This is a genomic window from Pseudoalteromonas aurantia (genome assembly GCF_005886875.1).
GTDB classification, from domain to species: Bacteria; Pseudomonadota; Gammaproteobacteria; order Enterobacterales; family Alteromonadaceae; genus Pseudoalteromonas; species Pseudoalteromonas aurantia_A.
In genome coordinates, this window is record NZ_PNBY01000036.1 from 1 (window position 1) to 57671 (window position 57671).

57 protein-coding genes and 1 tRNA gene (1 of these 58 running past the window's edge) are annotated in these 57671 nt (G+C 39.7%); 48 read left to right on the forward strand and 10 right to left on the reverse strand.

Annotated elements, in window-relative coordinates:
* From CWC18_RS08265 to CWC18_RS08310, 10 genes are all read left to right on the forward strand, one after another.
* On the forward strand, nt 1-429 hold a 429-nt coding region (locus CWC18_RS08265), incomplete at its 5' end, for a DUF4402 domain-containing protein (RefSeq protein WP_138675055.1).
* A gap of 10 nt (nt 430-439) precedes the next feature.
* Nucleotides 440-1231 carry a fimbrial biogenesis chaperone gene (locus CWC18_RS08270; RefSeq protein ID WP_138675056.1) on the forward strand — a complete coding sequence of 264 codons (792 nt, stop codon included), beginning with the start codon at nt 440-442 and terminating at the stop codon, nt 1229-1231.
* A gap of 36 nt (nt 1232-1267) precedes the next feature.
* Nucleotides 1268-4201, forward strand: coding sequence for a hypothetical protein (locus CWC18_RS08275; RefSeq protein ID WP_138675057.1), 2934 nt, complete (start codon nt 1268-1270; stop codon nt 4199-4201).
* Nucleotides 4202-4216: 15 nt separating this feature from the next.
* A complete protein-coding gene (locus tag CWC18_RS08280) occupies nt 4217-4981 on the forward strand; it encodes an SPOR domain-containing protein (protein ID WP_171041059.1) in 765 nt (254 codons plus the stop codon).
* Nucleotides 4982-5040: 59 nt separating this feature from the next.
* A complete protein-coding gene (locus tag CWC18_RS08285) occupies nt 5041-5637 on the forward strand; it encodes a FlgO family outer membrane protein (protein WP_138675059.1) in 597 nt (198 codons plus the stop codon).
* Between the two features lie 11 nt (nt 5638-5648).
* Nucleotides 5649-6320, forward strand: a complete 672-nt coding sequence (locus CWC18_RS08290; protein WP_138590418.1) for a FlgO family outer membrane protein — start codon at nt 5649-5651, stop codon at nt 6318-6320.
* Between the two features lie 10 nt (nt 6321-6330).
* On the forward strand, nt 6331-6972 hold the full coding sequence (locus CWC18_RS08295) for a FlgO family outer membrane protein (RefSeq protein ID WP_138590649.1): 642 nt from the start codon (nt 6331-6333) through the stop codon (nt 6970-6972).
* A gap of 95 nt (nt 6973-7067) precedes the next feature.
* Nucleotides 7068-9209 (forward strand): TonB-dependent receptor plug domain-containing protein, encoded by a 2142-nt coding sequence (locus CWC18_RS08300; RefSeq protein WP_249930090.1) that lies wholly within the window; start codon nt 7068-7070, stop codon nt 9207-9209.
* Nucleotides 9184-9669 carry a hypothetical protein gene (locus tag CWC18_RS08305; protein ID WP_138590419.1) on the forward strand — a complete coding sequence of 162 codons (486 nt, stop codon included), beginning with the start codon at nt 9184-9186 and terminating at the stop codon, nt 9667-9669. Before CWC18_RS08300 ends, CWC18_RS08305 begins: the two co-directional genes overlap by 26 nt.
* Before the next feature lie 104 nt (nt 9670-9773).
* A tRNA-Arg gene (locus CWC18_RS08310) sits at nt 9774-9848 on the forward strand.
* A gap of 6 nt (nt 9849-9854) precedes the next feature.
* Here the strand turns inward: CWC18_RS08310 and CWC18_RS08315 are convergent.
* Together CWC18_RS08315 and CWC18_RS08320 are read right to left on the reverse strand one after the other, a co-directional pair.
* Nucleotides 9855-10586, reverse strand: coding sequence for a glutathione peroxidase (locus tag CWC18_RS08315; protein WP_138590421.1), 732 nt, complete (start codon nt 10584-10586; stop codon nt 9855-9857).
* Nucleotides 10587-10704: 118 nt separating this feature from the next.
* Nucleotides 10705-11895: a flagellar assembly protein T N-terminal domain-containing protein gene (locus tag CWC18_RS08320; RefSeq protein WP_138590423.1), complete on the reverse strand. Its 1191-nt coding sequence runs from the start codon at nt 11893-11895 to the stop codon at nt 10705-10707.
* Between the two features lie 196 nt (nt 11896-12091).
* Between CWC18_RS08320 and CWC18_RS08325 the strand changes: the two genes are divergently transcribed.
* Nucleotides 12092-12490: an LPP20 family lipoprotein gene (locus CWC18_RS08325; protein ID WP_138590425.1), complete on the forward strand. Its 399-nt coding sequence runs from the start codon at nt 12092-12094 to the stop codon at nt 12488-12490.
* A gap of 62 nt (nt 12491-12552) precedes the next feature.
* Here CWC18_RS08325 and flgN read toward each other — a convergent pair whose 3' ends face one another.
* From flgN to flgA, 3 genes are all read right to left on the reverse strand, one after another.
* Nucleotides 12553-12981 carry a flagellar export chaperone FlgN gene (flgN, locus tag CWC18_RS08330; RefSeq protein ID WP_138590427.1) on the reverse strand — a complete coding sequence of 143 codons (429 nt, stop codon included), beginning with the start codon at nt 12979-12981 and terminating at the stop codon, nt 12553-12555.
* Nucleotides 12974-13297: a flagellar biosynthesis anti-sigma factor FlgM gene (gene flgM / locus CWC18_RS08335; RefSeq protein WP_138675060.1), complete on the reverse strand. Its 324-nt coding sequence runs from the start codon at nt 13295-13297 to the stop codon at nt 12974-12976. Before flgM ends, flgN begins: the two co-directional genes overlap by 8 nt.
* A gap of 73 nt (nt 13298-13370) precedes the next feature.
* Nucleotides 13371-14078: a flagellar basal body P-ring formation chaperone FlgA gene (flgA, locus tag CWC18_RS08340; RefSeq protein ID WP_138590430.1), complete on the reverse strand. Its 708-nt coding sequence runs from the start codon at nt 14076-14078 to the stop codon at nt 13371-13373.
* A gap of 140 nt (nt 14079-14218) precedes the next feature.
* On the opposite strand from flgA, the gene CWC18_RS08345 reads away from it, so the two are divergent.
* The 25 genes from CWC18_RS08345 to CWC18_RS08465 all read left to right on the forward strand — a co-directional run bounded on the left by CWC18_RS08345 (nt 14219) and on the right by CWC18_RS08465 (nt 40511).
* Nucleotides 14219-15151, forward strand: coding sequence for a chemotaxis protein CheV (locus tag CWC18_RS08345; RefSeq protein ID WP_138590432.1), 933 nt, complete (start codon nt 14219-14221; stop codon nt 15149-15151).
* Nucleotides 15152-15168: 17 nt separating this feature from the next.
* Nucleotides 15169-16002: a CheR family methyltransferase gene (locus tag CWC18_RS08350; RefSeq protein ID WP_138675061.1), complete on the forward strand. Its 834-nt coding sequence runs from the start codon at nt 15169-15171 to the stop codon at nt 16000-16002.
* A gap of 83 nt (nt 16003-16085) precedes the next feature.
* A complete protein-coding gene (flgB, locus tag CWC18_RS08355) occupies nt 16086-16496 on the forward strand; it encodes a flagellar basal body rod protein FlgB (protein WP_119860524.1) in 411 nt (136 codons plus the stop codon).
* Between the two features lie 2 nt (nt 16497-16498).
* Nucleotides 16499-16933, forward strand: coding sequence for a flagellar basal body rod protein FlgC (gene flgC, locus CWC18_RS08360; RefSeq protein ID WP_119860525.1), 435 nt, complete (start codon nt 16499-16501; stop codon nt 16931-16933).
* 15 nt (nt 16934-16948) lie between these two features.
* Complete coding sequence (locus CWC18_RS08365; RefSeq protein WP_138590436.1) at nt 16949-17623, forward strand: flagellar hook assembly protein FlgD; 675 nt, start codon at nt 16949-16951, stop codon at nt 17621-17623.
* A 43-nt stretch (nt 17624-17666) separates the two neighbouring features.
* Complete coding sequence (gene flgE / locus CWC18_RS08370; protein WP_138590438.1) at nt 17667-19034, forward strand: flagellar hook protein FlgE; 1368 nt, start codon at nt 17667-17669, stop codon at nt 19032-19034.
* A gap of 162 nt (nt 19035-19196) precedes the next feature.
* Nucleotides 19197-19961: a flagellar basal body rod protein FlgF gene (locus tag CWC18_RS08375; protein ID WP_010362182.1), complete on the forward strand. Its 765-nt coding sequence runs from the start codon at nt 19197-19199 to the stop codon at nt 19959-19961.
* Nucleotides 19962-19979: 18 nt separating this feature from the next.
* On the forward strand, nt 19980-20768 hold the full coding sequence (flgG, locus tag CWC18_RS08380; protein ID WP_010362181.1) for a flagellar basal-body rod protein FlgG: 789 nt from the start codon (nt 19980-19982) through the stop codon (nt 20766-20768).
* A gap of 15 nt (nt 20769-20783) precedes the next feature.
* Nucleotides 20784-21467 (forward strand): flagellar basal body L-ring protein FlgH, encoded by a 684-nt coding sequence (flgH, locus tag CWC18_RS08385; protein WP_119860529.1) that lies wholly within the window; start codon nt 20784-20786, stop codon nt 21465-21467.
* Between the two features lie 12 nt (nt 21468-21479).
* Entirely contained in the window at nt 21480-22574 is a 1095-nt protein-coding gene (locus CWC18_RS08390) for a flagellar basal body P-ring protein FlgI (protein WP_138675062.1), read from the forward strand.
* A gap of 102 nt (nt 22575-22676) precedes the next feature.
* Nucleotides 22677-23645: a flagellar assembly peptidoglycan hydrolase FlgJ gene (gene flgJ / locus CWC18_RS08395; protein WP_138675063.1), complete on the forward strand. Its 969-nt coding sequence runs from the start codon at nt 22677-22679 to the stop codon at nt 23643-23645.
* Nucleotide 23646: 1 nt separating this feature from the next.
* Complete coding sequence (flgK, locus tag CWC18_RS08400; protein ID WP_138675064.1) at nt 23647-25668, forward strand: flagellar hook-associated protein FlgK; 2022 nt, start codon at nt 23647-23649, stop codon at nt 25666-25668.
* 2 nt (nt 25669-25670) lie between these two features.
* Nucleotides 25671-26882, forward strand: a complete 1212-nt coding sequence (flgL, locus tag CWC18_RS08405; protein WP_138675065.1) for a flagellar hook-associated protein FlgL — start codon at nt 25671-25673, stop codon at nt 26880-26882.
* Between the two features lie 319 nt (nt 26883-27201).
* Nucleotides 27202-28164, forward strand: coding sequence for a flagellin (locus tag CWC18_RS08410; protein WP_138675066.1), 963 nt, complete (start codon nt 27202-27204; stop codon nt 28162-28164).
* A 649-nt stretch (nt 28165-28813) separates the two neighbouring features.
* Nucleotides 28814-29779: a flagellin gene (locus CWC18_RS08415; RefSeq protein WP_138675067.1), complete on the forward strand. Its 966-nt coding sequence runs from the start codon at nt 28814-28816 to the stop codon at nt 29777-29779.
* 159 nt (nt 29780-29938) lie between these two features.
* Nucleotides 29939-30901 carry a flagellin gene (locus tag CWC18_RS08420; protein ID WP_138675068.1) on the forward strand — a complete coding sequence of 321 codons (963 nt, stop codon included), beginning with the start codon at nt 29939-29941 and terminating at the stop codon, nt 30899-30901.
* A gap of 82 nt (nt 30902-30983) precedes the next feature.
* Nucleotides 30984-31391: a flagellar protein FlaG gene (locus tag CWC18_RS08425; RefSeq protein ID WP_138675069.1), complete on the forward strand. Its 408-nt coding sequence runs from the start codon at nt 30984-30986 to the stop codon at nt 31389-31391.
* Between the two features lie 24 nt (nt 31392-31415).
* Nucleotides 31416-32810, forward strand: a complete 1395-nt coding sequence (fliD, locus tag CWC18_RS08430; protein WP_138675070.1) for a flagellar filament capping protein FliD — start codon at nt 31416-31418, stop codon at nt 32808-32810.
* 15 nt (nt 32811-32825) lie between these two features.
* The gene (fliS, locus tag CWC18_RS08435; RefSeq protein WP_138675071.1) at nt 32826-33248 is read left to right on the forward strand and encodes a flagellar export chaperone FliS; all 423 of its coding nucleotides are present in this window, start codon (nt 32826-32828) and stop codon (nt 33246-33248) included.
* A complete protein-coding gene (locus tag CWC18_RS08440) occupies nt 33238-33528 on the forward strand; it encodes a hypothetical protein (RefSeq protein ID WP_138675072.1) in 291 nt (96 codons plus the stop codon). The genes fliS and CWC18_RS08440 overlap by 11 nt, the downstream gene beginning before the upstream one ends.
* Nucleotides 33525-35645 carry a motility associated factor glycosyltransferase family protein gene (locus CWC18_RS08445; protein WP_249348217.1) on the forward strand — a complete coding sequence of 707 codons (2121 nt, stop codon included), beginning with the start codon at nt 33525-33527 and terminating at the stop codon, nt 35643-35645. The genes CWC18_RS08440 and CWC18_RS08445 overlap by 4 nt, the downstream gene beginning before the upstream one ends.
* A gap of 18 nt (nt 35646-35663) precedes the next feature.
* Nucleotides 35664-37706, forward strand: coding sequence for an FAD-dependent oxidoreductase (locus CWC18_RS08450; protein WP_138675073.1), 2043 nt, complete (start codon nt 35664-35666; stop codon nt 37704-37706).
* Between the two features lie 4 nt (nt 37707-37710).
* The gene (locus CWC18_RS08455) at nt 37711-38214 is read left to right on the forward strand and encodes a GNAT family N-acetyltransferase (protein ID WP_138675074.1); all 504 of its coding nucleotides are present in this window, start codon (nt 37711-37713) and stop codon (nt 38212-38214) included.
* Nucleotides 38207-39535 carry a DUF4910 domain-containing protein gene (locus tag CWC18_RS08460; protein ID WP_212747719.1) on the forward strand — a complete coding sequence of 443 codons (1329 nt, stop codon included), beginning with the start codon at nt 38207-38209 and terminating at the stop codon, nt 39533-39535. Before CWC18_RS08455 ends, CWC18_RS08460 begins: the two co-directional genes overlap by 8 nt.
* A complete protein-coding gene (locus CWC18_RS08465; RefSeq protein ID WP_138675075.1) occupies nt 39519-40511 on the forward strand; it encodes a GNAT family N-acetyltransferase in 993 nt (330 codons plus the stop codon). Before CWC18_RS08460 ends, CWC18_RS08465 begins: the two co-directional genes overlap by 17 nt.
* Here CWC18_RS08465 and CWC18_RS08470 read toward each other — a convergent pair.
* Entirely contained in the window at nt 40480-41595 is a 1116-nt protein-coding gene (locus tag CWC18_RS08470; RefSeq protein WP_138675076.1) for a hypothetical protein, read from the reverse strand. The two genes, CWC18_RS08465 and CWC18_RS08470, sit on opposite strands and share 32 nt — an antisense overlap.
* A gap of 151 nt (nt 41596-41746) precedes the next feature.
* Here CWC18_RS08470 and CWC18_RS08475 point away from each other — a divergent pair, with 151 nt between their 5' ends.
* Genes CWC18_RS08475 through CWC18_RS08515 form a run of 9 tightly spaced genes read left to right on the forward strand, consistent with a single transcriptional unit; the run spans nt 41747 to nt 50198 of the window.
* Nucleotides 41747-43069, forward strand: a complete 1323-nt coding sequence (locus CWC18_RS08475) for an aminotransferase class III-fold pyridoxal phosphate-dependent enzyme (RefSeq protein WP_138675077.1) — start codon at nt 41747-41749, stop codon at nt 43067-43069.
* A gap of 1 nt (nt 43070) precedes the next feature.
* Entirely contained in the window at nt 43071-43832 is a 762-nt protein-coding gene (locus CWC18_RS08480; protein WP_138675078.1) for a cytidylyltransferase domain-containing protein, read from the forward strand.
* Nucleotides 43825-44901: a pseudaminic acid synthase gene (gene pseI / locus CWC18_RS08485; RefSeq protein WP_349304808.1), complete on the forward strand. Its 1077-nt coding sequence runs from the start codon at nt 43825-43827 to the stop codon at nt 44899-44901. The genes CWC18_RS08480 and pseI overlap by 8 nt, the downstream gene beginning before the upstream one ends.
* Before the next feature lie 4 nt (nt 44902-44905).
* Nucleotides 44906-46297: an NAD(P)-binding protein gene (locus CWC18_RS08490; protein WP_138675079.1), complete on the forward strand. Its 1392-nt coding sequence runs from the start codon at nt 44906-44908 to the stop codon at nt 46295-46297.
* A complete protein-coding gene (locus CWC18_RS08495; RefSeq protein WP_138675080.1) occupies nt 46290-47252 on the forward strand; it encodes a hypothetical protein in 963 nt (320 codons plus the stop codon). Before CWC18_RS08490 ends, CWC18_RS08495 begins: the two co-directional genes overlap by 8 nt.
* Nucleotides 47239-47910: a class I SAM-dependent methyltransferase gene (locus tag CWC18_RS08500; RefSeq protein WP_138675081.1), complete on the forward strand. Its 672-nt coding sequence runs from the start codon at nt 47239-47241 to the stop codon at nt 47908-47910. The genes CWC18_RS08495 and CWC18_RS08500 overlap by 14 nt, the downstream gene beginning before the upstream one ends.
* Nucleotides 47874-48833: a DegT/DnrJ/EryC1/StrS family aminotransferase gene (locus CWC18_RS08505; RefSeq protein WP_138675082.1), complete on the forward strand. Its 960-nt coding sequence runs from the start codon at nt 47874-47876 to the stop codon at nt 48831-48833. The genes CWC18_RS08500 and CWC18_RS08505 overlap by 37 nt, the downstream gene beginning before the upstream one ends.
* On the forward strand, nt 48823-49455 hold the full coding sequence (locus CWC18_RS08510; RefSeq protein WP_138675083.1) for a class I SAM-dependent methyltransferase: 633 nt from the start codon (nt 48823-48825) through the stop codon (nt 49453-49455). Before CWC18_RS08505 ends, CWC18_RS08510 begins: the two co-directional genes overlap by 11 nt.
* Nucleotides 49452-50198, forward strand: coding sequence for a WbqC family protein (locus CWC18_RS08515; RefSeq protein WP_138675084.1), 747 nt, complete (start codon nt 49452-49454; stop codon nt 50196-50198). Before CWC18_RS08510 ends, CWC18_RS08515 begins: the two co-directional genes overlap by 4 nt.
* 6 nt (nt 50199-50204) lie before the next feature.
* Here CWC18_RS08515 and CWC18_RS08520 read toward each other — a convergent pair whose 3' ends face one another.
* Genes CWC18_RS08520 through pseB form a run of 3 tightly spaced genes read right to left on the reverse strand, consistent with a single transcriptional unit; the run spans nt 50205 to nt 53238 of the window.
* A complete protein-coding gene (locus tag CWC18_RS08520) occupies nt 50205-51092 on the reverse strand; it encodes an aldo/keto reductase (protein WP_171041061.1) in 888 nt (295 codons plus the stop codon).
* On the reverse strand, nt 51089-52240 hold the full coding sequence (pseC, locus tag CWC18_RS08525) for a UDP-4-amino-4,6-dideoxy-N-acetyl-beta-L-altrosamine transaminase (RefSeq protein ID WP_138675086.1): 1152 nt from the start codon (nt 52238-52240) through the stop codon (nt 51089-51091). Before pseC ends, CWC18_RS08520 begins: the two co-directional genes overlap by 4 nt.
* Complete coding sequence (gene pseB / locus CWC18_RS08530; protein ID WP_138675087.1) at nt 52237-53238, reverse strand: UDP-N-acetylglucosamine 4,6-dehydratase (inverting); 1002 nt, start codon at nt 53236-53238, stop codon at nt 52237-52239. The genes pseC and pseB overlap by 4 nt, the downstream gene beginning before the upstream one ends.
* Nucleotides 53239-53477: 239 nt before the next feature.
* Between pseB and CWC18_RS08535 the strand changes: the two genes are divergently transcribed.
* Both CWC18_RS08535 and CWC18_RS08540 read left to right on the forward strand, forming a co-directional pair.
* Nucleotides 53478-54263 (forward strand): flagellin, encoded by a 786-nt coding sequence (locus tag CWC18_RS08535; RefSeq protein WP_138675088.1) that lies wholly within the window; start codon nt 53478-53480, stop codon nt 54261-54263.
* 163 nt (nt 54264-54426) lie between these two features.
* Nucleotides 54427-55860, forward strand: coding sequence for a sigma-54 dependent transcriptional regulator (locus CWC18_RS08540; RefSeq protein ID WP_138590489.1), 1434 nt, complete (start codon nt 54427-54429; stop codon nt 55858-55860).
* Nucleotides 55861-55895: 35 nt separating this feature from the next.
* Here the strand turns inward: CWC18_RS08540 and CWC18_RS08545 are convergent, their stop codons facing one another.
* Nucleotides 55896-56501, reverse strand: coding sequence for a DNA-3-methyladenine glycosylase I (locus CWC18_RS08545; RefSeq protein ID WP_138590491.1), 606 nt, complete (start codon nt 56499-56501; stop codon nt 55896-55898).
* Between the two features lie 351 nt (nt 56502-56852).
* Between CWC18_RS08545 and CWC18_RS08550 the strand changes: the two genes are divergently transcribed.
* Nucleotides 56853-57671, forward strand: the 5' portion of a protein-coding gene (locus CWC18_RS08550) for a sensor histidine kinase (RefSeq protein WP_138590492.1). 291 nt of this gene lie beyond the right edge of the window; the window shows 819 of its 1110 coding nt (coding positions 1-819); its start codon is at nt 56853-56855; the stop codon falls past the right edge of the window.

Consider the following 57671-nt stretch of genomic DNA (forward strand, 5'->3'; position numbering starts at 1 on the left):
TATTTAGGAAACAACGCCCTTTGTATTCCATACTCTAAGGGGATAGAAATTGATCCCCTTAATTTTGGTATCATTGTGATCCCCGATAACTCTAAGCCACATACATTGGTATTATCTGCCAATAATACATCTCGTAGTGATTCACTACATATATTACAAACCGGTAATCCTGCTAAACTATTGTTTGAAAACCTGCCAGCTAGAAAACAAGTGTTTTTTAGCGATAACGCAGCTGCTACAAGACTAACCAGTCCGTATACAGGTAATTACTTTACGATTGATACTTTACTATATCGTAACTCAGTATTTACCGATGAAGTTGGGGCTGTTTTATTATCTGTTGGTGCACAAATAAGCACTTCGGGTAATGCCATGTCGTATAACGATGGTGCGTATTCAGGATTAATTGAAGTTACCCTTTCTTATTAAGCTTATCTCTATGCGTTATTTTTCAAATTTATTTATTATGTTTACAAGCTTATTTTTCTGTGTTAATACACTTGCTAACTTAATGATCACACCAACACGGGTTAGTTTAGCTGAGCGAGACCGAACAACTAAAGTGTATATAATCAACACTTCCAATGAAACTAAAACATATCGTTTGATTTGGACTGAAAAGCTTGCGAAGTCAGAAGGCGGATATGTAAATCATGATGGGTTACTACCCACTTCGCTCAGTCCTATGATGCGCATGAGCCCGAGTCAAGTTACATTAAAAGCGGGTGAAAAGCAGGTTGTAAAGCTGGCAGTTAGAAAGCCTAAAGGATTAAAATCTCAGGAATATCGCTCGCACCTATTATTCCAAGCTTTGCCAAATCAAAGCCCAGCTACGGAAAAAGAGCTTGGGATAAATCTAAATATGGTTTTAAGTTACTCTATTCCTGTAATCTTAAAATATGGCTCTGATTTACCTAAAGTGTCTATATCTGACGTTAAAGTTACGAAAGATAAAGTTAGCCTCAACTTTAATCACACTGGTGACTTTAGTGCCTTTGGTGATGTTGTGGTTTACTTTAATAGTAAAAATAGTTCAAAACCTCAGCGTATAGGCTTAATCGCGGGTTATAGTATTTATCCAGAGTTAACTTCGTTAAATACCACGCTTAAATTCTTAGATGGCTTTCGAGTGACAGAGCCTGGCGATATTACGGTTAAATATATGGGTAAAGAAGAATATAAAAAAGTCTTATTTGCTGAAAAAACAATCAGCGTAGACTCACTTCTGTAACCCTAGATGCGCTTAATTCGTTACTTTCTAGTGAGTATGATTTTTGTTAGTAGTTATGCGATGAGTGCTGATAATGAGCGCCTCACTCGCGTTTTGGATGTTTTACGACAACTCGACAGCAAGATTGTACAGGCGAAAACCGGTGCTATTAACTCTGCTGCTGCACGAGAAGAGCAGGGGTTAGGGATCCCCGAAGGCGAAATGCTGTTTTTTTCAACCTTCATTAAAGGAAATAATTACTTAGGGGAGGTTGTTGCGGTTAAAAGTCAAGAGGGCGCTTGGCTGGAGATCGTGAGCTTATTTGAAAGTTTGGGATTCGCCATTGACGTCACATCAATGCGAGCCTCAGGTTGGTTTGCAGATCCTAGTAAGCAATTTACGTTTGATTTTGACTTACTGAATGGCCAAAGTAATGCTCAGGAGATCACATTAAAGCAGTCTGATCTATATATTGATAATGGCGATATATTCGTGTCGTTTTCGGTGCTTGAAACTTGGTTTTCGTTAGCAATAAAAATTGATTACAGCGTGCAAGAAATGTATGTAGAGTCTAAATATATTTTGCCTATTGAAGCAAAGTTAGATCGTTTAAACAGGCTTACGGGACAAGCGAGTGTGTCGCGAGAATCAATCATGCCTTGGAAGCCAAGCCCTTACCAAAGCCTATCTTCACCGTTGGCAGATATGCAATTTGGATATACAAAACGTAATGCAAAAGATGCTTTGTCCTACTCTGTCCTTGGCGCACAAGACCTTGCTTTTTTTCGAAGCGAATACTTTATTTCAGGTAAAGAGGGGGACTTTTTTAATCAATCACGAGTTCATTTTTCACGTGAAGATACCGAAGGTGGCCTGCTTGGTCAGCTTGGCGCGACTAAATTAGAAATGGGGGATGTACTACCAACAAAGGTAGGTTCTGGTGGGCAGTATACGTATGCGCGTGGAGCGAGAGTAAGTAATTATGCTATTGGACATGTAAAAGATGTCAATGTCACCATGATTTCAGGTTCAGTTCAATCTGGCTGGGACGTCGAACTCTATCATAATGGCGTACTTATAGAGCAATTAATCGACCATACTCAAGGCCAATATGTGTTTGATGATATTCCGCTCTTATATGGCCACAATGAATTTGAAATCATTTTGTATGGACCTCAAGGTCAAGTAGAGCGCCGTACGGAGCAATATATTATTGATGGAAATACATTGACCAGTAATCAACGTTTTTATGATGTATCAATCACTCAGCAAGGGCATAGGATTATCGATAGCAGTAAGTATAAGGTGTCAGATAGCGGCTGGCAGGTAGCTGGACGCTTTGAAACAGGTTTGAGCGACCAGGTGAGCGTTTTTGGTGCAGGTTCAATCATAGATAGTGAGCGAGGGGAAACAGGATACAATTTTGCTGTTGGGTCAAATATGAGCCTAGCAAACAAAGCGCTTATTGCTGTTGATGCACAGTCTTCAAGTAATAAAGATAAAAGTGTTTCTGCATCTCTCAGAAGTAAAATTGCACAGCAGTCAGTGAGGGCGCTTATGAGCTATCATTCAAAGCTTGTATTGAATGACCTCAATGACACGGATACCACGACTCAGAGGAAAGTTGGGTTGGAATTTACCGGTGAGCTGTTTAATAACAACTATGGAAGAATGAGTCATCAGAGTAGCGTATTTCATTATAGTGAAGAGGAGGGGGCTCGACGACGGTTCTCTCAGTCCTTGAATTATGTAAACGGTGTATTCGGTCTGGGCAATCAAATAACTTGGGTGTCGAATGAACACAAAGACAAGGTGAGCACTGGTGTTGCCAGAGTGCAAAGTAGATATGGGCGTGTGTTTGGCCGATTATCTATAGGCTATCAAATGCAGCCTGAGCGTAAGGTTAGAGATTATAATCTTGAACTAAATACCACGTTATCTGAGCAATGGCAGTTGCAAGCAGGGATTAAAAATAATGTGGATGAAGATAATACTGAGGGTAACGTATCGCTCAATTGGCAGTCAGATAAATTTAGTCTTAGTAGTTCTATGGTGTTTGACAGTAATAATGATTGGCAATTTGGTGTATCAGGGAGAATGAGCTTAGGTGCGAGCAACTTTGGGTCACCTTATTTTATGTCAAGAAGAGGACTCACAGGTCATGGTACTGCAATGGTACGTGTGTTCTTGGATGAAAATAATAATGGCGTATTTGATGCAGGTGAATTACCGGTAGAAGGAGTCAGGATCAATGCTGCGCAAGCTCATCGATTTGCATCTTCTGATGAGCGTGGCATTGCGTTGTTATCGAGTATGGTTGCAAATAGACGCACAGATATACTGATTGATACCGACAGTATTGACGATCCGTTCATGGTACCCGCTGGAGATGGGTTATCCATCACACCTCGTTCTGGATATGTTGAATACCTAGATTTTCCTTTAGTGAATGCTAGCGAGGTGGAAGGCAGTATTTATATTGAAAACGGCAATGTTTTGCCATATGCCAAGGTCAAGCTCGTCGATGAGCAAGGTGTGAAAGTTGCTGAGACTGAGGCGGCGTACGATGGTTACTATTTATTCACTAACCTTCGGCCGGGTACTTATCAAGCTCAGCTAGAATCGGCACAAGTGAAGAGTAAGAATCTTAAAATCAATGAACAAGTCATGGTGGAGCTGCCTGTTCATGGTGAAGTCGTTGCAGGTGTTGATTTTACGCTAGCAGAATTGAAGAAAACGCAAGGGTACACAGCCAGTTTAGGGAAGTTTAGTTCTTTAAATACTCTAAAAATATACTTAATGCTGACAAAGGAAAGGTTAATCAATGCAATGATTATGAATCCATTTTATATCTATGATGAACTTGAAAAAAAGTATATTTTGGCGGCCGGCTTTTCGATAAGTACGACCAAGGCGTTGCATAATATATGTGATAGAGTTAGAGAAACAGGACTTGCGTGTGAACTAGATAGCACACTGATCCGCTATTAATGAAAAGGAATTATGATGTGTTACAAGTTTTTTATTCAGTTTTGGCGTGTGTGTTTGCTGACCTTGAGCGTTGTAGGCTGTCAAAGTACATCAACGAATAAACCTGAGATCGTAGAGTTAACGAAAAAAGAATATCTGGAGCTGATTGAGATGTCAGGGCAGTGGCATGAGTCAAAAGAAGGAATACAGCGTTTATTATCCGTGGAAGGCGATTTGAGAATGTTGATAGGACAGTTAGATGTTTTAGTTAAAGAAGAAACGTACAGTAAAAAGCCGGTTGTAGCTTCTAGTCCTCTAAATAAAAAGTTCATTGAAATACCGACAGCACTTGATGATAAACGCGGATCTCCACCTGCTTTTGAGAATACTCAAAAGGACAACCCGATAATGGCACTTAAGCCAGTGCAAAAAACGCAAGCAGAGAAGGCTATTTTAAGTACTGGTACTAAAAACGAGCTAGCTCAAATTGCTTTACCGACAACGCAACCGCTTGAGGCGAAGAAGGTACCAGCACTTTATGCGTTACAAGTCGCAGCAGTAACGGAACAAGAAAGAGTGCAAAAATCACTTGACGCAGTTGTAAAAAAAGTACCTGATGCAGAGAAATTGGCTGTGAATGTAGAAATGAAAAATATTAGGGAGCAACAATACTATCGCATTAAATTAGGTGCGTTCAGTGATAAAGTCACAGCCCAAGCGCAGTGTGACCGATTGAAATTAAAACAGGTGAGTTGCATTGTGAGTTACTATACTGAACAGGGAAATAAAGGACTACTGTAGAGACTTATTTTAGGTATGGTTTTTGCATTGATTACCCAAACTTTATGGGAATACTGACAATGCAATATTTACTATTGATACTAAGTGTACTTTTGACTGGCTGCCAGCTTGTAGAAGAGCCAGCGCCTAAGCATGTGGCCTATATGGCGCCGGCTAAAACAATGGCGCCTTTCACGCTGCATGAATATGTCAGTAGCTTAAGTGTACAATTAAGTAATATCACGGGTATGCGAAAAAATAATGCGCGTATTGCCATAACGAGCTTTTTTGATGCACAGGCTCTTAATTCGGGTTTGGCAGATCAGCAAGCGGTTGGCTTAAGTCAACAAATACAAGAAAGCTTACTCACCCAGTTTACTCAGCTTGGTTATCATACGATTGAACATCGCTTGGATGGACATATCACGTTATTAGATAACGCAGAGAGCATCTTAAGCCGAGATGTTAATACCTTAAGACTACGCCAAAATATTGACTTTGTTGTGACTGGAACGCTCACACAACAGCAACACGCCTATATTGTTAATGCAAGGCTCATCAATATGCAGGATGGGCGGATCGTATCTGCAGCCACTACTGAAATCCCAATCAATACGATGTGGACGGATGAAAAAGTGCAGCAACGTGATGGCTTGATTTACCGAACAGAATATTAAGAGGATTTATCATGAAACACTTTTTGATCTCGATAACATTACTGTGTAGTGCCGGATGTTCTATGTTTACAGAAAAAATGGGTATGCAAGCAGAGCAGACTATCGCGAATGATTCACGTTCTGTGGCAGCACCTATGGCAAATGCAGAGTTATTTCAGTCTAAACAAGCGGTGCCAAATACCGCCTCTCAAATGGCATCGGTAAGTCGTAAAAATATCAATCACTACGTGCGTGGAATGATGCAAGATATGGCAGAAAATCTGCAATATGTGAATCAGAAAACACCATTGGCAGTGTCGAGTTTTGTATTTTTAGATGATGAATATGACGACGCTTCATTACTCGGAAATCAGTTGTCAGAGAGCTTTATGCATGAGCTTCATCATTTTGGCGTGGCAGTAATTGACTTTAAAACTACGGATTATATGCGGGTCACGCCACAGGGGGACTTTGTTTTCAGCCGTGACTACTTAGAACTCAATGAAGAGCAAAACTTTCAATATGTTTTGGCTGGTACTCTGGTTAATCACCAAGGTGGTGTACTGGTGAATGCACGGATCATTGGACTGATGAGTAAAGCGGTTGTTGGATCTGCACAAGGGTTCATTCCTCAGACAGTCGTAGACGCGCTGGGTAGCAGTTATCGCACTGATGGCATTATGATGAAAAAAGCAGGTCGATGAGGCAATTATGATGAATCGTAACAGAAAAACGTATTTGGCATGCTGCATCGTGATGTTAGTGACTGGGTGCAGTACGACTGACTGGTATGCAGTAAAAAGCCCTGCAAAACCTGCTGAGTCGCAGACTGTGATCGAAAAGATGATAATGCAGGCCAATCAACATGAAGAACACGAACAGTTGACTGTAAATCAAGTCTATACCCCACATAGTCATCATGTAAAATTAGAAAGTTATGTTGAGCAAATGGCACTTGACCTTGTAGATACCATGGTATCTGATCAAGCAATTAATATTGCCGTAGTGTCTTTTGTTAATTTAGATAAGACCTTGCAAAAAAGCTCGCAACTGGGTAATCAATTATCGGAAACGTTTATTCATCAATTACAAAAATTTGGCTATGGTGTGGTTGATTTTAAAACCACCGATCAAGTCGCGGTAACGCATTTTGGAGACTTTGTTTTTTCAAGGGATATAAATCAACTGTCAGGCGAAAGGGTTGCGAGCCATGTTTTGTCGGGGACTTTGCTGTATCGAGTGAATGGTGTTGAAGTCAATGCTCGGGTGATTGATATTGATTCAAAACGCGTCATAGCAAGTAGTACTAAATTGGTGCCAAGTTATGTCCTTAACAGCGCCACAATTGGGTCTTAATGACGTTTGCTGTACCGAGTTTTATAAAAAGAGGTTTACATCAGTTTTAATCTTAATGATAATCAATACCATTAAATTACTTTCTGGTGTAAATTTTGTTTCTTAACCCATCTCATTTTTTATTTTGTATTCTACTGTGTCTGCCAAGTGCTACGTTTGCTAAACCCGTTGACTTACCCATTAGCCCAATATCTGTGACTGACAAAACTGAAGTGATTGAAGTTGTCGGAGTGAGAAAACGGCTCTACCAACAAGGACTGTTGAAAGACAGTACAGTAAAGACTGAATTAATCTCACAACAGCAGATCAAAGCGAATCAAGCGGCTAACTTAAGTGATGCTATATCAAATTCTATTGGTATTCGTGTGTCTAATGAATGTTCAATGTGTGGCGCCAAGCGTGTCATGATAAATGGCCTAAAAGGTGAGCATACCAATGTGTTGGTTGATGGGATCCCACTACACACAATGTTATCTGGTTTTTATGGGATGGATGCTGTCGCTATGTCTGGTGTTGGTCAAATTGAAATCGCAAGGGGCGCTGGCGCATCCCTGACTGCACCAGAAGCAATTGGTGGCACCATTAATCTAGTAACACAAGTACCGACAAAAAGTGGTGGAGATCTTGATGTCTCAATGGGTAATATGGGCTACAAAAAAGCCGCTTTAATGGGCTCGCTAGTACCTCAACAGAAAAATATCAGTGCCAGTGTGATCGTGCAGGTCGATGAACGAGAGCAGTTTGATGGTGACAAAAATGGGGTAAGTGAAAACCCGTATTTAGACAATACATCGCTGACCACACTTTTGTCATACGATTATGATCGCGACACCAATATGAGGCTAAGGCTTAATCACACAAAATCGGAAGTGTTTGGCGGGCCTATGTTAGGCGATATTACGGCATCTATTGAAGACGCGATTGCGAGTGAAAAGTTAGGTACCTCAGATAATTTATTTGAAAACGGTCACGTAGCGAATCGTTATATTGGTCAGCCCTGGCAAACGGCAGAGTGGGTTAAAACTCAGCGCAATGAAGTACTTGCGTCAATACTGCAAGACTTTAATACACGTTTAAATGGCACGTTTAGTTTGGCTCATGTTAACCATAAGCAAGTCTCGTTTTATGAAGGTATAGATTATGATGCGACTGACACGATGTATTACGCGGATGCGCGGTTTAATTTTGACTTAAATGCGTCGCACCTTATTACTTTTGGCGTGGACTATCGTAAAGAAAGAATGCGATCGCATTCAGATGCTTTAGCCGGTGTAGAAAATTATGTATCGGATAGTTTTGATTATCTCGTACAGGGTATTTATATACAGGACTCTTGGATGGTAACACCTGCACTGGAAATATCTGCGGCGGCGAGGCTTGATAGCATTAAAGCCTATTTTGTTGACCTAAAAAAACCGGGTGTTGAAATAGATAAAATCCTATTATCACCGCGTATTGATAGCCGTTTTTTTCACACTGAGGAATTAACCTCTAGGCTGTCTTTTGGTCAGGGATATCGAGCACCTTTATCATTCTTTGAGAGTGATCATGGGATTTTAGATGCGGAAAAAGGGTATTTATTGAATGTATCTGAACCAGAGCGATCGACGAGCATCAACTATTCTCTGAATTTCGAAAATGCGCTGTGGGTAAGCACTTTATCGATGGCGCACACCTCAGTCAAAGATTTGGCTACGTTAGAGCATAATACATTAGGGGTGCCTGTATTAAGTCAGCTTAAGGAAACGGCTCGAGTGCTCGCGGTTGACTTCTCAGCGTCTTATCAACTTAATAGCGACCTGAATATCACAGTCACTGGCGAGGTTTATCACTATAATGATGTATTTAAAACGTCGTTTGCCATTGCACCGATCGAGCAGAGAGCGACAGTATCAAGTAATTGGCAACATAAATTACATACAGTTGATGCTTCTTTGATATATATACCGAGCAGAGATCTGTCAGATTATCAGTATTCAGGGTATGAAGATCGGTTTGCGACGCAACAAAAGCCGACGTCTGTATCCGCTTTTTCAACCTTGGATGTTAAATACCAATATAAGTTAAGTCCGTATTTGGGATTATACGTCGGAGTGAATAACTTGTTTGATTATACTCAAGGAAGTGAGGGAAGTTCACCGCTGCTATTTGACGAAGAAGGCGGGTACGACGTAACGTATATTTATGCGCCGCTACGAGGGAGGCTCATATATGCGGGGTTTGATTGGTCGTTTTAAGCTCTTACGTCTGGTTTTATGGATCGGGTTAACTTTGAGCACGGGTTTGAGTTATGGCTTTGTAGAGTTACCTTTAAAAAGGCTAGATAGCCAAACCTATAGTTCGTTACAGGCGTTACACAGCTCGGCAATGACTCTGAGCTTTTTTACTCCAGAATGTTCATGGTGCAAGAAACAGCATCGAATATTGGAAGAGTTAAGTATTGTTTGTCGGGGTATAAACCCTGTTATGGTCGGAATAAATGGAAATGACAGCGGCTATAAACGCGCACTGCGACGGATGTCTAATGAATTTCCAGCGATTATAGCGCCCAAGCCGTTACAGGCTGGACTAGAAAATAACCATGTTCCTCGCATCATCGTGGTGGGGGCTGATTGGCAGGTTGTGGCTAATTTGGTGGGGTATGTTGATAAAGCATCACTCATGGTTACTTTTCAGCAAGAGGGGATATGCGCATAACGCGTTACCCCAATTGTTGTATTTATAACTGATTTAATTGAGTAAATATGACTGTAAGCGCTTCAAGTCTAGGTATAAATTGTTATACTAAAATTGCTTAAGGGGTCCCCGTAGTTTAATGGATAAAACAAGAACCTCCTAAGTTTTAGATGCAAGTTCGATTCTTGCCGGGGACGCCATACATTTTATTTTGCCAAATACTGTTCAAGGTCATCTGAACCACCAATATGTTCACCAGCAATAAATACTTGAGGTACAGTCTCGCGTCCGCTCATTGCTTTTAAACTTGTTGAGGTGATGTCTTGTCCAATCACTATTTCTTCATAGCTAAAACCTTGCTCAGACAATAAGCGTTTTGCTTTTTCACAGAATGGACAGCCAGCTTTAGAAAATAGGCTAATAGCTTGCGGTTTAACTTGATCCGGATTGATGTAATCTAGCATGGTATCAGCATCAGACACTTCAAACGGGTCACCTGCGACATCTGGTTCAATGAACATTTTTTCGATCACCCCGTCTTTTACTAACATTGAATAACGCCAGCTACGCTTGCCAAAGCCTAGGTCGTTTTTATCAACGAGCATGCCCATTCCATCAGTAAATTCGCCGTTTCCATCAGGTAACAAACGGATATTATCGGCTTCTTGATGTTGCGCCCATGCATTCATTACAAACGTATCATTCACTGATAAACACACAATTTCATCTACGCCATTTTTAGCAAAGGTGCTTGCTAGTTCATTGTAACGAGGTAAGTGAGTCGATGAACAAGTTGGTGTAAAAGCCCCTGGCAATGCGAAAACAATTACCGTTTTACCTTTAAATATGTCATCGGTGGATATTTTTTCCCATTGTTCATTATTACGGGTAGAAAAAGTAACCTGCGGAATAGTTTTACCTTCGATATTGCTTAGCATAGTGCGCTCCTTTAATTTGATGCCGCTATTATGATGGCTCATTCACATTCAGTAAAATTAATTGCTTAGATTAAAGTAATCTGTTTTTTTAATAACTAGCTGGCACCATCAGTTTAGTCTAATTAAGGGAAAAAGCGTCATCTTCTTTTATAATGACCTGAACAATGTCATTGAGTTGAATGTTACTCAGTGGTCGAATATGCAAATTGGTGGTGATAGCAGTTTGCTCGTTTACTTGGATAACCTTAAGCTGGTCAATTGTTTGCCTATGGTTACTTAACATCACGCCTTGTTGAGTTGTAAAGTTGTTTTTTTGCATTATGGCTAAAGTTTGACCTGCTTTTATGCCATGGACTTTTCCTAAGTTAATTGCGAGCCTGTCACCATCAATATGTAAAACTTTCCCTTTTATTGGCATACAACCTACAGCGGTATTTAGGTCCTGTGAGACTTTATTAAACACTCCTTGTATTTGGCTACCGTAATTAGACTGCCAAAATTGATCGCTGTACACATCGATCAGCGTGGTTTTCTCGAATGGCCATACACCCTGCACTGCATAGTGGTTTTGCCATACCTGATCTCGTGTTAATGCATCATAAAGCGCAAAGTCTACCTTAAAGCTGCGCAAGTACTGATCACCTTGCCAAAAAGCGTAATCGCTGTTGAGCTGCTTGCCTTGTGCTATGTCTGTAATTTGGCTAAACAACACATACTGACTGTTGCTGTTGTTACTCAAGGTTTCAATTAAGGCAGGATCATAGTTGAACCTTTGCGAGAAAAAAGGCCTCACATTAATTGCACTATTTATATAGGGTATGGCTTTTATGGCCGTAGCGCGTCCACTGAGCGTATTATACAGTCTTTGTGAACTCGCTTTTGCTATGTCAAATATTTGACCTAAGCGTGCTTGATGGGGTTGGATAAGCTGACTTTGTGTGACGGTAACTTGTTTATGAAACTGTTGCTGTGTGCATTGCTCTTTGGTTGAGTAAATGTCTAAATGAAGCGTGACCATGTAGTCGTTGTTGCTTTGCTCTTCACTAATCAGCGTTGCTTGCTGTATTTCAGCATGCGCTTTTATTTTCAATTGGTCTTGACTTAACAACCCATCAGCAACGGTTTGTACACTGCTGACTGTGGCACCTGAAAAGATTAACGCCTGTGTGATCGCATCTTTAACTGCTGCTTTTCTGGCGTCGGCAACGTTGCTGTCTAATATGCTCGCATAACCGGTGACTTCATACCATTCAGCTTGCACTGCTGCGCTGTACAAGAAAAGTGTCAAAACTAAAAGTAACTGCTTCATAATTGCTTCCCAACAAAACTATCAATGTGACTACAGCAATAGCTATGCCATATTTGTTGGCAAGGAATGTGCATCAATAAACTTACTTTAGTTTAATAGGTAAGTGATAATGAAAGCACCGTCGTCATATTCGATTATAAACCCAAAATTTATTGTGCTCATTGTGATTATATTTTGGTTGGCAGGGTGTAGCTCAATGTTTGATAAGCATATCGAATATAGTTTCGTAGAGCCTGACAGTTATCCTGTGATAAAAGCGATCGGATATGCTCCACTCAGCGCTCAACCGGGTGAGAGTGAATCACAAAAAATGCTGATGGCTTTAAAAGTATCTAAGCTTGAAGCTTATCGAGAGCTCGCTGAACAAGTATATGGTCAAAGCTTGTCAGCAGATATGACGGTCAAAGGCGCGATCGCACAAAATGATGGATTAAAGAGTCAAGTTAAAGGGCTAATTAGAGGAGCACGTGTAGTAAAGTCTTATGCAGTAGGGGATACATATACTACTGAGCTTGAATTAGATATGAAGCGCGTGCATGATCTTTATATAACTCAATCAAAGCCGAGAAAAGTAAAAAGAGTCACCTACTATTAAAGGGCTGTGTCATCGCTCTAATGTACTAAACAAACACCTTAAAGATATCAAAGCGCTAGCACTTATGCCTTGATATCTTTTACTAGTTCACTATTTCCCGCAACAACGCTGCCATCTTGACCATACGTGATAGAGTTCGGGCTACCAATTAAGATCTCTTTTAACTGTCGGACACTGAGTTGTGCCTGATGGGCTGCTTTTGCATTCACATCGTTCTTAGTTTTACATTCGAGTAAGAGTGTTTTGATGCTTGATGTTAACTTTTTAACGGTATCGTGTTGAAATGTTTCTGAGGAGAAGGTTGCTAATTCTTTATCTAATTTTTGAATTGCGTTTAGCAGAGTTAATTTCTCGCGAGCGGCATCTTTAAGGCCTTCACCTTTTTTAGATGCCAAAATGTCAAGCTCTCCATCTAGTAACTGGGTCAGAGTTGTAAGATTGGAGCGCTGAATTTCTAATTTGTGAACGCACAAGGTGACTTGATCAGCCATAAACGTCAAACTCAAATGCGGCAATATTCTTAGCTAGCTTTTGGGCATCGATTTGATACTTACCTTCACTAATTGCTTTTTTTAGTTCTTCGACTTTTTTACTGTCAAATGCCGGCGCGTCTTGTGCTTTTTCTTGCATGCTTTTCAACTGCTGCGCTTGTGGTGTTAGGCTGACCGAGTCAGTTGCTGCTTTTTGTGGTGATTTCGCGTTAGCCGCTGCATTTTGAGCATCATTTTTTTGCAATTCTGCTTTTTGTTGCTTAACATTATTTAGCACACTGTTTGGCTGTGCTTGACCTTTAATATTATTAACCATAACTTTCGACCCTTGGTTATTAAACACCGTGTTTAGGTTATCGACCTATTCACCTTTAACTTTAGCAAATTTTTTAGATATTAACCTCTACAGATTCAACATCTTTTACACGAGCCGATACTGTTTTTCCAGACTTTTGATTTTTAACACGAATTTGTTCACCCAAATTACCATCTTGGAGCGCAATACCCGAGGTTTTTATTGTCAAAGAGCGGGTTTTAGCAAATATAGTGACTTTGTCGCCTTTGCAGACCATGCAAACTTGATGGGTACCAACGGGCATGCCTTCACGTAAATTACGTTTACTTTTACTTCCAATAAGTAAAGACAAGTCATTAATGTAGGCAGCTCTCACAAACTGCTTCGCTCGATATTCTATCTTTAAATGATTATGCGAGAGTAACTCGCCTTTAGAGACCAATTGCGTACTGACAATCACCGGGTGCATTTCATTGATTCTTACATGTACATACTGTGTCCAAAGGGGCGCTTGTTCGCAGCGAATTTGTACAGTGACCTGGCGATTAAAGGGCGGGGTTGCTGCTGTCGTTAGATTAACGGGTTGGGCACAAAATTTTGTCGCAATACGCTTATCGAGCGTTAGCGATTTAATTTCAGTTTTCACATCAGGCTTGGTTATTGTTTGCGAAGCAATAAAGTTTTGCGCTAACTGCTCTAGTTCTTTAGTACTATAGTCCTTTGCATAGACATGACAACTGGCTAGAATATAAGCCATTGTGCAAAAAAACCCGTAGGTTTTGGTTTTTTTTAACAAACTCATGATGTTTCGACTATGCTTATCATGGGAAACAAGGTATAAAGATTTTGCGTTAATTGTGACACCTCTTCAAGGGAAATCTTATCCTTAGTAGTGTAAGCAAATATCGTTCCGGCAAGCAGTTTTATATGTAGGAGATTGAAATGGCTGGTATTTTAGACTCGGTCAACCAACGAACTCAGTTGGTAGGGCAAAACCGCCTAGAGTTATTACTGTTCAGATTGAAGGGGCGTCAACGTTTTGGCATAAACGTATTTAAAGTACGAGAAGTACTACAATGTCCGCCACTAACGAATATGCCGAAGTCTAATTCGTTTGTAAGAGGGGTTGCGCACATTCGTGGACAAACTATTTCTGTTATCGACATGTCGCTGGCTGTTGGTGGGCCACCGATTGAAGATATAGCCAACTGCTTTATTATCATTGCGGAATATAACCGTTCAGTACAAGGGTTTTTGGTTGGGGCAGTCGAGCGTATCGTGAATATGAATTGGGAAAAAATCATGCCGCCACCGTCAGGTGCTGGCAGGTATTCATATTTAACGGCTGTGACAGAAATTGAAAAAGAGCTTGTTGAAATACTCGATGTTGAAAAAATCTTAAATGAAATTTGCCCTGTGGATACGGAGGTCAGCCAAGATATTGTATCTGATGGTGAAATGCAGAAAGATTTGGGTGAACGAATTGTATTTATTGCTGATGACTCCGCAGTGGCGAGAAATCAAGTCAAACGGGCACTTGAGCCATTAGGTGTGCAAACTGAGTTGGCCAAAAATGGTAAAGAAGCGCTTATTCGTTTACGTGAAATTGCTAAAGATGACTGCCAAAATGACATCACTGAAAGGGTAGGTCTATTAATTTCAGATGTTGAAATGCCAGAGATGGATGGATATACACTTACAGCTGAAATAAAGGCAGATCCCAAATTGGCACCCTTACATGTTATCTTGCATACTTCTTTAAGCGGTGTATTTAATCAGGCCATGATAGAAAAAGTTGGTGCTGATGATTTTATCGCAAAATTTAACCCAGATGAATTGGCAACAGCCGTAAAAAAATGGGTTCACTGTGATTAATGAACGGCGGTAATACTTTGGAAAACAAGAACCTTCAACAAAGCGAATACAATCAGTTTAGGACGTTTCTTGAGCAGCAATGTGGTATAGTACTCGGGGATAATAAACTGTATTTAGTGAAAAGTCGTTTAGCACCATTAATGGCTCGGTTTAGTGTTGAGTCGTTATCAGAGTTGGTTGCAAAAACACTTAGTCCTCATGAGAGGCAATTGCGCGCCGCTGTTGTTGATGCAATGACAACAAATGAGACTTTGTGGTTTAGGGACTCGTATCCATTTGAGTTATTAAAAACGAAAATCTTCCCTGAATTTGGGGAGCTACGTCGTGCTGTTAAGATATGGTCTGCAGCCAGCTCTTCAGGTCAAGAGCCATATTCTATTGGCATGTCTGCCAGTGAATATCAGCAAAAGTGTCCGGGTGCCTTGAAAATGGGTGTTCAGGTTATAGGAACTGACATATCAAACACGATGCTCGACATGTGTAAGAATGCAGAATATGACGCTTTAGCGCTGGCCAGGGGGCTATCAGCGGAGCGCAGGCAGAAATTTTTTAAAGATAGTGGCAATGGGATGGCACAGGTTGTTGACCCAGTTAAAAAAATGGTGAGTTTTAGGCATTTAAACTTGCTTGATTCATATGCATTAATGGGCAAATTTGATGTTATATTTTGTCGAAATGTATTAATTTACTTTTCGCCTGAAGTCAAAGCAAAAATTATTTCGCAGTTTGCCCAAGCACTTAATCCAAAGGGATATTTGTTCCTTGGAGCATCAGAGTCTATGGCTGGTCTCAGCGATGAATTTGATATGATACGTTGTAATCCAGGTATTATATACCAGAAGAAACAATAACTTGAGGCGGTGTTCGCCGCCTTTTCTATTTTGGCCTAATAATTGCAAATAACTCCATATAGTCAAATTTTTGGAGTTACGTTATGGCGATTAGTTTTGATAAAGCCTTAGGTGTTCACCCTCAGACAATAGCTATCCGATCGCAACGTGCGGAAATGTTAGCAAGTAACATTGCCAATGCGGATACCCCCGGTTATAAAGCAAAAGACATTGATTTTGCTCGGGCATTTAAAGCGGCAAAGTCTAACCAGCAAAGCGGCAATACGATGCTGCGCACCAATGAAAAGCATATCTCTGGCGGCACACGTTTAAATAACGGTGTTGAGCTATTTCGTAATCCAAATCAAGCAGATACAGGCGATGGTAACTCGGTAGATATACAAGTGGAACGGAACTTGTATGTACAAAATGCATTAGAGTACCAAGCAAGTTTGCAGTTTCTCACGGGTAAGTTTAAAGGGTTGAAGAAAGCCCTCGGCGGTCAAGGAGCATAATTATGAGTTTATACAATGTATTTGACATCGCGGGTTCAGGTATGAGCGCGCAGAATATTCGCCTCAATACAACCGCGAGTAATATTTCGAATGCGAATAGCATTAGCTCAAGTCAAGATAAAGTGTATCGAGCACGGCATCCGGTGTTTGCAGCTGAATTGAATAAAGCGAATGATTTGCAAAGTTCTAACGCTGCAGCGTCATCTGTGGGCGTTAAAGTATTAGGTATTGTGGAGAGCGATAAGCCACTGCAAGTGGAATATAGTCCTAATCATCCTAGTGCCGATAAAGACGGGTATATCTATAAACCAAATGTAAACGTTGTAGAGGAAATGGCCAATATGATTTCCGCTTCACGTTCGTACCAAACCAATGTTCAAGTAGCAGATGCGGCAAAACAAATGCTAAGCAAAACTTTGTTACTTGGTCAGCGTTAACGGGAGTGCTAGCCGATGAATAGCGAAGTAAGTCAAACGTCCAGTCATGTTGATTCGCTGCGGTGGTCAGAGAAACCTAAAGCTGCCGAGAAAGATGATACGTTAAAGCAAGAAGACTTTTTTAAGCTATTAACGCAGCAGCTGTCTTATCAAGATCCAAGTAAGCCCGCTGATAATGATCAGATGATCGCGCAGATGACGAGTTTTACAATGGCTGAAGGTATTTCAAACTTAAATACTAAGTTTGAATCGTTATCGGCGTCAATGACTTCTAATTCGGCGTTACAAGCATCTACGCTTGTTGGAAAAAAGGCATTACTTGAATCAGATTCATTAGAACTAGGAACAAGTGGAACTGCACGAGGCTCTATCATAGCAACAGAGCCTGTCGATAAGTTAGTTGTCAACATATATGATGAGTCTAACCAGTTAGTCCGCTCTATTGATATGAGTAAACAGGATGCAGGTGCTATTCGTTTTGAATGGGACGGAAAGAATGATGATGGTGAAGTAATGCCTCAAGGTGAATATGAAATAAAGGCTGAAGCAAATATTAATGGCAAGTTTTCAACGTTACCGACGGCTACCTTCAAAAATATAGATAGTGTCAACGTCAATGGCGCCAATGGCATAATTATTAACACAAAGGCGGGTGCAGTAAGGCTTACTGACGTCGCTGAAATCGCTTAATTCACAGTTTATAGAATAAGCCTTACGTACAAGAGGTGAGAGTATGAGTTTTAATATTGCATTAACAGGTTTAGCGGCGGCCCAAAAAGATTTAGATACTACCGCAAATAATATCGCCAATGTAAACACGACTGGTTTTAAAGAGTCACGTGCAGAGTTTGCTGATGTATATGCATCCTCAGTATTTAGCTCTGGTAAAACTAAAAATGGTGACGGTGCACAAACGACTATGGTTGCACAGCAATTTCATCAAGGATCATTGCAATTTACATCTAATTCACTTGATTTAGCTATCACAGGTGAGGGCTATTTTGCCATGAGTTCGGAGCTTGGTTCACAAGACTATAGTTACACTCGCGCAGGGGCATTTAAATTAAATAAAGATAACTTTATTTCAGACGCACAAGGTAATTTCCTTCAAGGTTTCCCAGTTGATGCAAGCACTGGTGCGACAACATCCGTAAGTTTGAGTACAGCTTCTGCGATCCAGATCCCAGATGCTTCAGGTGCGCCTCGTGCAACAACCAATGTATACTCGTCATTCAACCTTGATTCAACAGCGGTTCAACCAACGGTACCGTTTGACCCGTCAGTCAGTGCATCATTCAACAGTTCAACATCAACTACGGTCTATGATTCATTGGGCCAGCCACATACTACTCAGCTGTACTTTAGAAAAACCGCGACGGCGAATCAATGGGAAGTTTATGGTACATTAGATAATCAACCATTTACTTCTGATGGTACGGCTGGTGGTCCATTTCCAATTGCTGGATTTACATTTGATGCGACGGGCGTGCCGAGTGCCACAATACCATACTCAGCTACTGGTGTCGCTGGTACACCAGTACCTGTTACCCCCGGTAGTACATTTAATCCATTGGCACTTCCAAGTGGTGCGGGTACTGGTTTATCTACATTGTTGAGCAACGGGGCAACATTCCCTGCAGCATTGACTATGAACTGGCGAGATGAAGCGAATACGACCAATAAATTACCAACGCAATATGCGAGTCGTTTCGAAGTGAAAGCGCTTGAACAAGATGGGGCCACGGTAGGTCGCTTGGCTGGAGTGGATATTGGTACGGATGGCAAGATAGTGGCGTCTTATAGTAATGGCGATTCTACTTATTTAGGTCAAGTTGCGATGGTACGCTTTTCAAACTCGCAGGGCTTACAACAGGTTGGAAATACCTCATGGAAGAAAAGTTTGACATCGGGTGAGCCGATTGCAGGTGAACCAGCTTCTGGAACACTAGGGTCGATTAATTCATCAGCTTTAGAGCAATCTAATGTAATCTTAACGAATGAGCTCGTTGATTTGATCAGTGCGCAGCGGAACTTTCAGGCTAATTCACGTGCTCTTGAAGTTAACTCAACCTTACAACAAAATATACTTCAGATCCGATAGTTCGATTACAGTTATACATTAGGCCGTTATTGCGGCCCTTTTTTGTCATTGTTTACATTTCTCCACCTAAAAAACCCCTAGGATTATTGAAATAGCCCGTCAATTTTTAGTTGGCACTTTAATTGCATTGTTATACATATGATGAATTTTTAGGTCAATGCAATGGATAAAATGCTCTATATCGCTATGTCTGGTGCGAAACAAAACCTGCGTGGTGTTGCTATTAAAGCTAACAATTTAGCCAATGCAAATACGACCGGATTTAAATCCGACTTTGCACAAGCACGGTCTATGCAGGCATTTGGTGAAGGGTTACCGACCCGTGTTTTTGCTATGCAAGAGCGACCAGGTACCAATATGACCAGTGGCGCAATTGTTGAAACCGGCCGAGACTTAGACATTGCGGTGTCAGACAAGTCTTGGATAAGTGTTATGGACAAAAGTGGCAACGAGGCTTATACCAAGGTCGGTACTTTAAACATTACAGCTGACGGTGCATTAGTCACTAGCCATGGGCGACAAGTTGTTGGCGAAGGAGGCCCAATTATTCTACCCATACCGGTAGAGAAGGTCACATTTAGTGATGATGGTTCAATTCAAGTGCGGCCTCAAGGTGCGCCAGCCAATTTCTTAGAGGTGGTAGACCGCTTAAAAATCATTGAAGCAGACAACAGTAAACTTGAAAAAGGCAACGATGGTTTGTTTAGGCCAAAAGAAGGTAGTCTTGATGACGGCTTATGTGGCTTTTGTGATGTGTCGCCGACTGCAAAAGTAATGAGTGGCACGCTTGAAATGTCAAACGTCAATCCAGTGCATGAAATGGTTGATATGATCAACCACCAACGCCAGTTTGAAATGCAAATGAAACTAATGAAAACAGCAGAAGAAATTGACGAACGTCATGTATCGCTGCTGCGTATAGTCTAACGAAGTGAGGTATATGTTATGAACCCAGCGTTATGGATCAGTAAAACCGGCCTAGATGCCCAACAAACTGATATATCGGTAATTTCGAATAACCTCGCGAATGCTAGTACGGTAGGTTACAAGAAAAGCCGGGCAATTTTTGAAGACTTGCTCTATCAGAATATTAATCAACCTGGGGGCCGTTCGTCACAAGATACTGAACTACCCTCTGGTTTAATGTTAGGCGCCGGCGCAAAAGTGGTTGCCAACCAAAAGAACTTTTCTCAAGGTAATATGCTAAGTACTGAGAACTCTTTAGATTGGATGATCCAAGGGCCTGGCTTTTTTGAAATTCAAATGCCAGATGGCACCATTGGATATAGCCGCAATGGTCAATTTACAACTGACGAGAATGGCCGAGTTGTGACCTCTGGAGCAGGTTTCCCTGTTCAACCTGAAATGAACGTACCTGATGACGCAAAATCGATCACCATCTCTCAAGATGGCGAAGTGTCGGTGCGAGTTGCAGGTCAAGCGCAAAACACGGTTATTGGTCAACTGGTGATCAGTGATTTTATTAATCCATCAGGTTTAGAGCCCATGGGCCAAAACTTGTACACAGAAACGGCTGTTAGTGGTGCACCTGTGCAAGGTAACCCTGGGGCTGATGGTTTAGGTTCTATTGTACAGGGAGCATTAGAAACCTCTAACGTCAACGTGACAGAAGAGCTGGTTAATCTAATTGAAACCCAACGTGTTTATGAAATGAACTCAAAAGTGATCTCTTCAGTTGATGAGATGCTGAGCTACATCAATCAACAGTTATAAGCGTTAGGAGGTTGTATGCGTACTTTATGTATGGCTGTAGTAACAGTGGTTACGCTATCTGGATGCGTATCAACACAAAATAGTACCGTGGTGCAAGATGACCCCTACTATGCGCCTATGTATCCTGAAGAAGATTTAGAACAGGTAGTGTCAACTGGGTCGTTATTTAACCCTAATCGGGCTAATGATTTATATGCAGATAAAAAAGCATTACGTACCGGTGACATTATTACGGTGGTGCTGCGTGAGTCAACACAAGCATCAAAAGCAGCTAACAGTGAAACAGATAAAGAAACTGACGTAAGTCTTGACCCTGTATTAGGCTTTAATGGTACGCCTGTGAATATTGGCGGTGACAACATTCAATTCGGAATGGGAGCAGACTCATCTTTCAAAGGCGATAGTAAAGCGAACCAGTCAAATAGTTTATTTGGCAATATTTCCGTCAATGTGATGCGGGTTCTACCTAATGGTAACTTAGTGATCCGAGGTGAAAAGTGGTTAACTTTAAACACGGGTGAAGAGTTTATTCGTCTTGAAGGCTTAGTTCGTGCCGCTGATGTTGCAGCGGATAACACGGTGGAGTCTAACCGCATTGCTAATGCACGTATTCAGTATTCAGGCAAAGGTCAAGGGCAAGAAGCACAAAGCCCAGGGTGGTTAACATCATTCTTTATGAGTACTTTGCTCCCATTTTAGGGTTTGAAAATTATGAAATTATTTCATCTCTTGTTAAGTATTGCCTTAGTTGGTTTTGTTCCATTAGCTAAAGCTGAACGAATTAAAGATATCAGTATGGTGCAGGGCGTTCGCTCAAACCAATTGGTAGGTTATGGCTTAGTTGTTGGCTTACCTGGCACAGGTGAATCAAGCCGATTTACAGAGCAAAGTTTTAAAGCGATGCTAAGTGGTTTTGGGATCACTTTACCTGCGTCGTTAAAACCGAAAATAAAGAATGTTGCGGCAGTGGCTGTGCACGCGGACCTACCGCCTTTTACCAAGCCCGGTCAAACGATTGATGTGACTGTTTCTTCGATAGGAAGTGCAGGAAGTTTAAGAGGTGGGACATTACTGCAAACTTTTCTTAAAGGGGTTGATGGCAATGTGTACGCAATTGCACAAGGTAGTATGATTGTAGGTGGCCTTGGTGCTGAAGGGTTAGATGGTAGCCGGGTGGTGATCAATACGCCGACCGTCGGCCGCGTACCAAATGGTGGGACTGTAGAGCGTGAAGTAAAAAGCCCTTTTACTCAAGGTGACTTTATTACTTTTAATTTAAATAGCCCAGATTTTACAACGGCAAAACGCCTAGCAGATACCATTAATAATTTAGTTGGCCCTAATAGTGCGAAGCCAATGGATGCCGCATCGGTGAGAGTAATTGCGCCACGAGATCCATCACAGCGCGTGTCTTATTTGTCTACATTAGAAAACCTTGAGTTTACTCCCGCAGATACCAGTGCAAAAATAATCGTGAATTCACGTACCGGCACGATAGTAATAGGTAAAAATGTGAAGCTTCAACCAGCGGCAATTACGCATGGTGGCCTAACCGTTACAATAGCAGAACAACAAAATGTTAATCAGCCAGAGCCTTTAGCGGAAGGTGAAACGGTTGTGACCCGCCAAAGTATTATCGATGTAGACACCGATGACTCTCGTGCATTTGTATTTGACCCAGGCATTAGCCTTGATGATTTAGTCCGCGCTATCAATGAAGTGGGTGCTGCGCCGGGTGACTTGATGGCGATATTAGAAGCGCTGAAAGAAGCGGGTGCAATCAATGGTCAATTAGTCGTCATTTAGAGTGTTTTTATTAATCAGTAAGTTAGCCCTAATTCGTTAGGGTTTTTTTTGGCTCGAATATTGCTTAATTATTAGTATTATAAGTTAAGTGTCAGTAAGCCGATGAATACAAACCCGTTAGACAAACAAAACTTTTTTGATTTAAGCGATTTAAATAGCTTGAGAAAAGATGCGTTGAAAAGCGGTGGCGATCCAAATGCCTCTGATGCAGCGCTAAAAAAAGCCGCGCAACAGTTTGAATCAATTTTTACGCAGATGTTGATGAAAAGCATGCGTAAAGCGAATGAAGCGATGGAAGATAAAAATAGCCCTTTCAATTCAAGCGGTGTGAAGTTTTTTGAAGAAATGCACGATCAACAGCTTTCTATGGACTTATCTAGCAAAGGCAGTTTGGGACTTGCAGACTTAATTGTTCAGCAGTTATCTCCCAATGCGACGGGCTATACGCCTGCGTCGATAATTCGAACCGGTGCCAATATTGAAAGTGATAAACGTGCTACTGGGCAATTAAATGACATAGCAGCTAATGTTGCTGCAACCAAGCCTGAAGCCATTGAAAGTCAGAAACATACCTTTAAAGATCCTGAATCGTTTGTTTCATCGATGTGGGAACATGCTAAAACCGCAGCACAAAAAATAGGGCTAAACCCAGCCGTTATGGTTGCACAGGCAGCACTAGAAACGGGGTGGGGTAAACATATTATCGCTAAAGCCGATGGTTCAAGCAGCAATAACCTTTTCAATATTAAATCAAGTAAAGCATGGCAGGGTGAAAGTGCCAAAAAAATGACTTTAGAATTTGAAGAAGGCATGCCAGTAAAAAAACAGGCAAACTTTCGTGCATACGACACAATAAAAGACAGCATGAATGATTATGTCAACTTTTTACAGGGTAACCCTCGTTATCAAGAAGCACTACAAAAAGTAGCGCAACCAGAGCAATTTTTAGATGCATTACAAGACGCTGGTTATGCAACCGACCCACAGTACGCACAAAAAATAAAGAATGTACTTCAACGAAGTGATTTGAAAGAAATGCTCACGTCGTTGGTTCGCCAAGGAGTAAATTAAGATGTCGTTCAATTTAATGAATATTGGTACCAGTGGGATCAGAGCCAGCAGTGAGCTATTGCAAACCACAAGTAAAAATATTTCAAACCTTAATACCAAAGGGTATATCCGTGAACGCACGGAGCATACGACTATGGTTGGCAATCAGGTTGGTCGTGGCGAGACGGTACGTTTGATAAATGAGTTTGCGCAAAAGCAACTTAATAGGGATATTTCGAATAAAACCTATTATGAGCAATTTGTTACTGAGGCTTCTCGTGTAGATACCTTATTTGCTGAAGATTCAAATAGTTTGAATAAAAGTATTAACTCACTGTTTAACAACTTACAAGAAGCGATGAACCAGCCCTCATCTAGGGTTACGCGCAGTTTATTTTTAACGGATGCTGAAAACTTAACTGAGCAGATGGACCGCTTATCAGGCATTGTGTTTGATCAAGGTAATATTGTTAATCAACAACTCGATTTATTTGCCGATGAAGCGAATAATTTAATACAAAAGATCAGTGATTTAAATGGCCAAGTAACGTCGTTAAACACCCCAACGGGCACAAAGGCCTCTAGCTCGGTGCTTAATGAGCGTGACCAAGCAATTAGCGACCTTGCTGAGCTGGTGGATTTAGAGACACTAGATGGCCCCAATGGTGAGAAGTTAGTATTCCTTGGCTCAGGTCAAGCACTTGTAATGGAAAACGGAACATTTAATGCGTTTTCGTTGGCAGGAGACCCTGATCCTAATGTAAGAGAGTTGAAATTAGATGTCCGAGATGGTCAAGCTGTTGCTTTAGACGTTAACTCTAGCACGTTAAAAGGTAAAATCGGTGGGTTGTTAGCGTTTAGAGATGAAATATTACACCCAGCCCAAAATCAATTAGGGCAAATTGGTATTGCATTGGCAGATGCATTTAATGAGCAAAACAAAAAAGGCATGGACTTAGATGGTAATTTAGGGGGGGATTTGTTTACGATCCCCTCTGTGACAGGTTTTCCTTATAGCGCAAACGCAGCTGCGAGTACAGCGGTTGTTACTGCAACTCTTGAAGCAGGTAAGGGAAGTGAAATACCTGCGACTGATTTTAGAGTAACTTATACAAGTGCCACAACGGTTGAGGTTGCAGCTGTAGACAGTAATGGCGATGTTATTGGCACACCGTCGACAGGCACCATTGCATCACCAGGTAATATTGTTTTTACTGGAACGGCACCGATAGAGACTTTTGGATTGGAAGTGTCGATAACTGGTGCTGCGGCCGCGGGTGATAGTTATTTAATAAAGTTAAATTCCACAGCGGCAGGCAATATTGAATTGGCCACTGACAGACCTGAACATTTGGCACTGGCTTCACCTATACGTACAAAAACCGCTGCAGACAATATCAGCAGTGCAAATATCTCTGTGGGCACTGTCTCTAATACTGGCGCTGGGAGTAACTTTACAGCAGCTCCAACACCGAGTTTGACAAACGGTACGATTACGATACAAAAAACGGCAAATACTGACGAATACACCATAACGGATGGTAGTGGAACAGTGACTTTTACTTTGGCACCACCAACAGAGAATATGTTGTTTAACTCGGGCTCGGCGACACTTGGTAGTTACGGGTTTGACTTTGATATAGAGGGTACACCTCAAGAGGGTGATACGTTTACTGTTGAGTTTAATACTGGAGGTTTTGACGATAACCGCAATGGGTTAGAATTAAGTAAATTGCAATCTAGTGAACTGGTTCGTGAAAACGTAATAACCACGACTACTGCTGATAATTTACAAACATTCAATGAAGCGTACGCAGGCCTCGTCACCGATGTAGGGGTTGTCGCCAATCAAGCCAAGACTAATGGCACGGCCTTTGAGGCATTAGCAGCCCAGTCAGAGGCATGGTTTGAATCGATGTCGGGTGTGAATTTAGACGAAGAAGCGGCAAATTTATTACGTTTTCAGCAGTCTTATTCAGCATCGGCACAAATCATTACGACGGCTAGAACAATTTTTGATACATTATTAAGTGCAACGAGGTAATTATGCGTTTATCAAATAACTTAATGCACAAGACAAACTTGAACTCTATCTTGAGCAATCAGCAAGAAGTAAATAAAGCGCAGCAACAGGTTAATACACAGAAGAGGGTTTTAACAGCCTCGGATGATCCATCTGCAACAGCTCGTGCGTTACTTTACACAGACAGAATTCAAACCAATGAGCAATATACCAAAAGCTTAACGATGTTGAATAGCCGACTTAAAACGCAGGAAAGTGTTTTAGATAATATTAAAGAGTCGGTAACCCGAGCACATGTACTCACTATACAAGCGGGCAGTGGCGCCTTATCTAGTGAAGACCGAGCTGGGATATCTGAAGAGATCTCTTCAATTAAGGAAACTGTCCTCGATTTGATGAACGCGAAAACGGAAGATGGGCGATATATATTTTCCGGGTATCAAGATAATACTCAAACCTACTCCTTTAATAGCACAACGAGTCAATATGAGTACAACGGCGACCAAGGGCAGCATAAAATAAAGGTCGCTGAAGGTGTAGAGATTAAATCAAGTGACAATGGTTTTGATACATTTGAAAATGTACCTAAACGTTTAGATATTGATCGGACTACCATTGCACCAGGTACGGCGAGTGTATATGTGAAAGAGCAGGGGCAATTTGATTCTTTCCATAAAGCACAATATAACGCCAGCCCTACTGCACCAGCGAATGCGAATACCATTACGGTTAATTTTACATCACCAACAACCTATGATGTATTGCAGGGTGGGGTTGCACTTAAGTCGGGTACGTATGCTGATGGAACTGCCAATATTGATGGCATGGAAGTTAAACCTAATGGTGCAGCAAGTGTCACATTTAACTTAGAGCAACCAAAAAAGGAAAATGTACTTAACACGTTAAATAAGTTAGAGGCAGCACTTAACGATTCCTCGCTTAGCCAAAATGATTATGAGCAAGTATTAGCAGATTCGCTCGTAGGTTTAACTAATGCTAAAAATCTAGTATCTCAAACTCAGTCCGGCTTAGGTGGACGATTGAATACTGCGCAGAGGATTGTCGATGCCAACGCTGACCTTGATATAAATAACAAAGCAGCAAAAGCAACGCTTGTAGAACTTGATATGGCTGAGGCAATCACTGAGTTAACGAAACATGAAACGGCTTTGCAGGCTGCACAGGCAACTTTTGGCCGCTTAACAAATTTATCGCTATTAGAATATATTAGATAAAGTATTCATCGTCGTAGGGCGTAAGTATCCTCTTTCTTAAGCCCTTATTACTTAACTAATTACATACAACACACTGAAATATAGTGTTTTTAATTTTATTTCTGTAAGTTTTAATCAGTAATACCCTTAAATCTAAAAAGCACTAAACCTTCCGTTTTTCTGTTTGAAATTAGTAGTTTAAATATTTTTCAAAAAAACATTAAAGGATTTTTAGGACCTTCCGATAACTTAAGTAACCAAGCTGGAGTGATAAAAAACATCGAAGGCTTAAAGTTATAAGTTTGAGAGTAAACACTAAGTTTACATCGGGAGAAATATCATGGCACTTTATGTAAATACTAACGTAAGTTCATTGAACGCACAAAGACAGTTAAATAATTCAGGTAATTCACTTGATACCTCTTTTAAGCGTCTATCATCTGGTTTTCGTATCAACAGTGCAGCTGATGATGCCGCGGGTTTACAAATATCAGACCGTTTAACATCACAGATTAATGGTTTGAACCAAGGTAACCGAAACGCAAATGATGGTATCTCATTAGCGCAAACAGCTGAAGGCGCAATGGACGAGGTAACTTCAATGTTTCAACGTGTTCGTACTTTGGCACAGCAAGCATCGAATGGTTCAAACACGGATGAAGACAGATTAGCTATTCAAGAAGAAATAAGATCACTTTCGGAAGAAGTTAACAGAGTTGCAGCAGATACTACATTTGGCGGTCAAAATTTGCTCGATGGTTCATATTCGGCAAACTTTCAGGTGGGTGCAGATGCAGTGCAAACAATCGGCTTTAGTATGCAAGATGTTGGAGGTACTGCAAATACTTTAACTGCTAATAATGGGTTTACACTTTCGGGTATTGCTGGCATTGCAAGTGGTGTTACTGGGAGTAATCTAAGCTCAGTTGCAGGTACTATAAGTACTGTTGTTGGTAATGCGGCAGATGCTGCTTCATTTGCAGGTGTGTTTACTGCTTCGGGTATATCTGTTTCTTCGCAAGCCAATGCTCAGGCTGTTCTGGCAGGTATGGATTCATTGATCGCAGTAGTTGATAAAAAACGTGCTGAGCTGGGTGCGGTACAAAATAGATTTCAATCAACCATTCGAAACCAATCAAATATCTCTGAAAACTTATCTGCTGCAAAATCACGTATTAAAGACACTGACTTTGCACAAGAAACAGCAAGCTTGACCAAGATGCAGATTCTACAACAGGCAAGTCAGACCATTTTGAGTCAGGCTAATCAGCGTCCGCAGGCAGCATTAAGTTTATTAGGTTAAGGGAAAAATAAGGAAATAGGTGTCCGCACTTGATGGGGTATTAGCACGGACACCGAATTGGATAACAAAGCGGAGGAGCTTAAAATCCAATAGCGTTCATTAATTTAACGAACAGGTATTTATAAGCATAAGCTATGCCAATGTTTATGCTAATTTTTTGACAAATACTTTCAAACTTATAAAAGGGCCTTCTTGGCCCTTTTTTTCGCCTTCAAAACACCCTATTTTAACCACATCTAATCGAGTTGTTATACATTATGAATTTAAACTTCTTGGGTTAAAGTTGACAATGGAGGGGGCATAGAGCAGTTGGTATGTCCTCTTTATTTCTTGATTTTCTTTAAGGCCAATTGCCAAGTAAATCCTTTATCTAACCATTTCGTGTTTAGTTCTTTCGAATACCAGCACAGAAGGAACTCTCAAATTATTGTTTTTAAATGAAAGCCAATTCTTTTTTATATTTTCAATACCGTTTTTATAGTTGGCGCACTCTTTGCTTAATATAACGTGATAGATATAAAAAGTAATGTAAATGGCAGTTTTTTGCCCCTACGGCAAATAATTTTGACGATAAAAGTTGCCACTTTGCATAAACAAATGTGGGGCTAGATTGAGATCTGGCTTTGACTTGAAATAGAGAGAATTAGTTATGGCTTTATTTGTAAATACTAACATAAGCTCCTTAAATGCGCAGCGCCAATTAACAAACTCGGGTAATGAGCTTGATACTTCTTTTAAGCGTTTATCGTCAGGTATGAGAATCAATAGTGCTGCTGATGACGCTGCAGGCTTGCAAATTACTGACCGTTTGCAATCACAAATACTTGGTCTTGGGCAAGGAAATAGAAATGCAAATGATGGAATTTCATTAGCGCAAACAGCTGAAGGTGCGATGGATGAAACCACGTCCATGTTCCAACGGATCAGAACATTAGCACAACAAGCAGCTAATGGTTCGAATACAGATGAAGATAGGTTAGCTATTCAAGAAGAAATTCGTCAATTGGCATCAGAAGTAAACCGAGTAGCAAGTGATACAACATTTGGTGGCCAAAACTTATTAGATGGTTCTTACGCTGCTAACTTCCAAGTTGGTGCTGATGCAGTTCAAACAATTGGCTTTAGCATGCAAAACGTCGGTTCTACCGCTAATAGTTTGATTGCCAATGGTGGCTTCACGTTGTCTGGTGTTGCTGGTGTTGCCAGTGGTGTTTCTGGTGCAACTTTGAGTGCGGTTACAGGCACTATAAGTGCTACCGTTGGTGCTTCACCAGATAACACAGCATTTTCAGGTGTATTTACTGCGGGTGGTATTAGTGTTTCGTCACAAGCTAATGCACAAGCTGTATTTGCGGGGATGGATGCGTTGATAGCGGTTGTAGATAAAAAACGTGCGGAGCTGGGTGCGGTTCAAAATCGATTCCAGTCAACGATTCGAAATCAAGCGAATATTTCAGAGAATTTATCAGCTGCGAAATCTCGTATCAAAGATGCTGACTTCGCTTTAGAAACCGCAAAGCTAACTAAAAATCAAATATTACAACAAGCTAGCCAAACAGTATTAAGTCAAGCAAACCAGAGGCCTCAAGCTGCTTTGAGCTTACTGCAAGGGTAATTTAAAAAAGAATATAATTTTTTACAAATTTAGCTAAAGCTTTTGCTTCAGTCACCGATATAAGATTTAGAGAACTATAAATCTAGGACTCTAGTGCGGTATTTCGCAGGGTAGGGGTATCCCGCGGTTTACCATATCAATGATTAAGCGGAGGCTACTATGGCTTTATATGTAAATACAAATGTGAGTTCTTTGAACGCACAAAGGCAATTAAGTAATTCGGCGAATTCGCTGGATACTTCATTTAAACGCTTATCATCGGGCATGCGTATTAATAGCGCTAAAGATGATGCAGCGGGAATGCAGGTTTCAAACCGATTAACAGGTCAGATCAATGGTTTGAATCAAGGTATTAGAAATGCAAACGATGGTATTTCTCTTGCGCAAACAGCAGAAGGTGCCATGGATGAATCAACACAAATGTTTCAGCGTATCAGAACTCTTGCACAACAAGCGTCTAACGGTTCTAACACTGACGAAGATAGATTAGCAATTCAAGAAGAGATCCGTTCTCTTTCTGAGGAAGTAAATCGAGTTGCAGCTGACACTACATTTGGTGGTCAAAATCTACTTGATGGTACATACAATGCCAATTTTCAGGTGGGTGCAGATGCAGTGCAAACAATCGGCTTTAGTATGCAAGATGTTGGAGGCACTGCAAATACTTTAACTGCTAATAATGGGTTTACACTTTCGGGTATTGCTGGCATTGCAAGTGGTGTTACTGGGAGTAATTTAAGCTCAGTTGCAGGTACTATAAGTACTGTTGTTGGCAATGCGGCAGATGCTGCTTCATTTGCAGGTGTGTTTACTGCTTCGGGTATATCTGTTTCTTCGCAAGCCAATGCTCAGGCTGTTCTGGCAGGTATGGATTCATTGATCGCAGTAGTTGATAAAAAGCGTGCCGAGCTGGGGGCGATTCAAAACCGATTCCAATCTACAATTCGTAACCAATCAAACATTGCTGAAAATTTAACTGCTGCACGGTCTCGTATTCAAGATACCGATTTTGCACAGGAAACGGCTAACTTAACTAAGATGCAAATCTTGCAACAAGCTAGTAGCTCAATTTTAAGTCAAGCAAATCAGCGTCCTCAAGTCGCGCTGTCATTGCTTGGGTAAAGTGGAACTTTAGGTATACTTGAAAGTAACTCTTTTAAGTATACCTTATGCTATTATTAAGTTAGGTCTTTGGAGGCATGTTATGAGAGAAGTTGACTCAGGAAGTAGCATAGTCAATATTTTGACTACCTCGTTAGGTTCAGAAAAAATGTCAGGCGGTGTAGATTACTCGCGAGCGGCAGAAAAAGTAGAGAAAGCGAATAACGCTATAGAAGATACAAAAAACAAAGCGCTAGAAGATAAAGAGCTGGGGACATCTCTTCAAGAAAGCTTAGATAGGGTGAATGAATTCTTATCCGTCCAATCAACGAGTCTTAGTTTTGAGTTTGATGAAAAAGGTGATCCCCCAATAATAAAGGTCATTGATCAAGGTAGTGAAGAGGTGATTAGAGAGATCCCTTCAAAAGAATTCAGAGAAGTTGCTAAGGCTTTAGAAGAACTAGCCGATAAATTAGACAATAAAGGTGTTTTGGTTAATGAGACAGCTTAAAAGGTAGCAGGTAGGAGGTGATATATGCCATTAATAACATCAGCTGGCATAGGTTCTGGACTTAATTTAGAAAGTATTATTCAGGCATCTGTGCAAGCAGAAAGTTCGCCTAAGTTAACTTCATTTGGTCGTAAACAAGAATCTTTGAAGGTCGAGTTATCTTCTATAGGTGAAGTTAAATCTGCAGTGTCTAAGCTTAATGATACTATTGAGAAACTGGCCGATGCAGATAATTTTGGTAAACGTGCGGCTACTATTACCCAACCTAGCTCTGGCGATTTGATTAGTGTAACCCCGACAAAAGATATATCTGTCGGTAGTTTTAAAATCGCGGTAAATCAATTGGCACAAGGTAGTCGGTTTATTTCAAACGATACAGAGTTTTCAGCAACTTCAGATGTCGTGACAGCAACTGGTGGAACACTCACATTTTCAGCAGGACCAGATAAAACTTTTGATTTAACATTAAGTGCAGGGGCAACACTTGCAGAATTAAGAGATGAAATTAATGCATCTGATAAAAACTTTGGTGTCACTGCAAATATTGTAAACACAGGGGATCCTGCTGTTGGGTCTAAATTAGTTCTTACTTCTAGCATTACAGGTGCAGGAAATGACTTGTTAGTTACTGCTGATACTTCAGAATTAGATGCAGTGACAACGGCAGGGATGACCTCAACACAGTCAGCATCTAACGCAATAATCACAATTGATGGTTTGCAAGTAACCAGTGAAACAAATACTTTCAAAGATGCTGTGCAAGATATGACCATTAAAGCTTTGAAAACTAGTGAGCAGGACGACTCTGGAGCTGATGAAATTGCAAAATTATCAATTGATTATGACAAAGATTCTATTTCAACTTTAGTAGACGAGTTAATTGCTGATTATAATAATTTAGTAGGTATGATTGGACTTCAAACACGAATAGGCAAGCCACTAAATGGCGATTCAGCGATGAGAGGGCTCAGTGACCAATTAGTAAACTCGATTAGTAACCCCTTAGTTGATGCTGGGCCATTTGAATCAATTTTTGATATGGGATTGACAATTGACAAAGAGGGGTATTTAAAAAAATCTTCATTAGTACGTAGTTTAAATGATGCAATGGATACTAATTTTGATGATATTGGCAAGGCTTTTGCAGGAAATGATGGTGTCGCGAAGAAAATGGAAACCTTATTAGGCAACTATATTGATTCAGACGGTTTGTTGAAAGAGAGAGAGACAACCTTAAATGGTCAACTGAGTGACTTAGATGATGACATAGCAAATCACGCTGAAAGAATGAAGTCTTTTGAAGCTGGTTTGAGACAGAAATATGCAGGTTTAGATGTATTGCTTGCCAACATGAAGCAAACTCAAACATATTTAGGTGCTCAGCTCGCTAATCTACCAGGCTTTACAAAGTCAAAATAATGTTGAGGTTAAATTATGTACAATGCTAAAGTTAAAAATTACCAAAAAGAAGCTTTAAAAACCCGAGTCGCAGGGGCTGATAGATATGAAATAATTCAGATGTTGATGGCTGGCGCAATTGAAAAAATGGTGTTTGCTAAGGTTGCCATAGAAAAAAGAAATTTAGAAGCCAAATCAGAGCATTTATCAAAAGCGTCAGCAATTTTAGAAGCTTTAAGAGGCTGTTTAGATTTTGAAGTAGGGGGGGAAGTAACTGAAAACCTTTACGCACTTTACTCGTATATGATTGAAAAGCTTTTAGACGCCAGTGTCAAAAATGATTCAAGCTACATAGATGAAGTTACTGGTCTTTTAAAGGAAATTAAATCTGCTTGGGACGCGATCCCATTTGATGTTAGACAAGCGACGCTAAACGCCAGTGATTCTCATGCAGGATAATTACCAATATTTTTTATTGAAAGTAAAGAGTATAAATGAGCTTTTAGAATTGGACGAAATCGATGGTGCAATTGAAAAAGCTGATGAGCTTTTTGAAAAAGTATGTACTATTAAAAGCGTTTCAGACTTAACTGTAGAAGAGACAAAAAGTCTAGTTGATTTTTATCAAATGTTAGAAGCAACAGTAAGCCAAATCGAAATTAAAAAGCGTAACATAATTGAATCCCTTAGAGGTTCAAATGCCGGCCAAAAGGCCATTAATTTTTATAAGTCAATATGAATAATCAGCGATATGAGCAAAGTATGGTCGAGTCTAAAGACGTAGAAAACCAACTGAAACAGATTGAAAAAATTTTGCAAGCTTCAGTAGAGAAAAGTGTTTTAGAAGAAAAATTTATCGAAGAGGCAAATGATCAATTTGAAATAAATTTGGTTGCGTTAAAAAAATACTTCCCCGAAATTTATGATAAATATATTAACTTTTCGCCAAAAGAACAATTTAACCTTTTCCTGAATGATAATGGTTCTCCTAACTTAGTCGATTATGACACAAACTGCCCCATTTATTCTGCAGATCCTATATCTCAGGTAAAAGATCAGGTAGAAAACGCGATAAAAAGTCCTGTATTTTCAAAAGTAAGTTACCACTACCTTGAAAAGTTAGATAACCAATACGACTTCATTCACGTGGATTTAATTAAGTCTGCAGGAAAGGTATACAATAAAGCACGCAACAGTCTTGAGGTGAATACCGAGTTAAAAGGAAAAGTGCCAAGTTCAGTGATTTTTGGTGTTGGTTTAGGGTATCATTTAAATGCTGTTTTAGATGCTGTGCCAAGTGAATATATAAACCTATTTGAACCTGAAGAAGATTATTTTTTTGCGAGTTTGTTTACTTTTGATTGGGCTAGTTACTTAAAAAAAATTGATGATAAAGGCCTCTCATTATATCTCAGCATAGGTGTAGATGAAGAGGGCGTTTATCAAGATTTATATAGCAGGGCACAAGAGCAAGGCCCATTTACCATTTCAAATTCATGGTTCTTCCAGCATTATCCATCACTTTCAATAAATAATTTAATATTGAAGTTAAAGGATAATTTCCACGAATTTTTTATGGGGTGGGGGTTTATTGACGATGCATTTATGAGTTTGGCTCATAGCTGTGAAAATGTAAAACGCCAGCTACCCATGTTTCGCGCTCATTACGATGTAGAGAATCACTTTAAAGACTTTCCTGTTTTTATTGTCGCTAATGGGCCATCTCTTGATAATGATATTGAATTTATTAAAAAGTTTAGAGACGATGTCATCGTTGTGTCATGTAACTCAGCGAGTACGGCATTAATAAAAAATGGGATTATTCCTGATTTTCATGCTGCATTAGAACGATCTAGAGCAACCTACGATTTCTTAAAGGCATTTCTGCCAGAAGATGCTAGAAAACAAATGTCTTTATTGACAGTGAATGTCATGCATCAGGATGTGGCAAGTTTATTTTCGTGGGCTGGCGCGGCACTGAAAGGTCGAGAAGCGGGAACTAGTTTACATCAAGTTGCTGAAATGTTTAGTCGAAAAAAATCAAGTATGACGCTTCCATTTTGTAACCCTCTAGTTGGCAATATGGCGTTGAGTTATGTCGTTTCTTTAGGTTTTAAGAATATTTATATGTTCGGTGTAGACAGTGGCTATGTTGATCCGGCGCATCATCACTCTAAATCAAGTATGTATTATAACTCTGAAGGTGACACTGTATATCAGCCATTGCAAATAGGCTCACAATTAAGGGTTCCAGGTAACTTTGGCAAAGAAGTTATTGCTGATCATTTTCTTTACTCAGGAAAAGTTCAAATGGAGCGGGTACTGCGAACAGCGCGTGCGCAAGGCGTAAGTTGTTTTAATTGTAGCGACGGTTCATTTATAGACGGTACAACGCCTTTGCGCTCTGATGATATTATATTGCCAAGTAACACCCGACGAAGAGAAAATGTAATTGATTATGTCAAATCAGAGTTATTTTACACACCAGACAAGGACTTTGATTTAGAAAAGTATTTAGATTTTGAAAGCTTTGAAAAGTTATGCTCAACAATGATTGAGATCTTATCTGAGCCGGTATCGGTCAGAAGCGAAGCTTTCGAGCAAGTTATGAAACAAATTCGACTATTAATGTCACTTAAAGAAACTCAGTTTAGCCATCACTTTATGGTGCTAGAAGGTGAAGCTTTATATTTAAACTCAATAATAATCAATATGTTATTTAACTATGGGGATGATGAATCGATTATGCCTTTTTACCAAGAATTGAAAGGTGTGTGGTGTGACTTTTTAGAGGACGCGCCAAGTTTATATAGGAAAAATTGGAATAAAGCCAGCGATCATGTATTTGAAGTTTAATTCATAGGACTATGTGTCATGCATAAGCAGAAAGTAGTGATTGTTGGAGGAGGGATTTCAGGTTTATTTGCAGCTAATAAATTGGCTGCATATGACCAGTTTGACATTACATTGATTGAGTCAAGTGACCGGTGTGGAGGCCTGCTAAATGCTTACCGTTCGGAGCAGGGAGTACTGTATGATCAAGGTACACACTTAGCTTCAAAAACAGGGATCGCACATATTGATAAGATTCTTTTCGGCGAGGGTAAACTAGCGAAGCACTGGCATGAGTTTTCATATCTAAACTCAGGAAACTACTTTTCCGGGCAATGGAATTTAAAGACGCAAGTTGTTGATATTAGAGCACTACCTACGGAGTGTTATCAGAAATGTGTTGGGGAGCTGTTAACGTCAGTCAGTGATATGACAACAGAAGATTATAGTACATTTATTCGTTCTCATGTTGGGAGTTACTTGTCTGACAAACTGTTTACTCCATCTGTCAAAAAGTTATATGGTGATGAGGTTGACTTTACTCATTTGAAACCAAAAGTGGGTTATTTTGGTTTAAACCGTGTCGTAGCGTTTGATGATGAAACATCTGAAGTATTAAAAAGCATTCCTAAATATGATGAAAAGTTGGCATTCTCGTCTAGTAAATACTTTGCCGAAAAAACGAATATCACAGAGTCATATTTATATCCAAAAAGTGAATTAGGAATACAGTTTTGGACTGATAGCTTACTTAATCGCGCAGTCAATAAAGGAGTTAAGGTTAAGACGTCCTCTCAAATAACTCATTTGAATGCACAGCAAGCTAATGTGACGAAAGTGGAGCTAAAAGGCGGGGAAAGCCTTGATTGCGAATATGTTATTTGGACTGCGCCACCATTTTTGGCCTTAAGGCTTGCAAATATAGCGTTTACGTCAGCGTACCGGCCTGTACTTAGGACCGCTAATCTTTTCCATTTTTCGTTTAACAGACCTGTTTTAAATTCTCAAAATCACTATGTGTGGAATTGGGATGAGTCGTTCAAATCATTTAGAATTACATTGTATGACAATATTGCTGGTAGGGCTGAGAAAGGTAGCCGGTTAACTCTTGAAATATTATCCAATGAGGAACAAAGTGAATTGCTGTGTTATGAGCATGCGCTCGAGGAGTTAAAAGAGTTAGGGTTAATAGACAATAGACATATTGTAATCGATCAAGCAAGACAGACAATTCCTAATACTTTCCCGGTTCCAACTAAGCAGTTAGATAATGCAGTTAAAGAGGTGGGTGAGTTGTTAAGACTTTCTCTCAAAAATGTTATTTTTGCTGGTCGGCATAGTTCAACTGCGTGGTTACAAACTGATGTGATTAAGTCGATAGACAAACAAATTGAAGAAATTTTTTTTAACGGAGTGATTATGGGTTTTTCAAAAGAGTGGGATGAGCTATACAGAAACAATCGTCATATGTCGATTTGGCCGTGGAGTCAGCTTGTTAGTTTATGTTTGCGGCACACCCCATTAGCTTCGTGTGATGGAGAGTTTAGAGTATTAGAAGTAGGGTGTGGGGCGGGTGCAAATCTTCCTTTCTTTCAAACTTATACTGATAAAGTTTCGGCTTTAGATGGTAGTGAACATATTGTTACACTTTTGAAAAATAGGTTTTCTGAGTTTGCTGATAATATCAAAGTAGCTGATTTCACAAAACTAATTCCATTTGAGAGTAAATTTAACTTAATTGTTGATAGAGGTGCATCTGTACATAATGATACAGCTTCTATCGAAGCGTATTTAGACTTGGCATATAAACAATTAGAAGAAGGCGGTCACTTAATTATCACTGATTGGTTTAGTACCAAGCATGGCTATTTTGAACTGGGTATACCGCAAGAGAAAGATAGTTATACGCGCTCAGGCTATGATTCAGGTCCATTTTCAGGGGTCGGCAATGTTCACTTTTTTGATAGAGAACTTATTGTAAACTTGACTCAGAAATTCGGTCTTGTTCATTTAGAACACTCGATCACTCATGTAGATGGTATTGAGCAACAAGGAGCAGCTTGGAGCTTAGTTCTTCAAAAGTAAGTTGATGATAGATACCGCACGTTTTTTCCTGAAAGAGTTACAGAAACAACATGCTACACGGCAGTATTTGTCATGGCTAAGAGGTGATGCTAGTCATTACCTTACCAATATTCAGACTGATTTAAAAAGTCTAGAAGAGTATATTCATAAATCGCTCTCAGATACTAATATTCTACTGTTAGGGATTTTTGTTAAAAAGTCGAATTTACATATTGGAAATGTAAAGTTTGAGTTTTTAGATCATGATAGAAAAATAGTTGAAATGGGAATTTTGATTGGCGAGCCAGCATTTCATGGTGTTGGCGTCGCAGGTGAAGTTATCAAAGCATTTTCAGAGTATACGATAAGAAAATACGGCACTAATTTAATGGTCCTAGGGGTCAGTAAACATAACAAGAATGCAATTTCGGCTTATAAAAAGCTAGGATTTAAACCTGAAAGCCGACCATTATCGAGTATCAATAGTAAAGATGGAATACTCATGTCTTGGAGTATGATAAGTGAATAACAAAACAGTACCTTTTACTGCATTGGGATTGGAAATGCACCAATGGGCAAAAGAACTCTTTCCAATTTGCCGAAGTTTGACGGGTGATGGAGTAAGAGAAACATTATCTTACATTCAGAAGTTTGTTCCTGAGTTAGAAGTCCATTCAGTACCATCGGGTTCTATGGTGTTTGACTGGCAGGTTCCACAAGAGTGGAAGATTAGCGAAGCCTATATTTTAGCACCTGACGGTACCAAAATTATAGATTACAAAGATCATAATTTACATGTGTTAAATTATTCAACTGCAGTTAATGAGATAATGCCTCTTAAAGAGTTACAACAGCACCTTTATTCTTTACCAGAACAGCCAGATGCAATTCCTTATGTTACTTCTTACTATGCGCCACGTTGGGGGTTTTGTTTAACGCAAAATCAACGTGATAGTTTAAAATCAGGCAATTATAAAGTAGTGATAGATTCTGAACACTTTGATGGTGAATTAAACTATGGCGAATATTATCTCCCTGGTGAAAGTGACGAAGAGGTACTTATCTCGACTTATATCTGTCATCCATCGATGGCTAATAATGAACTTTCAGGGCCAGTTGTTACTATGGCATTAATTCAACAGTTGCAGCAGTGGAAAGGCAGAAAGTATAGCTATAGATTTGTTTTTGTGCCGGAAACAATTGGTGCAATTGCATTTTTATCACAGCGTTTGAAAGAAATTAAACATAGAATTATTGCGGGGTATGTGCTGACCTGTATCGGTGATGAACGGAATCACTCATATTTACAATCGCGGATGGAAAACACCCTTTCCGACCGGGCCGCAATGCATATGTTTGATTATTTCGCTCCTAATTACTGTTTGTATGATTATTTATCTCGAGGGAGTGACGAGAGGCAGTATTGTGCCCCTGGGGTAGACTTACCAATTGGTTCTATCATGCGAACTCGTTATGGCGACTATCCAGAATACCATACCTCTTTAGATGATTTAAATCTTGTTACGGCGAGTGGTTTAAGCGGTGGGTTAGAGTCAGTATATAAGGCAATTCAACTTATTGAAGCAAATGCATATTATTGTGTAACTGTTTTATGTGAACCTCAGTTGGGTAAAAGGGGATTGTACCCCACGTTGAGTAGTATGTCGCTGGATTATACCGATGTTAGAACATTAACGAACTTTATTACTTACTGTGATGGCAAACATGATCTAATTGCTATTGCTGAAAAAATTAAGGTGAATGCCCTAGAGTTATTACCGACCCTAAATCGACTGTTGAAGGAAGGGTTATTGGTGAAAGTAGAAGAAAATAATGTCGAAATTGAATAATTACAAAGTAGTAGCTACACAAATTGATGGGGATTGGGATATATTGGTAGAGTCATCAAGTAGCGCTACTCCATTTGCTTTATCAAGCTTTGTTAATGCATTACATGGAAACTTTAGAGCGTTCTTATGTAAGAAAGGTGATGAGATTGTTGCTGGTTGTTTGGTTGTATTAGATGATACTGAACACAATGTGGTAGGGCATGATCTAGTTGTACATGATGGGATATTTTTTCGGGAATTTGAGAAACTAAATCGAGCCCAAAAAAATTCCGAGCAGTTTAAGGCGCTACAATGTATCGCTGAATTTCTCGCTGAAGAATATAGTCACATAGATCTTACCCTTGCACCAATGCTGACGGATGTAAGGGCTTTTCAATGGGTGCATTATCATGATAATAAGCCTATGTATCAGGAATCCATTCGATATACTAGTTTTGTGGACATTAGAGAGTTTTTAGACAAAAAGCCGTTAGAAGACTTTACTTTATATCAGGACGCATCAGTTTCGAGGCGTCAGGAAATAAGATATGGTTACCGCAAAGGGGTGAAAGTATTTGATAGTAATGATTTTGAAAGATTTCTTTTTTTATATAAACATACGTTTGAACGGCAAAATATTGAACTGGAAAATGATTTATTGACTCAAATGTCAAAGCTATTGGTCAGTTTGTATAATGATAATCGTATACTTATGATATCCGCTGCTACAACGAATGATGAAGTGGGTAGTATGGCAGTGTTTTTGATGATGGCTGATAAAGCGTACTATTTGTTTGGAGCAAATGACTATGCGCTTAGAAATGCGCATACAGGGACTGCGGTATTGTGGCAAGCCTTTCCTTTTCTTGCAAAAAAAGGCATAGTAAGCTTAGACTTAGAAGGTGTTAATAGCCCTGACAGAGGATGGTTTAAAATGAGTTTTGGCGCAACAATTCAGCCATACATTAATCTGACTTACCGAGCTGACAAAGACTAGTCATCAGCTTATGAATGGATTCAACGGAATTATTTTGTGTCGTCATTTTTACCGTGTACCGATTAAATCGCATTGCTTCTAAATTTTTGATTACGTTGTGCAATTGAAAAGTATATCGAACAGACCTAAGCAACCCTATTTGTTCTAGGTAAAAAGGGCTTTCTTTATGATTACCAATTTGAATACTGAGGATTGGCTTATTTTGAAGGCTTGCTTCCAATAACATAGTTGACGACATTCCGAGAACTATATCTGCGCTTTGAATTGATTCTTGGACAGATCTTTTTGAGCACAAACTAGCAAAATGATAGCTTTTAATGAGCCTATTATATCTTCGCTGCGATTCTCTAGGATGTGGTCGAATGATCACTGAAAAGTGTTGCTGCTTTGCTTGCTTTGTAATTGATTGGCATAATGTTTTAATAATTGTTTGTTCCGTATAGCCATGGATTTTCTTACCTAATTTATGGCCATATACAGCTGTAATCGGCTCTGAGGCAAACAATATTGTTATTGCTTTTTTCTTTTGGGTTTTGTTTTTTACCGGCTTGCTCTTAAGGCTTTCATAATATGGTGAACCTAATGGGTGGATAATGTTTTCTGGTAGCCCCTCCTTTACCATTTGTAATTTTGCAGAACAATCCATGGTAACGATAGCTGTAGGAAGTATAAAGTCGTCAGTGGTGTAAGCCATGCATCCTTGATACGTTTCGTGTTGCTTTAAAAACCTTAATGCGTAGTTCATCCACTGATCTAAAATAGCGATGCTGGGAATTCCAAAATCTTTACATGCGCGCCAAAGGCTCCGGTTTGAATAGTCACGACCGGTTGTGTCGGTGAACACGACATTAGGCTTAATTGTCGCTAACAATTGCAGATAGGTTGTTTTAGAGTATTGGTCATGCTTGTTTGATAACAAGGTCACATTGATTTGAGGGAAGTTATGTTTTAAATGAGAACAAGCAGCTTCCTTTGCAAAGCAAACAATGTTGGCCGTTTTAGAAAGTTCGTGTGCCAAGATGCCAATGGAATTTGCACCACCTGGATCTATAGAAAAAAGCAAAATAGTATGTTGATGACTCATAGTTTAATAAAGTGGTTTTTTATCAATTTATTGTGAGCGATAAGTTTTTAGAAATAAAGCCCTATGGTACTCTTCTTGCTTATTTCTCAATATTTTAATCTATGTGTCGATATATTTATTAACGACGTTAAATTTTGCCCAGAGGGAAAGTATGTCAGCAAAAAACAATTCAGGCGCTCAGTTATGGGAAAAAGCAAAAGATCTTATACCTGGAGGGAATCAATTACTTTCGAAACGTGCAGAGATGTTTTTACCAGAACAATGGCCGGCTTATTATAAACGAGCTAAAGGCTGCGAGATTTGGGATTTAGATGATACCCATTATCTAGACTTTTCTATTATGGGCATAGGGACTTGCTCTTTAGGGTACGCGCACCCAGAAGTTACAACTGCGGTTGTAGAAGCCATTCAAGCTGGATCTATGAGCAGCTTGAACTGTTATGAAGAAGTAGAGTTAGCAGAGAAGCTCGTTGAGATACACCCCTGGTCTGATAGTGTTCGATTTACAAGGACTGGGGGAGAGTCTTGTGCTCTTGCAATTCGAATTGCAAGGTCATTTACAAATAAAAATAAAGTAGCATTCTGTGGATATCATGGTTGGCATGATTGGTATTTGGCCACAAATTTGGGAGCTGGAGATCAATTGAAAGATCAGCTCTTACCCGGCTTAGCGCCCAGCGGTGTTCCTGAACAATTACATGACACTGCACTTCCTTTTAGAGAAGGAGATATTGATGGCTTTATGCATATCATCTCTAAACATGGTGCCGATTTAGGAGTTGTAATGATGGAAGTTTTTCGGCACGGAATGCCAGATATTGATTTTATTCAACAGGTGAGTCAGCTTTGCAAACAGCACAATATTGTACTTATTTTCGACGAAATTTCATCGGGCTTTAGGCTGAATGCTGGAGGTGCCCATTTATTATTTGGGATTGAGCCTGATATATGTATTTTAGGAAAAGCGCTCGGAAATGGCCACCCAATAGGTGCTGTTATAGGTAAAAGGCGGATTATGGATGCCGCGCAAAAATCCTTTATAAGTAGTTCATACTGGACAGAAAGGGTTGGTTTTGTGGCAGCTTTAAAAACAATACAAATTTTCCAGCAATCGAACGTCTGCAAGGTGTTAAACAAAACGGGTTCGAAACTGAAATATGAAATGAGAAAAATCTGTGAGCAAGTTGGGTTTGACATCAAATTTATCGGTGTTGATAGTGTTCCAATACTTATTTTCCCTACAGATGATGCGCTAGCTTTGAAAACACTTTATACACAAGAGATGCTAAAGAAGGGAATATTAGCAGCAAATGTTATTTATGTTTCGGTAGCACATACTACTGAGCACTGTAATGTGTTTTTAGCTGCCTTCGAAGATGTAATTAAACAGCTAAAGCGCGCTCTTGAAGAAAGGACAATTCTAGAACAGCTAGACGGCCCTGTATGTCATAGCGGTTTTCAAAGGTTAAACTAAGATGAGTAAGACGGTTGCGTTTGTCCAAGCTAGAATGTCGTCATCGAGACTTCCAGGCAAAATTCTAAAATACCTTAATGGAAAAACGGTGGTAGAGCATTTAGTTATGAGGCTTAAACACTCAAAACTGCTTGATGATATTGTTGTCCTTACATCCACCAATTATGAAAATGACAGATTGTGTGAAGTACTCGACAAAGCAAGCATAAGGTATTTCAGGGGATCTGAAGAAGATGTATTAGGAAGGTTTATTGCCGCAAATAAAGTTATTAAAGCTGATAAAGTAGTTAGAATAACTGCAGACTCCCCTTTTATCTGCCCAGAGATAGTAGATAGTTTAATTCGGCGGAGTAATGAGGTAAATGCAGAGTATGGATACTTAAGCGAAAACTTTGCTGAAGGGGTAGATTGTGAAGTTATCAATGCGAGCGTTTTAACTCAGATTGGGCAATTAGCCTCATTGGCATCTGAACGTGAGCACGTTACGCTATATTTATTCAATCACCCTTCATATTGTGCCATGTTTGAATTACAAAACAGTACAGATGATAGCACGTTACGCTTTACACTCGATACACCAGAGGATTGGCGCGTTGTAACTAAAGTTGCAGAGTTTTTTGGAAAAAAGAGTACCGGAGTAAGCTATGAGGAAATAAAGTCTTACTTTAATGCGCACCCAGAAGTATATGGTATTAATACTCATATTCAAAGGAATGAAGGATTAGCAATTTCTTTAAAAAAAGAGCACGTTTCAAATGATTAAACCAGCCACAATAAAAATTAATAACCGTATAATCGGTGGCGATTCACCTTGTTATATTATCGCTGAAATGTCAGCAAATCATGGCGGAGATATAGAAAAAGCAATTGCATTAATACATGCTGCGCATAAAGCCGGTGCAGATGCCATAAAACTGCAAACATATACGGCGGATACCATTACTCTTGATTGTGATAAGCCTGACTTCCTACTCCCTTCAGGTAATGCGTGGGAAGCTCACCGGTCTCTGTATTCTCTTTATAAAAAAGCTTATACCCCGTGGGAATGGCACGCGCCATTGTTTAAAGAGGCCAAAAGTTTAGGTTTAGATATATTTTCGAGCCCATTTGATAGGACTGCTGTTGATTTACTTGAATCATTAAACGTTCCTATCTATAAAGTCGCATCGCCTGAGATTACCGATGTTGGCTTGTTGGCATATATTGCTAAGACAGGAAAACCTGTAATTCTATCAACGGGAATTGCCAATTATGATGATATTGAATTAGCTGTAAACACACTTCAGAAGCACGGTTGCTCAGAGATTGCCATATTAAAGTGTACGACTGCATATCCGACACCATTGACGGAATGTAATTTAAGAACGATACCTGACTTAGCTAAGTCATTTAATTGTGTTGCTGGTATTTCCGACCACACAGAAGGAGTTGTTGCGCCGATGACAGCAGTTGCGTTAGGCGGGAAAATAATTGAAAAGCATTTCATAAATGATAATCAGGATGAGTCTGTTGATGCCTTCTTTTCACTCGATTCTGAAGCATTTTCAAACATGGTTCAGAATGTGAGAGACGTTGAGCAGTCGATGGGGAAAATAAATTATCAAATTACTGAATCGGCAAAGAAAAATATCTTAGCAAAACGGTCATTATACTTTTGCAATTCAATGCCTGTGGGTCATGTGTTGACTGAAAATGATATTCGTTCCGTAAGACCCGGTTTTGGTGCTCACCCGAAGTATTTAGCAAAATATATAGGTCAAACACTTGGACAGGCAGTTGAATTTGGTGACCGTGTTCGATGTGAAGCCGTCGTGGGTAAAATAGAGGAATAGTCTTATGTATCACAGTGTCGTTGTTGGTGGTGGAGTATGTGGGCTACTAGCTGCATATCTTTTACGTCAGTATGGGCATCAAGTTGTACTTATAGAACAGTCTGATCATTGTGGTGGACTATTGCGTTCTGTTCAGGATGAGCAAGGGAATTATTATGACCAGGGAACACATGTACCTAATCCGACAGGGATTGAAATGGTGGATGAATTTCTGTTTGGCCCTGAATCTCAGAGACACATAAAATGGAATGATATTCCTCACTTGAAGACGGGCAATTACTTTAAAGGACAGTGGGATTTAGAAACTCAAACTATTGATGCACGCAAACTGAGTCAAACAAGTTATGAGAAGGGGATGGGGCAATTACTTATTAACGCTGAGAAACCCGAAGATAGCAATATTGAAGACTATTGCAAAAACTCTATCGGTGAAACTTTTTTTACGGAGCTAGTTAAACCAGTAATTGATAAGCTGTATGGACCCCAAGAAGATTATAAAAAACTTTCAGCGAAAAATAGTATTAATTACTTTGGAGCAACTCGATTGCTCGCGCTTGATGAGTCGATGACGGCAAAACTCAAGGAAATAGCAGCATATGATGAACGCTTGGGTTTTCATACTCACGCGGCATATCAAGCATGGATGAAAAGTCAAGGCATCATTGAACCAGCGTATCTATATCCTAAGTCTAAAAAAGGTTGCCAAGCCTGGGTTGATGCTTTAATTGACAAAGTAACAGCGAGTGGCGTTAAAGTTATTAATGGTTCAGGTATTACTGGATTAAATGTGAGCAACTCAAAAATTTCAGAAGTTTCTTTGAATAACGGGGAAGTGTTCAAGTGTGACTGGCTATATTGGAGCGTCCCTCCGACATTTGCACTGAAGTTCTTAGCTAATAAAGAACAAGGAACCAGTGATTTTCGGCCGAGCTTACGCACCGCAAATATATTTCATTATACGATCGACCGCCCCTTGAATAACACGCAGTCACATTATTTGTGGAACTGGGATTCCAGTTCTGATATTTTCCGAATTACTCTTTACCCTAATTTAAATAAATCAAGAGAATATTCTATTACAGCCGAAGTTTTAAGTGATGCAGAACAAGCTAAAGATCTCGATTCTCAACGAATTTTTTCAGACCTTAAAAGTATGGATTTAGTCACTGCAGATGCAAATATTACGTCCTCATATAGGCAAATAGTACATCATACATTTCCGATACCAACGATTGAGTTTAACCATCATGTGGTACACCAATTTGAGCAACTGACTCACTCTATTAATAATATTTCGGTTTCAGGCAGGTTTAGCGGAAAGCTGTGGTTGCTTAATGATATATTACAAGAAACCTATCAATCAATTCACAATCAATTTGGCAGTACAAGTGAATAGACGTTTTTTATTTTATTGTGATGGCAATGAGCTAGTTGGTTTTGGTCATTTTTCTCGTTGCTTAACTATCGCAACCGAATTAAAAAAGTACCCTTTTGAGGTCAGTTTTTGTGGTAACTATGATCGATTTTCCATTGAACGTTTGTCAGCAGCAGATATTCCCTATAACGCAAAGATGTCTGCAGATATGTCGGCAATAGTATTAGTTGATAGTTACCATCAAACAGAAGCCAGCTTACTTGCAATAAAGCACTTGTGTATGAGTGTACTGGTGATTGATGATTTTGATCAGTATCGCTTTTCTTTTTTAGATGGAATCATCAACGTTAGAGTTGCTGCTGAGCAATTTGTTACTCCAACAGATAAGCATATATTAGGAGTAAAGTATTTTCCTTTTTCACCAGAGCTAAGGGCTATCAGGCATAATAATCTAAGTATACAAGCATTGCCAGTAACAAGTATTTTGATTGCATTAGGTGCCAAAGATAGATTCAAGGTTATGGATGTATTAATAGAAACGTTAGATAGCTTAGTGTGCGATGTCAATTTGACAATATTATCTGCAGAGAAACCGGTGGTTAGTTGTAAAAACAATACTCTAAAGTATTTCTCATTTGTAGAAAATATGGCTGATTTTTATCAAGAACATGATGTTGTGATAAGCGGAGGTGGGTCAATTAAATATGAAGCGGGGTTTTGTATGAGGGCCAATGCAGCAATATCACAAACGGTTGAGCAAAGACATGATACGTTGTTATTACAACAGCATAATGTGTGCTTTGATTTGGGACTGTCTGAAGAAGTAACCCCTGTAACTTTAAAGCAATCTTTGGCGTCTTTTTTAGATGAGAAAATTCGGATAGCGCAGTTACAATGTATGCAAACCGTGTATTGCAGTGAGTCACTCACCCACTTAGTTAACATGATTATGAGAGTAATAAATGTCCGAAATTGATCAAAAACGAGAGGCTTGGCATCTTCAGTCACAGGATGAAAATACGCAGAAGCAAGTAGCTAGAGTAGCAGAAGAACGTATTTGGGCACTATTGGTTGACAACGTGAATGAGAATCTAGAACTTTCGGGAGATGAAAGGCTGTTAGATGTTGGCTGTGGTAATGCGTATTTATTATCGAGATTAAATATTAACGCAAATAGAGTATATGGTGTAGATTTTGCGTCAAATATGGTGGAAGAGGCTAGAAAACGGCTACCTGCAGCGCACTTTAATCAAGGCGAAGCATGTGACATTTCATTTACCGGACCTTTTCAAAGAATTTTGAGTTACAGTATATTTCACTACTTTCCGGATATTCAATATGTTGAGTTCGTTATTAATCGTTTAATAGCGTTAACTGAACCAAAAGGTATTATCCTCATTGGGGATCTACTTGATAGCCAGTTTGAAGCGCAAATTAAATCTAACAGTGATCTTAATATTGAGGCGTCTTTACCTATTATTCACCGCTACTCTCAATGGTTGTTTGTCGACTTGAAGAGATTAGCGAGCGATTTGGTAAAACATCCTCAAGTTGCCTCTGCTGAATTAATTCAACAACCTTCTGAGTTTACTTTGTCATGGTATCGAAAAGACCTGAAAATAACCTTAAATTAGCACTGCACAATTACTTTGAAACATCACACTGTGTATTGACTCGTTCAGGGAGCATTGCGATTATCCTAGCAATGCAAGTTTATGATTTAGCAATTGGCTCTGAGGTGATTGTGCCAGCAAGCTGTTGCCCAATTGTTATGTATGCTTTACAGATGGCTGGTTATCAGGTTGTGCTGGCTGATGTTGATACTGCGACATTAAATAGCGATGTTTCTCATATAAAGTCGGTTTATACTAATCAAACGCGCGCAATTCTTGCCGTACATGCATATGGGAGAGTCGGAGATATAAGCAATATTCTTTCGTTTGCGGCACAAGCAGGGATCGTTGTTATCGAAGATGCGTGCTTGGGGTATGGAGGAAGATTTGAAGGAAAGCCAATAGGGAGGCTTGCCGATATTAGCGTTATTAGCTTTGGTTATGATAAACCGATTGATTTTGGCATTGGTGGGGCATTGTTGTTAAACGATAAACAAATGCGAGATAAAGCTGAACGGTTATTGAAAGAGAATAAATTTTTTCAAATGCCAGACAGTGAGCATATGCTAACAAGTATTACAGACGCACTTTTGGCATTACCATTGTTAACAGAACAACGTATAGAAAATGTAAAGCTGGTTGATGCAAACGTAAGTAATCCACTATTTTCAAAATTACGCATGCCGTATCAAGTAAATTATTGGAGATACCCACTCTTTATTCAACCCTGTTTACGAGCACGGTTTATTACATATGCTAAAACCCGGGGGCAAGTATTTACGTGTCATTTTCAAAGTTTAGGGAAATTGCTCACGCATAGTACAGTTCCCAATGCAGATTATATTGGGGAAAGTATCATTAATTTGTTTGTAAAACCTTCTGTTTCTGAATCACAGTTACTAAAAATGACATCGATAGTAAACGAGTTTCACGATGACGCCTGAACAACTTAAAGAATATTATCAGATGCTCTTTGAGGAACACGGAGATGCTCCGGCCTCAGTACAGCATGTCTCACGAAGTGCCCAAAACATTAGATTTAAGATCTTTCAAAAGTATATAAAACCACAAAGCAGTATTGTGGATTTAGGCTGTGGTTTAGCTGATTTCTTAGTGTTTTTGCGTCAACAGGGCTTAACTAGTGAGTATTTGGGGTGTGACTTTGTGCCCGAATTTATTTTCAATAACCAAACCAAATTTAAGCAAGATATGACGTGTAATTTTCAGAGACTTGACTTAATAAATGATGAATATCCTCAGGGCTATGATTATCTCGTGATGAGTGGAATATTTAATAATCAGCTAAACTGTAATGAACAATTCTTATATCAAACAGTTGAAAAAGCATTTCAAGTGGCTAACAAGGGAGTAATATTTAATGCTCTATCATCCTATGTAGAGTACCAAGATAGTTCGCTCTTTTATATAGACCCATTACAGGTTTTCTCACATATAAAAACTCACATCTCACCTTATGTGTTATTAAAACATGATTATATAACCAAAGAAAACGGTTTCCCTTATGAGTTTACAATGGTGGTTAATAAAGAGGGAGAGTTGCCATGATATTAGCTGTTATGCAGCCCACATATATTCCTTGGCTTGGATATTTTGATTTAATAAATTCAGCAGATCAATTTTTATTTTTAGATGATGTAAAACTTGAAAAGAGTGATTGGCATGTTAGAAATAAGATCAAAGGAAATCAAGGTGAAATCATGCTGAGCCAAGTTGTATCCACGCCAAATGGCCGCATGGGCAGTGTTATTTGTGACACTGAATTTAAGGAAAAACACCCTTGGCGTAAGAAGCACCTTAAATCAATTGAGATGAATTACAGAAAGGCCCCGTTCTTCAATTCGATTTTTGGTGTTATCCAACAGTACTTTTTAAATGAGTGTAATAACCTTGCTGACTTTAACATTGGTCTAACTCAGGTTTTTCTGAAAAGCTTAGAGATACAAACTTCAGTGAATAGAAGTTCAAAATTACCAAAAATAGCAGGAGTTAAAGATGAACGATTGGCCAATTTTTGTGACTTTTTTAAATCGGATAAATATTTATCGCCAAGGGGAGCCAGTGCTTATATTGAAAGGCACTCACCAGGTGGACTTTTAGCAAAGTCAGGCGTTGAAGTATTTTATCAGCAGTTTGAGCACCCTAAATACTATCAATGTTATCCGCCATTTGTCTCTCATTTAGGTGTAGTCGATGCGTTAATGAATTTGGGCGCAGACCAAACAAAACAGCTAATTGAAAGCGGGCATAAACAACCATTACATTATAGTGAATTATATACTTCGAATTAAAGTGAGTTAATCTAGCTGCCAATGTGCTGGGTTAACCAATTTTTGTTCTAAGCAACTTAAATCCGGTAATTGATCGTGCTCAACTTTGTGTGCGTTATGGTAAGCTTGAATGACTTGTTCAAGCTCTTTAGCGTTATTGACACCGATAACTAACTTATCTATGTTTTTTTCCTTCACAACGTAACTTAAGGCTAACTCTAAATTACTCAATGAAAACTCTGAGGCAACCTGTGAAAATAAAGTGAGCTTGTCTAACCATGGTAAAAAATACTCAGGAATGTCTTGTAGCTCCATCAACAAAAGGCCTTGTAAAAAGCTTGACCGAGCGTGAACTTCGATATTTCTTTCTTTAAATTTATGTAAATATCCAGAGCTAGAGAAAAAGGTATCGAAGCAATTGTACGGGATTTGAACAAGATCAACCAAGGGAGCATTTAATAATTTACTATACTTTCCTTGGCTGTACAGAGAGACTCCAGACTTAGCTAGTTTTTTTGATTTTTTTAGACTGAAGATCCCTTGTAGAAGCTCGTTATTCCCATCTTTAAGGATGTCGTCAGCTGAATGAAAAAGGAGCCCTGAAAGCCTGTTTGTTTGTAATTTTTGGTAACTTAAATCGAGGAGTTCTAGGTAATAGGCACAATCTGCTGGTGAAAACTGCTCTTTATTGAGCGGAGGTAGTTTGGTGATTATTTCAAATCTGTTTGTAATATCTGCCAGTTCGCCTAAGACTTGCTCACTATCTCCATAGGCGATAGCGGTGTCAATAACGTTGATGTTATTGTGGTGGGCGAGGGCTAATATTTCGGTGATTTCTTGTGTATTGGGCTGCCCATAACTGTTACTGACTCCATAGTTGGTGCCAAATTGTACACTCCCTAAAGCTAGCTTCACAATAACTCACCTAATTTGGTTACTATATATTGTTGCTCTTCAGTCGTTAGGTTTGGATGTAAAGGAAGTGTAATTGCACATGAATAGTAACTTTCAGCAACAGGGAAATCTCCACTCCTAAAGCCTCTTTTTTCATAATATGGTTGTAAGTGAATAGGTATATAGTGCAATTGGCAAAAAATACCGCTCTCTCTGAGCTTTTCAAATACATCTGAGTGCTTTTTTTTAGTGGAGAGGTTTAGTTTAATGATGTATAGATGAAAAGCCGAATAGCAATCCGAGGTTTGTAAAAGTGGATCTACAGGCATAGATCTAAGCAACATATCATATTGCTTAGCAAGTAAATGTCGTCGTGCTACGAACTTATCGAGTTGGTTTAACTGACTTAGCCCTAATGCGGCCTGTAATTCAGTCATTCTATAATTGAAACCAAGCTCTACTTGTTGATAATACCAAGGACCATGACCAGTTTCGGTCATTTCTTCAGGGACATTGGTGATCCCATGAGAACGGAGCCTTTGCATTGTTCTTACCAGCTTCTTATTATTGGATAATGCAAGACCACCTTCTGCTGATGTGATTATCTTGACTGGATGGAAGCTAAAAACAGTGATGTCGGAAAATTGACAGCCCCCGATTTTTTTACCCTTGTATAGACCGCCAATTGCATGTGAAGCATCTTCAATAATTTTGAAACCATACTGCTGAGAGAGCTTATGGATCTCTTTCATATCACAGCTTTGTCCAGCCAAATGAACAGGAATAACCAGTTTAGGCAATGTTCCTTGTATTTTTGCGTATGCGAGTTTTTCTGCGAGTCGTCCAACAGACATATTGCCAGTTTCTAACTCTATATCAACAAAATCAATTTGAGCTCCGCAATATAGAGCGCAATTCGCCGAAGCAACAAATGAAATTGGTGATGTCCAAACTATATCACCTTCACTAATATTTAACGCCAAGCAAGCGAGGTGAAGAGCCGAGGTAGCACTATTCGCAGCTACTGCACTTTGAGCTCCGCAGTATGCTGCAACTCTACTTTCAAACTCAGGCACTTTGGGGCCCTGTGTTAACCAGTCTGATTTTAGTACATTAACTACAGCGTCAATATCATCTTGATCTATCGATTGTTTACCGTAAGGGATCATTTCAGAGCTCGTAAGTTGAACTTTTTGATTTCTTCAACTGATAAATAGTGACTATTTTTTAAGGAATTATATTCAAATCCAATCTCAACAGGAGTTGCTTTTTCTCCTAGTGCATTATACGTGAAGTCATTACTCCGACTGCTAAAGTTAATTCCTGGTGCAATCACAAAGTGATCATCATACTCGTAGGTTTCGTAGCTCAGATCTGACGGGCACATTACTTCGTGTAACTTTTCACCAGGTCGAATTCCAATGACCTTCTGAGGTAAGTCAGGGGCCATGGCAGTTGCTAAATCAGTGATTCTAATTGATGGTATTTTGGGTACAAATATCTCACCACCCAACATTCTTTCAAAGTTCTTTAGTACGAAGTCTACCCCTTGCTGAAGGCTTATCCAGAATCGAGTCATATCTGAATGCGTAATTGGGATGTGATCTTTCTTCTCATCAATAAACTTTTGAAACACAGGAACCACAGAACCTCTTGAGCATACGACATTCCCATAACGCACAACAGAGAACGTTGTTTTATGGCCTCCAGCGATATTGTTCGCCGCAATAAAAAGTTTGTCAGACGCGAGTTTGGTTGCCCCATATAGATTAATCGGATTTGCCGCTTTATCAGTTGAAAGAGCAATCACTTTTGATACATCGTTATCTAATGCCGCATCAATTACATTTTCCGCGCCATTGATATTGGTTTTAATGCACTCCATTGGGTTGTATTCGGCTGCGGGTACTTGTTTAAGCGCTGCAGCATGAATGACATAATCAACGCCACGCATTGCTCGTCTTAATCTATCCTTATCTCTGACATCACCGATGAAGTAGCGCATACAACTTGTATTATAATCTTGTTGCATTTCAAACTGTTTGAGTTCATCACGTGAAAATACGATGATTTTTTTTGGTTTGTACCGAGTGAGTAAAGTCTTTACGTACTTTTTACCAAAAGACCCCGTGCCACCGGTTATTAATATAGTTTTGTTGTCAAACATATAGTCACCTAGCTCTAATGCATCTAATAGTTTACAGACGCACGCAACAAGTTGTGTAGTCGATGTTGGACTACACTAGAAACAATCTAATTGTCAGTACTTTATAATACTTCTCATCATTTTGCAGTAATTATGCCAATACCATTCAAATAAAAGATGGTACAAGGTGACTTTTTTCGCAAGCAAGGTTACTATTTGTACTATTAGAGTGAGTGCAATAACACCTGATGGGAGGGGTTATGAAAATTCAATCATCAAGTTTCAACACGTTAAATCGAACTGAGCAAGTTGGCAATAAGTTAAATCAACAGCTTGCTACTGGTAAAAAGGTGAATTCTGCGGCGGATGATGCAGCTGCGCTGCAAATTATAAACCGGCTTAATTCTCAGCAAGAGGGTTACAATCAATCCGTTCGAAATGCTTATGATGGGATCTCTTATTCTCAGACCGCGGATTCGGCCTTATCGGGTGTGAATGATGCGGTTTCGCGGATCCGTGAGTTATCCATTCAATCAGGTAATGGCGCATTAACTGATTCTGATAGACAGGCTTTGCAAGATGAAGTGTCTCAACTGCAAACTCAAATAACAGAGACGTTTGAAAATACCACGTTTGGTGGAAAAGATTTGTTTAGTGGTGATGAAACCAGTTTTCAAGTGGGCCCTGATGCAAATTCAACACAAAACATTACGCCAACTGATGGCAGCTTTGCAAGTGCGATAGTAAGTGTTGACATTTCGACACAGGCTGGCGCTCAGGCTGCAATTGATGTTGCTGATACGGCGGCCAAAGAGTTAAATACGCAACGAACGCAATTAGGTGCTTTTGAGAATACTTTAAACAGCACAATTCGTGGTTTAGGCACGCAAAAAGAAAATATTGCGGCGAGCCAAAGTAGAATTCAAGATACTGATTATGCGCAAGCAATATCAGAACAAACAGCGAATGATATTTTGTCTCAAGCGTCGATTGCATTGCGAAGTCAAGCAAATCAATCGGCGTCATCGGTACTTGGCCTATTATAGGCACAAAAAACCTAATCTAATCAATAAGTATTGATTTAGAGCATACTAAGCGGCAGTTTTTTGGCGATGTTGTCAAAATTTTGCCACTTAGGTATTGCATCCCTCGTTAACTGCCTTACAATCTTAACTTTACACTATCGCCTTGAAAGTGAGACTCGTTAAGATGGTTTTGATCCTCGATAATAATAATAGCCGGGCACATAGCTTATGTGCTTCATTGAATTTTGTTGGTCAATCATCGCGAGTTGTTGAAGGTGTAGCGTTATCACAAGGTCAAAAGTTAGGCTCAGATAATATTGTTGTACTCGGCGCTTTAACTGAACTTGATCATGAGACAATTATAAAATCCTACCCAGCTACGCCTTTTTTGTTGGTGGGGGAAACGTTAAAGCCCCTCTTAAGTTTAGCGAATGTCATTGGTTTAATCACAGAGCCTTTTAGCCATGATATTACTATGCAATTATTGCATGACAGTCAGCAGTATTTGCGTATGCTCCCGGGTCAATCTGATAAAACCAGTGGTAAAGCGTTTGATGGGCTAGTGGGGGAAACCGATGCAGTTAAACAGGTTCGATTCTTAATTTCCCAAGTGGCTAAAACAGATGCCAATGTGTTGATATTAGGCGAGTCAGGTACAGGTAAAGAAGTTGTCGCTCGCAATGTCCATCTTTTATCAAAGCGTAACAATGGCCCGTTTGTCCCTGTTAATTGTGGTGCTATTCCTGGCGAGTTACTTGAAAGTGAACTCTTTGGTCATGAAAAGGGGGCGTTTACAGGCGCTATTTCTGCAAGGAAAGGGCGATTTGAGTTGGCACAGGGTGGTACGTTGTTTCTCGACGAAATTGGTGACATGCCGCTACAAATGCAGGTTAAATTATTAAGAGTATTACAAGAGCGCAGTTATGAGCGAGTTGGTGGTACAAAAGCAATACAAGCTGATGTACGAGTTATTGCTGCTACGCACAGAAACCTAGAAGATATGATTGAGTCTGGTAAATTCCGTGAAGATTTATACTATCGACTCAATGTCTTTCCGATAGAAAATCCGTCATTGAATGAGCGTTCAGACGATATTCCGCTTTTATTAAAAGAGCTGATGCGCCGTGTGAATGAGCAAAGTGGCACGGGTGCGAAATTTACAGAACGCGCCATTGAAAGTTTAAAAGTACATGCGTGGCCAGGTAATATTCGTGAATTAGCAAATTTAGTCGAACGCATGGTTATTATGTTTCCAGAAAAAGTGGTTGATGTAACTGATTTACCAAATAAATATCGACATATCGAAGTAGATGCGTTTGAGCCAGAATACCCTGAAGAATTGCGTGAAAAAGATGCGTTTAATGAATTGTTCAGTGAAGGCTTTAGCGACTATGATGAGGAAGTAGAATCAGAGTTTCAACCAGCGGAGCAACCGGTCGGAAGCTTACCTGAAGAAGGGATTGAGCTTAAGGAATATCTGGCTGAACTAGAAGTAAATTTAATCACGCAAGCATTGGTACGTTATGACTATATCGTAGCACGTGCAGCGGAGATACTAGGTGTACGCCGCACGACGTTGGTTGAAAAAATGAAAAAATATAACTTAAATAAAGATTAAATGAGTTAAGTATCCGAGTGAGTTGCTATAAGAGGTTAGATCACGCGTTCTTTTATATCGATATGCTGCCAGTCATTTAGAATTTCTTGTTTCTTGAAACACGCATTATCATGGTCATTGACCATACCAGATGCTTGCATATGGGCATATACTGTTGTAGGTCCTAGAAACTTGAATCCACGCTTTTTTAAATCTTTAGCGAAGCGTACGCTCACTTCGCTGGTGGCTGGGTAGTCCTCTTTACTCTTAATATTATTAACAGTGATCTGATAATCTACAAACTGCCACTGATAGCGTGCAAAACTTCCAAATTCACCTTGAATCTTTATAAATGCCTTCGCGTTATTAATTGTCGCAAGTATCTTTAATTTGTTTCTGACAATGTCTGTGTTATCCATGAGGCGGCTTACGTCGCAAGTGGTCATTTTAACAACGTCTTTGACGTTAAACTGATGAAATGCTTTTTTATAACCTTGGCGTTTTTTTAAAATCGTATACCAACTGAGTCCTGCCTGTGCCGACTCTAGTGTAATAAACTCAAAGAGTGTTTGATCATCAAACACTGGAACTCCCCATTCATTATCATGATAAGCAACATAGTCAGGTTTTGTCGGGTCAAGCCATAGACAGCGAGTACACATAAATGGATCTTATAAATTAACTAAGCACATAAGGTGAGATTACCATTAAAACTCACTAGCGCCTAAGTGCTGTTGTTGGGGTCAATTAATTACGCACATCGTGCGCTTATTGTCATTCACTCGATCAGAGTATTGAAAAGAGGCATCACTACTGCTGAATAGATGCTGTTACTGGCTGTTATAAAGTAGGTTGTTTTGGGCAATATTAATACGAAATACGGGAGACTTATTGTCGTAAGTCAAAAAAATGTCACGCGTTATTTTACGCTAATCACATGATAATAAAGAAAAATAAAACTGGCATGATGTGTGCTTTATTCACTTCAGTAATTTTATTTGAGAGTTTTTATTATGGCTTTAGCGCATATATTAAACCCGAGCTTTTCACCTGCTACGCAATATAACCCTTGCTTGTTGCAAGAGGCATATGTGGGAGAGTTGAGCGACCTTCGCCAACAAGCAAGTTGGCTGAGCCACTTAGTCGACACGATGCCTGCGGGTGTTGTGGTCTTAGATGGTCAAGGAATGATAGCTAAAGCCAATCAAATTGCGATAGACATGCTCGGAGAACCCTTAGAAGGTGAGAAGTGGTTCAATATTATCCAGCGGTCTTTTTGTCCACAACAAGATGATGGACATGAAGTTTCACTCAAGGATGGGCGGCTTATTAAGTTGGATATTTCGGCGCTAACGCCTGAACCAGGCCAACTTATCTTGATGACGGATCTAACTGAAACAAGACAGCTTCAATCTAGAATGGCACATATGCAACGGCTCAGTGCCTTGGGCAAAATGGTTGCGTCTTTGGCTCACCAAGTACGGACACCTTTGTCAGCAGCCATGCTCTATGCTGCTAATCTGGGCAGTAATAAAATGCTGGGTTCAGCCAGAGTTCGCTTTCACGAAAAATTAATGTCACGACTCAAAGATTTAGAGTCTCAAGTCAACGATATGTTGTTATTTGCAAAAAGTGGCGAAGAACAAGTGGTTGAAAGTGTATCAATGCAGCAGTTACTTACCGAAGTAAAGGCCGGTTCAGATGCCATGGTTACAATGCACGATAGTGTACTAGAGGTCATTTTACCAGAACCTGATATTGCTGTGATTGGTAATAAAACAGCTTTAGCGGGAGCAATTCAGAACTTGATCCACAACAGTGTGCAAATCATT

Excerpts from the sequence above, each read along its gene's own strand:
- CWC18_RS08270 (WP_138675056.1), top strand. The coding sequence starts at position 440 with ATGCGTTATTTTTCAAATTTATTTATTATGTTTACAAGCTTATTTTTC.
- CWC18_RS08275 (WP_138675057.1), top strand. The coding sequence starts at position 1,268 with ATGATTTTTGTTAGTAGTTATGCGATGAGTGCTGATAATGAGCGCCTC.
- CWC18_RS08280 (WP_171041059.1), top strand. The coding sequence starts at position 4,217 with ATGTGTTACAAGTTTTTTATTCAGTTTTGGCGTGTGTGTTTGCTGACC.
- CWC18_RS08285 (WP_138675059.1), top strand. The coding sequence starts at position 5,041 with ATGCAATATTTACTATTGATACTAAGTGTACTTTTGACTGGCTGCCAG.
- CWC18_RS08290 (WP_138590418.1), top strand. The coding sequence starts at position 5,649 with ATGAAACACTTTTTGATCTCGATAACATTACTGTGTAGTGCCGGATGT.
- CWC18_RS08295 (WP_138590649.1), top strand. The coding sequence starts at position 6,331 with ATGAATCGTAACAGAAAAACGTATTTGGCATGCTGCATCGTGATGTTA.
- CWC18_RS08305 (WP_138590419.1), top strand. The coding sequence starts at position 9,184 with ATGCGGGGTTTGATTGGTCGTTTTAAGCTCTTACGTCTGGTTTTATGG.
- CWC18_RS08315 (WP_138590421.1), bottom strand. The coding sequence starts at position 10,586 with ATGCTAAGCAATATCGAAGGTAAAACTATTCCGCAGGTTACTTTTTCT.
- CWC18_RS08320 (WP_138590423.1), bottom strand. The coding sequence starts at position 11,895 with ATGAAGCAGTTACTTTTAGTTTTGACACTTTTCTTGTACAGCGCAGCA.
- CWC18_RS08325 (WP_138590425.1), top strand. The coding sequence starts at position 12,092 with ATGTTTGATAAGCATATCGAATATAGTTTCGTAGAGCCTGACAGTTAT.
- flgN (WP_138590427.1), bottom strand. The coding sequence starts at position 12,981 with ATGGCTGATCAAGTCACCTTGTGCGTTCACAAATTAGAAATTCAGCGC.
- flgM (WP_138675060.1), bottom strand. The coding sequence starts at position 13,297 with ATGGTTAATAATATTAAAGGTCAAGCACAGCCAAACAGTGTGCTAAAT.
- flgA (WP_138590430.1), bottom strand. The coding sequence starts at position 14,078 with ATGAGTTTGTTAAAAAAAACCAAAACCTACGGGTTTTTTTGCACAATG.
- CWC18_RS08345 (WP_138590432.1), top strand. The coding sequence starts at position 14,219 with ATGGCTGGTATTTTAGACTCGGTCAACCAACGAACTCAGTTGGTAGGG.
- flgB (WP_119860524.1), top strand. The coding sequence starts at position 16,086 with ATGGCGATTAGTTTTGATAAAGCCTTAGGTGTTCACCCTCAGACAATA.
- flgC (WP_119860525.1), top strand. The coding sequence starts at position 16,499 with ATGAGTTTATACAATGTATTTGACATCGCGGGTTCAGGTATGAGCGCG.
- CWC18_RS08365 (WP_138590436.1), top strand. The coding sequence starts at position 16,949 with ATGAATAGCGAAGTAAGTCAAACGTCCAGTCATGTTGATTCGCTGCGG.
- flgE (WP_138590438.1), top strand. The coding sequence starts at position 17,667 with ATGAGTTTTAATATTGCATTAACAGGTTTAGCGGCGGCCCAAAAAGAT.
- CWC18_RS08375 (WP_010362182.1), top strand. The coding sequence starts at position 19,197 with ATGGATAAAATGCTCTATATCGCTATGTCTGGTGCGAAACAAAACCTG.
- flgG (WP_010362181.1), top strand. The coding sequence starts at position 19,980 with ATGAACCCAGCGTTATGGATCAGTAAAACCGGCCTAGATGCCCAACAA.
- flgH (WP_119860529.1), top strand. The coding sequence starts at position 20,784 with ATGCGTACTTTATGTATGGCTGTAGTAACAGTGGTTACGCTATCTGGA.
- CWC18_RS08390 (WP_138675062.1), top strand. The coding sequence starts at position 21,480 with ATGAAATTATTTCATCTCTTGTTAAGTATTGCCTTAGTTGGTTTTGTT.
- flgJ (WP_138675063.1), top strand. The coding sequence starts at position 22,677 with ATGAATACAAACCCGTTAGACAAACAAAACTTTTTTGATTTAAGCGAT.
- flgK (WP_138675064.1), top strand. The coding sequence starts at position 23,647 with ATGTCGTTCAATTTAATGAATATTGGTACCAGTGGGATCAGAGCCAGC.
- flgL (WP_138675065.1), top strand. The coding sequence starts at position 25,671 with ATGCGTTTATCAAATAACTTAATGCACAAGACAAACTTGAACTCTATC.
- CWC18_RS08410 (WP_138675066.1), top strand. The coding sequence starts at position 27,202 with ATGGCACTTTATGTAAATACTAACGTAAGTTCATTGAACGCACAAAGA.
- CWC18_RS08415 (WP_138675067.1), top strand. The coding sequence starts at position 28,814 with ATGGCTTTATTTGTAAATACTAACATAAGCTCCTTAAATGCGCAGCGC.
- CWC18_RS08420 (WP_138675068.1), top strand. The coding sequence starts at position 29,939 with ATGGCTTTATATGTAAATACAAATGTGAGTTCTTTGAACGCACAAAGG.
- CWC18_RS08425 (WP_138675069.1), top strand. The coding sequence starts at position 30,984 with ATGAGAGAAGTTGACTCAGGAAGTAGCATAGTCAATATTTTGACTACC.
- fliD (WP_138675070.1), top strand. The coding sequence starts at position 31,416 with ATGCCATTAATAACATCAGCTGGCATAGGTTCTGGACTTAATTTAGAA.
- fliS (WP_138675071.1), top strand. The coding sequence starts at position 32,826 with ATGTACAATGCTAAAGTTAAAAATTACCAAAAAGAAGCTTTAAAAACC.
- CWC18_RS08440 (WP_138675072.1), top strand. The coding sequence starts at position 33,238 with ATGCAGGATAATTACCAATATTTTTTATTGAAAGTAAAGAGTATAAAT.
- CWC18_RS08445 (WP_249348217.1), top strand. The coding sequence starts at position 33,525 with ATGAATAATCAGCGATATGAGCAAAGTATGGTCGAGTCTAAAGACGTA.
- CWC18_RS08450 (WP_138675073.1), top strand. The coding sequence starts at position 35,664 with ATGCATAAGCAGAAAGTAGTGATTGTTGGAGGAGGGATTTCAGGTTTA.
- CWC18_RS08455 (WP_138675074.1), top strand. The coding sequence starts at position 37,711 with ATGATAGATACCGCACGTTTTTTCCTGAAAGAGTTACAGAAACAACAT.
- CWC18_RS08465 (WP_138675075.1), top strand. The coding sequence starts at position 39,519 with ATGTCGAAATTGAATAATTACAAAGTAGTAGCTACACAAATTGATGGG.
- CWC18_RS08470 (WP_138675076.1), bottom strand. The coding sequence starts at position 41,595 with ATGAGTCATCAACATACTATTTTGCTTTTTTCTATAGATCCAGGTGGT.
- CWC18_RS08475 (WP_138675077.1), top strand. The coding sequence starts at position 41,747 with ATGTCAGCAAAAAACAATTCAGGCGCTCAGTTATGGGAAAAAGCAAAA.
- CWC18_RS08480 (WP_138675078.1), top strand. The coding sequence starts at position 43,071 with ATGAGTAAGACGGTTGCGTTTGTCCAAGCTAGAATGTCGTCATCGAGA.
- pseI (WP_349304808.1), top strand. The coding sequence starts at position 43,825 with ATGATTAAACCAGCCACAATAAAAATTAATAACCGTATAATCGGTGGC.
- CWC18_RS08490 (WP_138675079.1), top strand. The coding sequence starts at position 44,906 with ATGTATCACAGTGTCGTTGTTGGTGGTGGAGTATGTGGGCTACTAGCT.
- CWC18_RS08500 (WP_138675081.1), top strand. The coding sequence starts at position 47,239 with ATGTCCGAAATTGATCAAAAACGAGAGGCTTGGCATCTTCAGTCACAG.
- CWC18_RS08505 (WP_138675082.1), top strand. The coding sequence starts at position 47,874 with ATGGTATCGAAAAGACCTGAAAATAACCTTAAATTAGCACTGCACAAT.
- CWC18_RS08510 (WP_138675083.1), top strand. The coding sequence starts at position 48,823 with ATGACGCCTGAACAACTTAAAGAATATTATCAGATGCTCTTTGAGGAA.
- CWC18_RS08515 (WP_138675084.1), top strand. The coding sequence starts at position 49,452 with ATGATATTAGCTGTTATGCAGCCCACATATATTCCTTGGCTTGGATAT.
- pseC (WP_138675086.1), bottom strand. The coding sequence starts at position 52,240 with ATGATCCCTTACGGTAAACAATCGATAGATCAAGATGATATTGACGCT.
- pseB (WP_138675087.1), bottom strand. The coding sequence starts at position 53,238 with ATGTTTGACAACAAAACTATATTAATAACCGGTGGCACGGGGTCTTTT.
- CWC18_RS08535 (WP_138675088.1), top strand. The coding sequence starts at position 53,478 with ATGAAAATTCAATCATCAAGTTTCAACACGTTAAATCGAACTGAGCAA.
- CWC18_RS08540 (WP_138590489.1), top strand. The coding sequence starts at position 54,427 with ATGGTTTTGATCCTCGATAATAATAATAGCCGGGCACATAGCTTATGT.
- CWC18_RS08545 (WP_138590491.1), bottom strand. The coding sequence starts at position 56,501 with ATGTGTACTCGCTGTCTATGGCTTGACCCGACAAAACCTGACTATGTT.